We start from the raw sequence: 57,671 nt of genomic DNA, 5'->3' as shown, positions 1-57,671 counted from the left end.
CCCAGGAAACCGCTAATGCTGCACGAGAGCACCTGGGCCTCGGCAACGCCGCCACCCAAGATCAGGGCCCCGACAAGGGCCTCAATGCGGATACCCTGGACGAAAATCCACCCAGACCCGACGGAGATTAGTGCAGCATGGCCTGCGGTTATCAGAACAGTAGCGGCGCCGACCTGAATACGGTATTTGATCTTTATGTGGAGGGCAGCAAACTGGCGGCCACCGGCTACCAGACTAGCGATGGCCAGGACCTGAACCAGCGGTATGCGTCGTTGTCCTACGGCAGCGCCGCCGCGCTGCAGCTCGCCAGCGCTGCCGACCTGAACACCCTGTGGGCCGCCAGGGGCACGACCAGTTACTACACGCCCATCTGCGATGCCACCCTGTCCCGCACCAGTTCCAGCAAACACGCCACTGGCACCGGCAATACCACCCTCACCAGCGACATTTTCCCCGCCGGTGTTAGCGGCGGCGAAGCACCGTACACCTACACTTGGACACGGGTCAGCGGCACGGTATTGACGGTGGTGAACCAGGGCAGCGCAAGCACCACGTTCCAGCGAGTCGCTGCCGGTGTCTCCACGTCATCCGTATACCGGTGTGTGATTACAGACAACACCGGCAGAACCCTCACCACCGTAAAATCACCATCGCCTTTACCAACTACAGGCTGAACCCTGCGGCGATCAAAGATCACTCTAACGTCGATGTGTCGTCATCCACTGTGCACGCTTATGTGGGGGTTTACCGCAATAGTACTACGCGCGGTGGTGCCTATTTTGTGGAGCCCGCCAGCAGCACCGTGGGGGATGGTTTCGAGGTACGCTTTGATTCCGCTTCCAGTGAAATTATCCACGGCTCGGCGGACCTGGCCACGGCGTACACCATCAACGGCACGCGCACGGCCGGAGTGACCGCAAAAATGCTGTCGTATAAACTGACGATTACCAAAAAAGCGGATATCCGAGTACGTATCCGCAGAAAGAATGGCAGTTGACTGATCGACAAGGTGGTGCGAGTTACGGCCACCTGCCAGGGGGAAGACTTCTAATACTGAAACTGAGGTATTCAATGTGTAGACAACGTCGTTCCTTCTCCTTGGAATCCAAATTGGATGCTGCCCGCCTAGCCGCAGATCAAGGTTATTCATCATCTTAGGCCGCTCGTTCAATGTTGACGTCCGGCTCCATAGAGACGAATTGCCGTTTCCTGTGTAGGCCCAGCATGGGCATGAAAGAATGCGGTGAAAGTCCTTTGAAGGAGAACCTAATAGCTTTAGAAATTACTGAAACTCAACCAGTGAATCTTGGTTCAAGTCTCTAATGTTTTTAGCTCCCATCAAGGTCATTGCGACACGCATCTCGTTTTCGTATAAGTCGAGAATTTTTTCAACGCCAATTTGACCCTGTGCAGCCAATGCGTAGATATAAGAGCGCCCTAGCAGAGTACAATCCGCGCCCAGTGCAAGCATGCGAACCACGTCTAGACCGGTCCTGATTCCGGAGTCGACAAAGAGTTTAAGTTCGCCTTTAACTGTGTCAGCGATACTGGGAAACGCCTTTACTGTGGAGAGAACGCCGTCGAGCTGACGACCACCATGATTAGATACCACAATACCGTCTGCGCCAAAAGAGACCGCATCTTTGGCATCCTGCTTATCCAGAATGCCTTTAATTATCATCGGGCCATTCCAAAATTCACGAATCCACTCTAAGTCCTTCCAGGAAATTGAAGGATCGAAGTTATCTTCAATCCATCCTATGTAATCTTCTAACCTGTTAGGTTCACCACGATATGTAGAGATATTACCCAGGTCGTGTGGTTTACCAAGCAAACCCACCTCAAATGCCCAGCTAGGATGAAGCATTGCTTGGAACGCTCGACGTACAACCGCATTAGGTCCGCTCATACCCGAGTGCATGTCGCGGTAACGAGTGCCTGGTACAGGCATATCAACGGTAAATACTAAAGTGGTAACGCCGGCTTTTTTCGCACGCTCTAACACATTTTTCATGAAACCGCGATCTTTAAGAACGTACAATTGAAACCACATTGGACGTTCAAGGGCGGGGGCGACTTCTTCTATCGGGCAGACCGAAACCGTAGACATAGTAAAAGGAATGTCTTTATTCTCCGCAGCCTTTGCCGCTTGTACCTCACCTCTGCGTGCATACATGCCTGTTAAGCCAACCGGCGCAAGTGCGATTGGCATAGCGAATTTCTCACCGAAAAGCTCAGTTTCAAGGCTTAGTTCTTCCATGTTCTTTAATACGCGCTGTTTAAGCGCAAGCTCAGCAAGATCTTCCGTGTTTTTTCTTAATGTATGCTCACAGTAAGAACCGCCATCAATATAATGAAAAAGAAATGGAGGCAATTTCGCTTTGGCAGCGGCACGATAGTCGGTGGGAGCAGAGATAATCATATTTTAATCCTGAAAAATTGTAATACAACGCCTTTCTTCAGTGCCCTAGTATGGTCGATACCTTAAAGGGGGAGGCGCTGCTACTCGCGGCTCTGCTGGTATTTCCACATTCGCAGGGCTAGAGTGAGATTAAATCTCTTGTTGACCATTCACAAGCAAACACCGACCCTGGTTTGCGGCCCCTTTCTTGTCTTTTTGTAGCTCCTCCGGGCGAGGGTCGAGCGGATTTTTACTGGCCTTATGGTACCAAAGAAAAATGCGCGACAGGGGCTCTAGCTTGTAATCACTCCCGCTACCAACCTGCCCCACTGCGGCAGCCGCCCGGCTACCGCACCATGCCCCCATGGACCCGATCACCGAACTGTACCGCCTGCTCGCCAACCTGATCCGTCTCGGCACCATTGCTGCGGTGGAGTACCGGCCCTCCGTGCTGCCGGGTGCAATCCGGTGCACCGCTCACCGCGCCGCTGCGCTGGATCAGCCTTCGCGCCGGGCGTAGAGGCCCAACAACTCTTTCTTGCCTTCGATGTTCAGGCCAAGAATGGTGTAAATGGCCTTGCTGGTATAACGGCCATTTTCCTTGATTTTGTAGTGGATAGCGTCAAGCCAGACGATAGGATAAACCGCCTCCAGATCGCGCTCACGCCATGCCTGAAGTTCAGGCAGCAGCTTGTCAGTAACGGTGTTGATGGTACCGTTGGAGAGTTCCATACCGTAGATTTCGGCAATGTGTGTGCGGATGTCCTGATAGCTGTTGCCCAAGGCGAACAGGGCGATGATCTTGCGCTCCAGCTCGTCGGTAAGCTGGGTTTGATGCTTCTTGACGATCTTTGGCTCGAAGGTGCCGGCGCGGTCCCGTGGTGTCTGCAGCTCGAAGCTGCCCGTCGGGCTTTTCATGGTCTTGGATGTATGGCCATTTTTGCGGTTGGGCCTGTCCTCGCCGGCGAGGTGCTCCTCCAGCTCGGCATTCATGGCTGCTTCGGTGAGCTGTTTGATCAGAGGAGCCAGGATGCCATCTTTGTCGCTGAGGTCTTTGCCCTCACGGCACCCCGGCCCCTTTCTCCTTACCCTTGATCGTGCGTCGTTTTGTGTCGTTCGTCAGCCCCCATCAATCCCCACGCAGCCCCCGCCGAGGCGGCGCGGGGTCTGCAGCAGGCTGGGGGGCATGGTCAGTCTTGGACAAGAAGTTTTCCATCGATTCCACCATTCACACGCGCCATTTCAGGACAGTCAAAGTTACAATTTGCAGCCGTCCTGTGAATTCATGGTATTCCATACTTTTCTGCCAGCTGATCAATTTCAGCCTGGGATCTTGAGACACCGGGGCATTTGCTTCCGAACCATAGGGTCGAATCACTACCAATGCCATCGGGGTTCGTTTTCTTGACATCCCAACAGCGATCTCCCTGCCGAACAAAGCGGCTACCGGTACCAGTGGTAGTCGCATATTCGGTGTCTGCAGACTCAAATTTTCGAATTTTATTGCGCTCCAGATCCAGTCTCTTTCTTAATTTCGGATTGAAAACCGTGGATCGACTTTTGTCTCCATAGGAATCAGCGGGTATCCCCATAGGCCAAGTCTCTGTCGGCGTATAGGTTTCGAATTTTGGCGGTGGCTCGTCCTGAGACTCCGTACTGGGTTCGTAAAGAGTTGAGTGGGGAGCGGCGCCAGGTTGGCTGGATCTTTCTGTACTACGACGCTCAGCTTTGGGCTTGGGCTTACTCTGTTCCACGAGCTTCCGGGGGTTGTGCTGGGTGGGCGATAGGCCGTTATTGGCCGCCGGCCTAGTCTTTTTATGGTTTACCAGCTTAATTTGCAGGGAAAATTGTTTGCCTGCCACCATATCGCGATCCTGCGGAGCCAGTGATGCTGGAATAGCAATCAGCACAGCATGCAAGCCCAGCGCAATAGCCAGGGAAATCACTAGGCGCCTGGTATCCGACAGCTTGGTGGTAGTGGCCAAAGAAATCGTTGAGCTGAAGTTCATCGGCATCACAGACCATTTCCATAGTAGATCCGGTCGAAGTCCTATATCGAGAAGTGCTTAATGAACGCGAGGTTGGTAGATATGACCAGAAAGGGATTGAGAAGTTCTTAGTCCACCAGGAATAATCCCAGACCAAGCCATGCAAAAAGGCCGCGCGGGACGGCCAAGAGGCGAGAGCGCTTTAGGCGGGCTAAGTGTGCGGCTCGCTATCACTGTCGATCTGGTAGGGCTGGAACTGCACCACGGTTTCGCCGATCCATTCGTTGAGTTCGGCAAAGCGGACCTGCAGGGGTTTGAGTTCGTTCTCGATAAACAGCCGGGTCGCTTTCTCCACATCGCCAAAGTCGGCTTTGTTCTTGTGGATGATGTCCATCAGTTGCGGCGGCACGCGGTGTGCCGCGAGCACGGCGTCGCGGCTGGCGTCTTTGATGTGCAGAAATTCATCCTTGGCCGCGACCTCGCTGATAGGGGTTATCTGGATGCCGCCTTTTTTGCCATTGGGATTGTAGAGGAACAGGTTGCGGAAGTTGCCGGAGCCTTTGGATTGCTTCAGGGCCTCGCTCATATTGTCGATATCCTTTTTTTCTGGGCGGCGTCACTCACAGAGAGGATAAAACCGGCGTGGCTGCCGTTGAGGTAATCCTTGCGGCGAAATAGGGTGGCGGACTCATTGAGGTAGGCGGCCTGCAGGGCACTCAGGTAACTGGGAAGCCGTCGAGCGGGTCGAATGCGCCGGCCTGCGCACCGTGTACAAGGTCGGCGTGGGCAATATCAGCTATGCTGCCGGTGTTGATTCCGAGCACCGGGTCATTACACACAAGGGGGTTCATAAATCTTAATAAAGGAAGCAACAGGGTTGAATACATACAAGCCAGCGGTATCAGTAACGCCGGAGAAGGCGAGCAATTTTATGAACTGAACAGCGGCATCTATGTCGGTGATATTGCGCGTATCGCACAGGTACGCAAACCCCATTGATCTGGATCAGGATAGCAGCCCCGACCAGTTTGCTTACAAGATGATCGGTGCCTTCGTCACCATGGATAACCAAGTGCGCAACAACGTCGCAGGCACTTCTTGGCAAATACCTGGCAAGGTGGAAACACTACAGGCTGCCGCCGTGGCCGAAGGCACGGAGAACTAGCAGTCTGTTGAAATAGGCCCATGTATTTACTGGCTTTGGTACAATGCTCGGGTCGATACCCCACAATGAGATAGTGTATGCGCGGTGCAGATATTACACAGGAAGCTTTGTTCACCACGGTTCACCTGGAAGAATTTGTCCCGAAATCCCACCCGCTGAGAAAGATTCGCCAGGAATTTAATTTGGCATTGCAGCGTATCGACTGGTTGCTCGACTGCGCCTATGCACCGAACGGCAAGGAGTTCATTCCTCAGGAGCGATTACTGCGAGCCCTATTGCTACAGGTTTTATTCAGTGTGCGTAGTGAACGCCAGTTGATGGAACAGATGCGCTATAACATATTATTCCGCTGGTTCGTTGGCCTCAGCATCGATGACAAGGTGTGGAATCATTCCACTTTCAGCAAGAATCGTGACCGTCTGCTTGCCCACGACATTATTCCCACCCTGTTCGAAGAAGTGGTGCAGATAGCTAGGCAGAAGCAACTGTTGTCGGAAGAGCATTTCAGCGTTGATGGCACCTTGATTAAGGCGTGGGCCTCGCAGAAAAGTTTTCGTCGCAAGCAGGACAGCGACGACGATGAGGGCAGTGGCAGCAACAGCGAGCGGGACTTCCACAAGGAAAAGCGCAGCAATGAAACGCACGAATCGCGCACCGATCCAGAGGCTCGACTGTACAAAAAATCCAAAGGTGCTGAAGCCAAGCTGGCCTATTTGGGTCACACCACCATGGAAAACCGTAATGGCCTGATCGTACAGGCGGCGGTAACGCAAGCCAATGGCTGCGCTGAGCGGGAAGCAGCCGAGCAGATGCTGACGGAGCTGCCGGGCTCACGACGCAAAACCGTTGGCGCAGACAAAGGTTACGACACTCGGGGATTCGTAGCCGCCTGTCGTGGTGCCAATGTAACTCCGCATGTGGCCCAAAATACCAAGCGCCGCGGTGGCTCCGCCATTGACGAGCGCACCACTCGGCACAGCGGGTATCAAGCGAGCATGAAGGTACGCAAGCGAATTGAGGAGGGTTTCGGTTGGGGCAAAACCATCGGCCTGATTCGCCAAGTAAAAGTCCGCGGGTTAGCGCGGGTCAAGGAGGTATTTACCCTCACCTTTATCGGTTGGAATCTAACCCGAATAAGCAATTTACAAAGGGGATCCGCTTAATGGACGGAGAAGCAGCAAAAATAGCGTTAAGGGGGCGTGTATTCAGCCAAAAGCCGATTAAAAATCCATCAAAATAGAAAAAAGCAGCTTTTCCTCGATTTTTTTGGCATGTTAGAAACATGTTTCCAACTAATACTTCCGGATTTCAACAGCCTGTTAAGATATACTCACAACCTCCAGAAGGTAGCTGCTTGGGTCGGGACCCGTTGGAGAATCTATAAGCAAACCACTTGTCTGCCCAACAAATCGTACTGTGGTCGAAAGTAATTGTAAAACGCTACCTGTCCATGCGCATAGGTCGCCTTTACGTCTTCCTGCGCCAAATCAAGTAGCACAGCTACAAATAAAACAAGATCTATAAGTGGCACGCAAATAAGCAATGCAGCACCAGTCCGTCGCAACTTAAGTAAATAATGGGCGGTCAATCCGATCAAGAGCACAGCCCAAAAGCCTATCTCACAGATAACAAGCAAGCGCAGCAATATAGTTCGCCCTCTACTTGCATTTACTGAGATAATTACTTACAGGGATAGGAATTATAAACCACCTATTTACCCTTGATTCGAAGCATTCTACTCGAGTTTCCTGAAGTTGTTTACCCACGTCGAAATCTGATAAGAAAACCGAATATAACATAACGTAAATTTTAAAATGAATTATCTGTTCTTGTACGACAATCATTCCTACCCATAAGTTAAGTACCATCAAAGTGGCAAATCAAATAGCTGTATTCTGCGAAGGTGAACTGATTGTCTGTAACCAACACAGAAATTTTTAGTAACGTGTCCTTATTATTATTCACGGCTTGACGACGACTTTGATTCTATAGACAATAGTTTATAATCCACCGCGAAGAATCCTTACTCATTGCAGACAGATCAAAGTGGTTTAATCTAGTATTTCAAAAACTTGATAGATTCTCTGTGGCTCTATTTTCAGTGACAAATGGCATCAAACTATATTGCGGGAGTAACAAATGGCTTCAAAATTTCCACGCCTGGCTGGGCTTATCACTATCATCTTCTTTGGGGTCTGTGCTTGTACAACGCCTATATTAAAACGAAGCGAGTATGCCGCGGCACTTACAACAGAGGATGTTATTCGCTATACCACTGATGCTATCCGCCAGGAGTTAGACAGCGGGAATGTAAAAGGTGTGAGCGTAGCTTTAGTTGATAAAACTGGGATTATATGGTCGAAAAGTTTTGGCCTTGCATCAATGGAAGGTGATACAGACCTCAACTCAGATACTCCTCTGCCCATCGCTTCGGTGACCAAAGTCTTCACTTCTATAGCCATCCAACAACTTGCAGAACGAGGAAAACTCGACCTAGATGATGCCCTATCAATTTATATTCCTGAATTGGATTTTTATCATAGCTCTGGAATACAACCTACTGTCAGAGACCTCCTTTCCCATTATTCTGGTGTTCCCAGCAATCACTGGGCAGGTTATCGCTATAACATTGATGAAATCCCTACATTAGTCAATTGGTCATTAGAGCTAGAAGATTTTCCTGCCCAAATAAACCCCCTGCACCTGGTTAGCAAACCTGGCGAAGCCATGATTTACTCTAATTTAGGCTATAGCCTCTTAGGGCTTATTGTGCAGCGCACTAGTGGCATGGCTTACACCGACTATATAAAACATAATATTCTTGAAAAGGTTGGCATGAGGAACACTGCTTTTGTTTTGAACCCAAATATGGAGCGGGCATTACACGAGCAGTTTATAGTAATGGAGCGTATTGATCATCCAGTGGTCCGAGACTTACCAGCTGGCGGGTTAATGTCGAGTGTAATAGACCTAAGCAGCCTTTTAATAGCATTATTAAACCAGTCGGAAGGTACTTTGAGCGCGAAAACTTTAAGAGCAATGTATTCAGCTCAAAATGATGGCACTAATACACATGGAGATGTTCAAATGGGTTTGGGCGTTTTCCTTTCTCCACCTGGAGTACCATTAGGTAGCGCATCTTCACGATTACCTTTAAGTGTTTCTCACGGCGGAGATATGGGTCAATATCACTCTGAGATAATTCTTTTGCCTGATGAAGAGTTAGGTGTTGTAGTACTCACGGTCTCGGATAAAGGCCGTGCCTCTACCGACCGTATCGCCGATGTAGCGCTAATCTCCACATATGAGTCACGCGCAGGAGCACTACCAAAAACGAGCCAAGTGTCAACTTCGACTCCACACTTATATTCTGCTAAACCAGAAAAACTCGCAGGATATTACGCTACCGAGTTGGGCTTGATGGAGATTGAAGCAAAACAAAGAAAATTGCGTATGAAACTGGATCGTATTGGATCAATTAAGTTCGATCTCGAATCTCAAAAAGGCGGTCGAATATTTTCCTTGAGCCCTAAGTTACTGGGCTTTATACCTGTTCCAAATTTCTTCCTAAACCTTAGGGATATGACGATTGTTACTGATAATGGACAAGAATCGCCACAGATTTGGCTCGCGATCAATAACTTCCGTATCATGCGGTTAACCCAATTAGAGGTGAAACCAATACCAGATGCATGGCTCAATAGTGTTGGTGAATATAAAGTTTCGGATCCCACTGGATCAATTGCACATATTGAGTATTTTTCTATAAACCACGACCCAGATAGCGGTTTAATTATGGTAGCTATGCAAGCCCGTGGTAAAAGTAAAATTGAGTTACCGTTAAGAATTATTTCTGATGAGCTGGCTGTAATCGCTGGATACGGCCGAGATATGGGTACTCTTATTCAACGGCTTTCGAACGAAAACCTTCAATATTCCGGGCTTATTGTAACGAAAACAAACAGCTCTCCTGCCATTCTGTAGGAGCTGTAAACTCCGTGGTATGACGGTTGCGCTAGACTCTAAAAAATCAAGCTGACTTGTTATTCATGGGTCAATTCAGTATCTCATTAGCAGGCTGTTGAAATAGACCCATGTATTTGCTGGCTTTGGTACAATGCTCGGGTCGATACCCCACAATGAGATAATGAATGCGCGGTGCAGATATTACGCAGGAAGCTTTGTTCACTACTATTCACCTGGAAGAATTTTCCCCGAAATCCCACCCGCTGAGAAAGATTCGCCAGGAATTTAATTTGGCATTGCAGCGTATCGACTGGTTGCTCGACTACGCCTTCGGATCTGCCCAACTCTTTAGGACGGGAATTGACGTACTACCGGGTCATAAGGAAAGAATACCCCTCCATCAGGACGCACTGTAAATACATCCCTGTACGCTCGAAATCGGCCTCCATGCCCCATACGGTCCTGGGAGAGGGGGTATTCTTCCCTCCTATAGCAAGGCTATCGATTCAGGCTCTTAGCAAACCTGCCAGAAAGAATCTTCTGCCCTTTCTCTTAATAACTGAAGCCCAGTAACAAGCACTCAAGAATAGGCCAGTTCCCTGCCTTGCCCATCTGCTGGATACACAGCGATACAATGTAAGACCAACTGATACGTCTCTTAACTCCGTTTTCCCATACAGTTTAGTTTCACTACAACTGGAGAGCGTGAGATGAAAATTTCCGGACCCGAAATCCCCACTGTGTGCGGTCTTGTCAGCAATCCAAGTTGACTCTGCCTCAAATTTATATCTTGAAAAGCAGAGGTTGTTCCTGTGCGATTGAAAAGAATTTCTGTTCTCTTTGCCCTTATTTCAATGTCATCTGTCGCTGCTAGTGATATCGATACTACTACCCGATTTAAGCAGTTTACTCTTGCTAAAAATGGAGAGATCGTTGTGGAGACAGGAGTCAGTCTCGCCCATTCGAATTTTGAAAACCTGTACTACAGCTCCGTTTCCTATCGGACGCCCAGCATGCTGTTCAATATTCCAACTTATCTCAACCTTGAGCTAGGAGGGCTTGTCGGACAGGGCTGCGTAGAAAGCGCTTGTAGAATAGGCAGTGGAGAGTCTAAGACTAATTTTAACACACTGTTAATGGGAATCTCAGAGGAGTATCTGTTTATTGATAAGAAAAATTTCTATATAAGCTTTTCACTTGGAGCTTATCTCAAAAAACCATCGTCACGCATTGGCTCCATATTTACCTTTGGGGAGCGGCTAGCTATTGGAACAAAATTCTCCGACTTCAACCTCAAACTCTTCGCTCGACACTTCTCAAATGCATCGATTACCGAGAACAACAGTGGGCAGAACTTCCTTGGAATCTCGCTTGATGTTCCTCTATAGATCGCATTGCCTAGTAAATAAGTCTACAAATTTTATTTAGAAACAAACTATGGATAGCAAAGAATTCGGTCTCGTTGCCGCTCAACAACTATTTCAAGTCGAAGACTTACACTACGGCTTTTGGGAAATAGGAGAGCAGCCCTCCTTCCAAAACTTACAGAGAGCGCAGGAAAACCATACGGAATTTCTACTTAAGCACATCATAACTCAAGGGACTGCGGGAAAAATACTCGATATCGGTTGTGGCATAGGAAATACTACACAGAAACTTCTAAGTCAAGGGCACCGAGTTGACGGCCTGGTTCCTTCCGAATGGATGGCTCGCATCGCGAGAAAGAAGGTCTCACCATTCGCTAACCACGATAGAGGCAAAGTATTTTTTTGCCCACTGGAAGACTTGCCCGTTACTCGCCTACAAGAAAAATACACATTAGTATTTTTTAGCGAAAGCTACCAGTACGTCAACATGCAGAAAGCCTTTTCGGTGATTGACAAAATTTTGATTGACCAAGGTAAAGTGGTCATTTTTGATTTTTTTAAAAAGGACAATGCAAAGGGCAAATCCCCCTTAAAAGGAGGACACTCACTGAGGCAGTTCTACGAAATCGTCACGGATAACGGCTACATAATGACTGAAAACATTGATGTTACGAAAAACTTGAGCCCCAACCTTACCCTGGTTAACGAAATGTTGGTGCAGCGGCTTATACCCTTCTCGAACTCCCTCGACAATTTTCTTTCTCACAAGCACAAACTCACCTATAGATTAATAAAATGGCTATTGCGTAAAAAAATCGACAAAGCCAAGTTCAAATATTCGGAGCAACGCAACGCAGAGAATTTCCAAAAGTATAAGAGCTATAGGTTAATCGTATTGACCAGGAAGAAATAATTTATGAATGGTAAAGTTTGTCCATACTAGTGCATTGTTCGTGGCATTGAGTGCCCTTTTCCCGTAGCAAGGTAACATCCTTGAATCTCTCGGTTTCTCTATCATATCATGAATTCTCTGTGCGGCCTAAACGACTATACTTTTACGCTGATCCTGTCCAATCAGTAATAGCAAAAGCCTGCCGATTGGCAGTAAGATAATCTGCAATTCCACATTGCAATTGGGGCTTAGCTGTCAATACAGATGATAGAACACGAGAAAGAAATACAATCATGCACAAGACATTCAAAATCATACTCGGTGCGTCACTCCTTATTGCACTTTCACTCAATCTCTTTGCGCAAAGACCTACAACGGAGACTTATTAATAACGCAGGAGGGAAGAATCCCCCTCTCCCAGGATCGTATGAGGCATGGATGCCGATTATAAGTGTACAAGGGTGTATTCACAGCGTGCCCTGGGAGAGGGGTAGCCTTTGCTTCTGACCCGGTAGTAAGTGCGATTAAGCTGTGAGTAATAGAACAATAAAGCAAGCACCGGTTAACTTAGTTGAATTTTCAATAACTAAATGTCCTTGATGCCAATCTAATACGCGCTTGACAAGTGCTAATCCAATGCCATGGCCACTAATTTTTGTTTTATACTGATGGCCACGCACAAAAGGCTTTACTATTTTTTCTCGCAGCGAAACATCAATGCCTTTACCGTTATCATGAACATATATTTTGCAATAATTGCCTTCATTCATACATTCGATGAGTACCTGCCCACCTCCATAGGTAAGTGCATTTTGAAGAAGGTTGTTTATAATCATTTTAATGTAAAAGGCATCAGCTTGAATCTTTAATTCACGCGACCCATGCGCAAATGAGATGTTGCTTTCAAATTGATTATTCGCCTTAATGCACTGATAAATCAATGGCACTAAATCAATAGCATTACTATGTAAGGACACCATGATTTGGTCTAAGCGGGCATAAGTTAACAAGGTTTCAACCAAGGTTGTCATATCGTCAATATGATCGCTGATTTTTGCTTGATACTTTTGCCTGAGTATCGGATCATTTTCCTCGGCGAGTGTGTCAAGTCCAAAACGAATACGCGCCAGGGGCGTTCGTAAATCATGTGATACGGCACTGCTCAGTAACTTTACATCATCCACCAAACTTTCAATCCGAAGTGCCATCTGGTTAAATTCCGCCTCAATCTCTTTAAGATAAGAAAATTTTCTGGATGGAATTCGTTGCTGCAGCTCACCCTGACCAAAACGTTTTGTTGCGTACCTCAATGACAATAATTGTCGTATTAAAGGAAACGCCCAGAGGAAAAATAAAAGCAGTAGCGCAATATAAAAACCTATAGTAAAGCCATATTCTCGTGTTGATATTGCAGGTGAAAAATAGGATTTTGACACTTTTATCAATAATACTTCTTGCGATTGCCTCAGAGGAAAATACCATGTTAAATTATTTTTTGTCTCTAACAGCAAGGGCTCACCTTGCTCCATTTGAAGTGCAAGCGGGTTAGGCATAGGCAAATCGGCCTTTGTTAACAGACCTAATTCAAAGGGCAGATGTTCTGTTTCACCCTGCACCGATGGCCTTTCGCTAATGGCAGCTTGCCAATTTTCAATATATTGCGCTCGCGAAGGAAAGTTAGCCAGTGAGTTCGACCATTGATAACCTAAATCTTCTATCATTTTTGCCTTATCAACATCTCTTACCAGAGAATGATTTTGCTCATACAAATAATCAAACAGCCAACCAAGACCAGCAGTAGCTAAAAAAACAAATAACAGCAATGAGTACAATAAAGTGCGCATATACCTCCTTCACTACCAGGCATCTTTGGCAAAGAGATAACCTTTACCCCAAACCGTTACAATACGACGAGGCTCACTTGGGCAATCACCTAATTTTTTACGCAGTCGCGATACTTTAAGATCTATTGAGCGATCAAAACCATCATATTCAAATCCTCGCAGCTCACTCACCAACTCGCTCCTAGAAACGAGCTGCCCCGCTTTACTTGCCAATAACCACAACAGATTAAATTCATTGGAGGAAATTTTTAGCACTTTGTCCTGCAAGATAACTTTCATGGCTTTCTTATCAATGCAAAGTTGATTAAAGACGAGCGGGCCTTCATCATTATTTGATATTAAATAATGGTTTAACTCTTGTTGACGAGCAATATACTTGCGAATGCGCGTGAGCAAGGCGCGTGCTCGTACAGGTTTTGTCAAATAATCATCGGCGCCCATTTCAAGACCCAAAACCTCGTCTATTTCTTCATCTCGCGCAGTCACCATAATAATCGCGTTCTTAAAGTTTGGCCGCACCGCTTTACAAACATCAACGCCGTCCAAGTTAGGCAACATACCATCGAGAATAACCACATCAGGATGAAGCGCTTGTATAAGTTCGACCGCTTGCTGACCACAGCCTGTGATATCTACTTGGTATCCCTTGGCAACGAGGTAGTCCTGCATCCATTGGGCTAAGTCAACATCGTCTTCAATCAGAAGAATATGTCCTGAGCTTTGTAACGTGGCGTTAGTCACTGATGTGCTTATCTCTTTTATGATGAGTTAGTATTTTATTAACCGTTAAAACATACGCCAAGACAGTCTTGATCGGACGTTTTTCTTATATACCCATGCCATTTCCAATTCAGCAGCTACCAATCGTACCTGCTGCTTGCCATCTTTTTTCGTTAGATAGAAGGTCACATTAGTATTTGAAGCAATTTCTTTTGCATAGTGACCTTGCCTCGCTTCTGACCAGCACGCCAGGTGTGAATCTTGTTGATTAGAAAAAAGACAGTACGTCCCTTTTTTGCCTGCTGACCACTGCACATCAATATCTACATAGCACGTTTGACCATGATGAAGCGCAATACACTGCTTGGGCGAGAGTTTTAATGTTGCCGACGGCTTGGCATCATTCACAACTTGCGCAAACGAATTGGCGCTCAAAAAAAATACTACCCAAGCAATAACAAAGATTTGAAGTATTGTAAAAGGGACCAGCAATGCGATGTTTTTAATAAGAAGTTTCATGAGTTCCCCTACTAAAATACATAGCTAAAAAGTACGCCAAATTCAGTGATATATTCTTTTCTTTCTGGTGATGCAATAATTAGTTTCATAATGGGGCTATCCGTGATACTGCTTGATATATTGGTGTAGCGATAATAAGTTTCAAACAATAGATTTTCACTGATAGGGTAGCTTGCACCAATCTGCCCAACAAAATCAATGCCGGCCCCTGCCTGATAATCGGGGAAATCCAATTGACTTTGCAACTCTGTAGTAGAGTAATAATAATCCAGAATTTCTTCTGAGCGATATACGAGCCCAGCAGAAGCGTAAACTTCCCAATTTTTTATTTGCCATGCATTAGAGGCAAATAAGGACGCATATACACCATCATTATACTCATCATTAAACGAATATGGCGCAACCACAAGCTGCAATAATTGATTTTCAAACAGCCCCGTAGCCCTCAATCCCAGCATTTCTGAGCTTTTTATTTTTTCTTCTTGATGAAACCCAGGTTGTCCGTAGCCATATTTGTTACGCCCATGAGCACGTACTGATGTTAAGTCAAACTGCCACTGCTCAGTATTGTAGAAGTTGAAACCAACGTTTATACTTTGATCTAGCCTATTTGCGCCAGAAGCAGCTTCAATGAAAAAACCCCACTTTACTTGATATCGACCACTCACGAATAATGTACCACCTTTGGCTTCATCATCAGAGGGACCTACTTCGGATTTGTAACCGTAGCCTACTTTTAAGTACCCACCTTGAAAGTCATCGTTCTGACTTCCAAAATCACTGACTTCCCTAGGCGTGGTCGAGGTGTGAGTTTGATTTACATTCTGTACTTCAATCAATGGCTCTTGATTAGTATCAAGAGCATTTGCTACAGGTGAGTAACTGATTAAACTGGCGCATGAAAGTGATACAGCGCGTACCCAATGAGAGTTTGTCATCGTGTTTTCCCCTAAATCACCCTAGGTTTGCCGGAGGCAATTTGATTTGGGTCATACCGCTTGGGTAGACTCAGCTTGTTGATAATACAGGTTTTCGTATTCGGATGGGGGCATATCGCCAATCGGCCTGAGAATGCGGTGATGGTTAAACCAGTCGACCCAGGTCAGGGTGGGCCACTTGGCTCGCCAGGGCTTGATCACCACCCGATATTTGTCTCCCCACTTGGCCTCCAACTCGTCCAAGGCGTTCTCGGCAGCATTGAGCGTTGTCGCCTTGTAGACGCACTTGAGGTCGGCCATATAGACCTTCTGGTTCTTCGAGGCCACGTACTTCATCGAGTTGCGAATCTGGTGGATGACACAGTGCTGAATCTCGGTCTTGGGGTCTTGCCTTCGATGTTCAGGCCAAGAATGGTGTAAATGGCCTTGCTAGTATAACGACCATTTTCCTTGATTTTGTAGTGGATAGCGTCGAGCCAGACGATAGGATAAACCGCCTCCAGATCGCGCTCGCGCCATGCCTGAAGTTCAGGCAGCAACTTGTCTGTAATGGTGTTGATGGTTCCGTTGGCGAGTTCCATACCGTAGATTTCGGCAATGTGTGTGCGGATGCCCTGATAACTGTTGCCCAAGGCGAACCGGGCAATGATCTTGCGCTCTAACTCGCCGGTAAGCTGGGTTTGATGCTTCTTGACGATCTGTGGCTCGAAGGTGCCGGCTCGGTCCCGCGATGTCTGCAGCTCGAAGTTGTCTGTCTGGCTTTTCATGGTTTTGGATGTATGGCCATTGTTGAGGTTGGGCTTGTCCTCGCCGGCGAGGTGCTCCTCCAGCTCAGCACTCATAGCTGCTTCGGTAAGCTGTTTGATCAGGGGGGCAGGATGCCATCTTTGCCGCTGAGGTCTTTGCCCTCACGCAGCGCCTTGAAAGCAGTATCCATATCGAAAGTAGGTTTGGTCATAGGTCATCTCTTTTTTGCTAATGATAAAGAGATGACACAGAATTCTGAACGCTACCCTGCCCAGCCTGATTTATGTTCGTGCTCGCCGGTCAACACCCTGCGAACTGCGCGTTCCCATACTTCGGGGGAGTATCCGAGTTGTTTGCTCATTGGATAATTCTCTCAAGAAATTTAGGCTCCGAGAAATCCGGGGTGATTCATCCCTTACTTTTGATTGTTTTGACAGGAAAACAATAATAGATAGGTTGCTAAAAAGAAGTACCACTAATTGTCAACCTGTATCAATTTGTATCTACTTCCTGTTAATGATCATTTATCGGCATGAACACCGAAATCAACTTTGAAGATACGCCATTTTAATCAATTCTTTATATTTTAAAGGCTTACTTCTTAGGCAGCTGCAAAGGATACTGTCGCTTCTTGGAAAAATGACTTCACCAGCCTTTTATTCTCCTTTTTGACTTTCTGGGTTATCGATTTGGTCCCAGAAAAGCAAAGAATCGCCATGGACAGACCTTCACCGCGTTTAGTCCTTCAATGAGCCCTAAGGCCTTCAAGAGGATCAAGGATAAGGTCAGGCAGTGGCGTGTGATTAACTGGGTGGAGCGATCACTGACGGAGATGGCACAAGCACTGAATCCCGCAATACAGGGTTGGCTGAACTACTACGGTCACTTTGGGCGGAGGTATGGTGTTTATCGACTTCAGAAGTATCTTGATCAAACGCTGATGCGTTGGGCCAGGAAGAAGTTTAAACATCTGAAGCGAAGCTGTCTCAAGAGTTGGGTCTTTATTGGAAAGGTGCGTCAACAAATGCGTGGCTTATTTGCGCACTGGAGTATGGGAAGATTGAAAATGTGCTGAATACGAAGAGCCGTATGAATTGAGAGGTTCACGTACGGTTCTGTGAGAGGTTGAAGGGGGAGTTCCTTTGATCTACTCGACTTTTGATATCTGTGTTATCAATTTGGTTAGTTGGCCCCTGGTGTTGCATCACCTTGGGTCAGCGCCTTTTACTTACGCTTAGGTCACGTTACCGTTCTCCTGTTGCAGGGAGGGTGCTTAGAGAAAATGCATGGGCTAGAAAATGCCCGAATTTTTCTGGGCCTTTTGGGTTATTGGTTCGCAGAAACTGGCCCAATCACAGCCCAAATATCGATTAATGCCTGTGGATTCTACGCCGCCTTGACACGAAAGAAAACGAAATGCAATCCAGTAAGATTATTTTGATGCCTATATTTCTATCCGCCTGGGTTTAGAAAACTGCAATGATCTATTAAAAACGTGCAAGTTACATTGGCCCCCTTCACCGCCTGTCACGATAGCCCTCAAGGATAAAAGTCGCCCATTTTTAGAGCGGCACAAAGGTTTTGAAGCCAAACGATTTCAACTCGACGCCACAAGCCAAGCGCCCATAAGGGCCGAAGAGAGGGCCGAAGAGGCTGTTGTCCTGCCGCTGTTAGGGGAAAACTGTTTCCTGGGTGACAGGCTGCGCCGATTGATTCGAGAAAGAGAGGGTTGCGGCAAGCCGGTGGCGATAAACACCGGGCGCCAGTCTCGGTTTCACCATGACGCAGCACCGGGCGGGCTGTCGATGTCCCGGTTGCCCCCTGTCTTGCTTTTTTCGCTTCAGTAGAGGCGGCAACTATCCTGGCACAGGGGGTGCGCTAAAAATCGGTTTACAGCCGGCGGCGGAACAGGGGCAGCGGTTGGTCGACACCGGCCTGGTAGCTGTCGCTGAAGTCGTGCAGGGAGTCTCGCAGGCTGGCGAGGGGCTCTTCGCCTTCGAAAGCGTAGGCGTTAAAGCCGCAGCGCTGCAGATAGCTGAGCTGGTCGCGCATAAAGCCGCCCACGGCACGCAACTCGCCCTTGAAGCCAAAGCGCTCGCGCAATAAGCGGCCTGTGGTGAAGCCGCGGCCATCGGCGAAAGCGGGAAAATGCACCGCGATCAGCGGGCATTGGGCCGCCGCAGCGCCAATCAATTCCGCGCCTTCGTCGCTATCGAGCCATACGCCGATTTCCCCGCTGCGGCCGGCGAGCGCTTTGCGCTCGGCCTGCCATTGGCGCAGGGGCAAAATCACCTTTCCTGCACCCGGGGCCGGAATATCGGGGCTTTCCCCCGCTGTTGTTTGCACCAGCAAGCGCCACTGGTTGGGGCGGATCTCGCCGTCGATAATCAGCTCGGTGGGGTTGCCCGGCTGTGGGCCCGGTTTAGCCGGCTTTGGCATAAACGCTCTCCTTAAAGGGCTGCAGACCAATGCGTTTATAGGTATCGATAAAGGGCTCTGCGGTCCGGCGCTGTTGTACATAGAGGTCGAGGATCTTGCCGATCACCGCCGGGACTTCCGCGCGGGAGAAGCTGGGGCCCAGTACCCTGGCCAGACTGGCATCATTGGAGGCGCTGCCGCCAAGTTGGATCTGGTAGAACTCTTCCCCTTTCTTATCCACCCCGAGGATGCCGATATGCCCCACATGGTGGTGGCCACAGGCGTTCATACAGCCGGAGATATTCAGGTTCAAATCGCCCAGGTCGTAGAGGTAGTCCATGTCGTCAAAGCGGCGCTGGATCGCTTCGGCCACCGGAATGGATTTGGCATTGGCCAGGGAGCAGTAGTCGCCGCCGGGGCAGCAGATCATATCGGTGAGGGTGCCGATATTCGGGGTGGCAAAACCGGCTTTGCGCGCCTGCTGCCACAGTGCGTACAGCTTGTCCTGCTCAACATCGGCGAGCACCACGTTCTGATCGTGGGTGACGCGCGCCTCGCCAAAACTGAAATCGTCAGCGAGATCGGCAATGGCATCCAATTGGCGGTCGGTCACATCGCCGGGGGGGACGCCGGTGGGCTTGGTGGATAATTTGATGGCCCGGTAACCCGGTACCCGGTGGCAATAGGTGTTGCGCTCCAGCCAGCGTGCGAAGGCCCTGTCACCCTCTGCCTGCTGTTGCAGGGCGGCCTCGCTGGCGCTGCCGTCGAAGGTTTTGTAATTGCGGGCAGTGAAGAAGGACCTGGCCCACTGCAGTGCTTTCGGGGTCAGTTTTTCCGTGCCGTTTTTAATCTGCTGCCATTCCTCTTCCACCCGGCGGCCAAATTCCTCGGTGCCCAGGGCTTTCACCAGGATTTTGATGCGCGCCTTGTACTTGTTGTCGCGGCGGCCCAGGCGATTGTAAACACGAACAATCGCTTCCAGGTAGGAGAGCAGGTCCACTTCCGGGAGGAAGTCGCGGATGGTTTCGGCAATCACCGGCGTGCGGCCCTGACCTCCACCAACGAGTATCTGGAATCCCACCTCCCCAGCGCGCTTTTTGATCTGCACGCCGATATCGTGTACGCGGATGGCGGCGCGGTCCTGTTCAGAGCCACTCACCGCGATCTTGAATTTGCGCGGCAGGAAGGCGAATTCCGGATGGAAGCTGGACCACTGGCGGATCAATTCGCAGTAGGGGCGCGGATCGGCGATCTCGTCGGGGGCGATGCCCGCGAAGGGGTCCGAGGTGGTGTTGCGGATACAGTTGCCGCTGGTCTGTACTGCGTGCATTTCCACTTCGGCCAGTTCGGCAAGGATATCGGGCACGTCTTCCAGGTGCGGCCAGTTGAATTGCAGATTCTGGCGTGTGGTGAAGTGCGCGTAGCCTTTATCGTAGTCGCGGCTTATGCGGGCGAGACGGCGCAGCTGGGTGCTGTTGAGCAGGCCGTAGGGCACGGCGATGCGGAGCATGGGGGCCAGCCGCTGGATATAGAGGCCATTTTGCAGCCGCAGCACCAGAAATTGCTCCTCACTCAGCTCGCCGGAGAGGTAGCGTTGTGTCTGGCCGCGGAACTGGGCCACGCGGTCATTGAGTATGGCGCGGTCCCGATCATCGTATCGATACATTACAGCTTGATTCCATTGCCTTTGTGCGCTGGTGGCGGAGAAAGGGGCAGGCCCCGGACGGTCCTCCGATGGCGCATAACATACCAGCGCTCTTATACGAAAAATAACAATATTTTCCGCTATATCTGTAACCAACGGTTATAAGGTAGGAGGAGGGCCCAACAGGCCCGCCTTGCGCCACCCGCGGGGATTTGGTCTACTTGGCTGGTCGTTGCAAACGGCCCATCTGCGTTGAATAACAATAATGAGTGATCGGAGAGATTTGATGAGTGATGAAGTTGTTGCTGCCCCGGAAGATGACAACGTCGTAGACGCCCTTGCCGCTGTGGCACTGGTGGCTGTGTTCGTCGTGACCTGTATTTTCTGGGTTGCCACCCGATAGCCAGCCCCTCAGGCCCGGAGCTGAGCGGTGCCGGGCAAACCATTCTGAAGTATTGATCGGACTATAGGAATGACCTCGCATAAAGGGTTGGCGGTGGCGGGGCTCTATCCCGCGCCACTCAGCCCATATTGCTGAGAACGCCCTTCACAATCCAAGCCAGGATCAGCACAAACAGCGCTGTAAAAATGATGCCGGCTACCAGGTAGTGCATAATGCTACCACTCTGAAAGTCCCGCTCGCGGTTCTTGTTGCTTTGCACACCGATGGCGGCAGCCAGGGTGCTGAGCATTATTTGACCAAAGCCGGGTTTTTCTGTCTTCTTGTTCTTGTTTTCCTGCATAGGCTCACTCCTCCAGATTGGGGCGCATCCAGCGTTCCAGTGCCTGCTCGCTGACCCCTTTGCGTTTTGCCAGGCTTTGCAGCTGGTCCCTGCCGATTTTGCCGACATTAAAGTACTTTGCCTGCGGGTGGGCAAAATACCAGCCGCTCACCGCCGCCGCAGGCATCATGGCAAAGTGCTCGGTAAGGCTGACCCCTGCATTTTGCTCCGCCTGAAGCAATTTGAACAGGGTGGCTTTTTCCGAATGATCCGGGCAGGCCGGGTAGCCGGGGGCGGGGCGAATACCCCGATAGGCCTCCTTGATCAGCTGTACATTGCTGAGCGCCTCGTCCGGTGCGTAGCCCCAGTATTCCTTGCGCACCCGGCGGTGCAGGGTTTCGGCGAAAGACTCCGCCAAGCGGTCTGCCAGGGCCTTGACCATAATGGCATTATAATCGTCGTGTTTGGCGGCGTAGCTGTCCGCCAGCGCGTCTGCGCCAATACCGGTAGTCACCGCGAAACCACCCACATAATCCATTTGGCCGGAATCCAGTGGGGCGACAAAGTCGGCCAGGGAGCGGCACAGCCCATCGCCCCCGCGTTTTTGCACCTGTTGGCGCATATGATGCAGGCGCGCCAGCTCTTCGCTGCGGCTTTCGTCTTTGTAGACGATGATATCGTCGCCGATACTGTTGGCGGGCCAGAGCCCGAACACGGCGCGGGCGCGCAGGCGCTTGTTGTCGATCATCTCTTTCAGTAACCGCAGTGCATTTTTATAGAGGTCACTGGCGGCTTCACCAACGATTTTATCTTTCAGGATTGCCGGAAATTTGCCCGCCAGATCCCAGGAAATAAAAAAGGGCGTCCAGTCCAGGGTGTCGAGCAGTTCTTCCAGGGGGAAATCGTCAATCACCGTGAGGCCCAGTTTGTTGGGCCTGGTGGGGCGGTAGTTCTGCCAGTCAAATTCCGGTGCCGCATCGCGCGCCCCCCTATAGGTCAGGCGGGTGTCGTTGCGTTTGCGGTTGGCGGTGCGGATGCGTACTTTTTCGTATTCGGTGCGGATTTTTTCTACAAAGGGTGGGCGCAGCGTAGCGGAAATCAGGCTGCTGGCTACACCCACCGCGCGGGAGGCGTCGGCCACATAGACCACCTGGTTGCGCTTGAACTGGGGCTCAATTTTGACAGCGGTATGTGCCTTGGAGGTGGTGGCACCGCCGATCAGCAGGGGCATATCAAACCCCTGGCGCTCCATTTCGGCTGCCACGTGCACCATTTCATCCAGGGAGGGGGTGATCAGGCCGGACAGGCCAATGATGTCGCAGGCTTTTTCCCGCGCGGTCTGCAGGATGGTCTCGGCGGGCACCATTACGCCCAGATCGATCACCTCGTAATTGTTACAGGCCAGCACCACCCCCACAATATTCTTGCCGATATCGTGCACATCGCCCTTTACCGTAGCCATCAGGATACGGCCGTTGGAACGGCTGTCTTGGGTTTTTTCCGCCTCGATATACGGCTGCAGGTAGGCCACTGCCTGTTTCATCACGCGGGCGGATTTCACCACCTGGGGCAGGAACATCTTACCCTCGCCAAACAGGTCGCCGACGATATTCATACCGTCCATGAGCGGGCCTTCGATGACGTCCAATGGACGGGAGGAGTTGGCGCGGGCCTCCTCGGTATCTTCTACGATATAGTGGTTGATACCTTTTACCAGGGCATGCGACAAGCGCTCTCGCACCGGCAGCTGGCGCCAGCTCAGGTCTTCCTTGCGCGCGGTGGTGCCGCCCCCGCCCTGGTATTTGGCCGCGATATCCAGCAGGGCCTCGGTGGCGTCACTGCTGCGGTTGAGGATGACATCCTCGACCTTTTCCCGCAGTTCCTCCGGCAGTTCGTCATAGACCGCCAGCTGGCCGGCGTTGACGATACCCATATTCAGCCCGGCCTTGATGGCGTGGAACAAAAATACCGAATGGATCGCCTCGCGCACCGGGTTGTTGCCGCGAAAGGAGAAGGAGACATTGGAGACACCGCCGCTGATCTGGGCGCCGGGCAGATTTTTGCGAATCCAGCGGCAGGCCTGGATAAAGTCCACCGCGTAATTGTTGTGCTCCTCAATACCGGTGGCGACGGCAAAAATATTGGGATCGAAAATAATATCCGTGGGATCGAACCCAACGTCCTCCACGAGCACGTCGTAGCTGCGTTTACAGATTTCGATTTTGCGCTCGAAAGTATCCGCCTGGCCGTCCTCGTCAAAAGCCATCACCACCACAGCGGCACCGTAGCGCAGGCACAACTGTGCTTTCTCGATAAACTCCTCCTTGCCCTCCTTAAGGCTGATGGAGTTCACGATGGGCTTGCCCTGAATGCATTGCAGGCCCGCTTCGATCACCGCCCACTTGGAAGAGTCCACCATAAACGGCACTCTGGCGATGTCCGGCTCGGTGGCGGCGAGGTTTAGGAAGCGGCGCATGGCGGCGAGTGCATCGAGCATCGCCTCATCCATATTGAAGTCGATTACCTGAGCGCCGTCTTCCACCTGGGTGGCAGCGACCTGCAGGGCGGTATCGTAGTCCTCCTCCAGAATCAGGCGTTTGAAGCGGGCGGAACCCGTGACGTTGCAGCGCTCGCCCACATTGACGAACAGCGCGGTTTCATCGGCGATAAAAGGCTCAAGGCCGGACAGGCGCAGGGCCGGTTTGATCTGCGGCGGCTGGCGCGGGGCGATATGGGTTACTGCCTCGGCAATAGCGCGGATATGATCGGGGGTGGTACCGCAGCAGCCGCCGAGGATATTGAGAAAACCGCTGCGGGCAAATTCCGCCACAATTGCGGCAGTTTGCTCCGGGGTTTCATCGTATTCGCCAAATTCGTTGGGCAGACCCGCATTGGGGTGGGCGGAGACATAGGTGGCGCAGACGCCAGACAAGGCTTCTATATAGGGGCGCAGTTCGGTGGCGCCCAGGGCACAGTTGAGGCCCACGGAAAGTGGTTTGGCATGGGCGATGGAATAGTAAAATGCCTCGGTGGTCTGGCCGGACAGGGTGCGGCCGGAGGCATCGGTAATGGTGCCCGAGAGCATGAGCGGCAGTTCGAAACCCAGCGTCTCGAACAGCTGCTGCATGGCGAAGATGGCCGCCTTGGCATTGAGGGTATCGAAGATGGTCTCGATCAGAATCAGGTCGCTGCCGCCCTCGATCAGGGCGCGTCCGGCTTCCAGGTAATTCTCTACCAGTTCCTCGAAAGTGACATTGCGCGCGCTGGGATCATTGACATCCGGCGAGATACTGGCGGTGCGGGAAGTGGGGCCGATCACCCCGGCTACCCAGCGGGGCCGCGCCGGGGTGGAGAGGGCATCTGCGGCGCGCCGGGCGATTTCGGCGGAGGTGCGGTTCAGTTCCTCCACCAGGTGCGCCATATCGTAATCCGACTGGGATAGCCGGGTCGCGTTAAATGTATTGGTTTCAATAATGTCGGCGCCCGCCTGCAGGTATTCCCGGTGGATCTGCTCGATCAGTTCGGGGCGGGTCAGGCTCAGCAGGTCGTTGTTGCCCTTGAGGTCCCGGGGAAAGTCGGCGAAGCGCTCGCCCCGGTAGTCGGATTCCCCCAGCTTTGCCCTTTGGATCATGGTCCCCATGGCGCCATCCAGTATCAGGATACGCTCAGTCAGTGCAGTGTTCAGTTGCCCGAGGCGACGGCTGCGAAACGGCTGCAACATGTACCAGTCCTTACTCGATATCAGGGGCGGGAAAGGCGTCAATCTTAGCACAGGCAAGCCCATGGACCGGTGGTGACGTGATTGCCATCGACCGCTGCGCCACAATTATTGGCCGTTTTCTGTCGGCTACCAGCAATTTAACCCTGAGGACTTGGCACCTATAGCGATAAACCTCTAGACGTTCCATCGGCCTGATACTATTTTGCGTGCCTGGAAATCCAGACCGAGACGGGCGGGGCGGATGCCTCCGGCCGGGCATACCGAATGTCCACGCGTGCGCCACCACACCAGGCGCTTCAGACTGCAAAGCCACAAAAGGAGAGGAATAGGATGCAAACAAGTGATAAGAATCGCCGGGTGATTCTTGCCTCCCGGCCAGAGGGGCCCCCTGGCGAAGATAATTTCAGTATCGAGGAAGTTGCCGTGCCACAGCCGCAAGACGGCCAGGTGTTGTTGCGCACAGTGTATTTATCACTGGACCCCTATATGCGCGGTCGCATGAGCGATGCCGAATCCTATTCGGAGCCTGTCGCCCTCGGCGATACCATGGTGGGAGGCACCGTGAGCCGTGTTGTCGAATCCCGCCTGCCGGGCTATGCAGTTGGCGATTGGGTACTGAGCTACAGTGGCTGGCAGGACTATGGGCTTTCTGATGGCACCGGCCTCGTCAATATGGGCGTGAACCCCGATCATCCCTCCTATGCCCTGGGTGTATTGGGTATGCCGGGTATCACGGCCTATTTTGGCCTGCTGGAAATTGGCGAGCCCAGGCCGGATGAAACCCTGGTCGTGGCGGCAGCCACCGGGCCTGTGGGTTCGGTGGTCGGGCAGATCGGCAAGATCAAAGGCTGTCGTGTGGTCGGTGTTGCCGGTTCCATCGAGAAGTGCCGCTACGCGGTGGAGGAATTGGGTTTTGATGTATGCCTGGATCACCACGATGCCGACTTCACCGAACAGCTGGCCGCGGCTTGCCCCAGCGGTATCGATATCTATTTCGAAAGTGTTGGCGGCAAGGTGTTTGATGGGGTGTTGCCACTGCTGAATGACTTTGCGCGCATCCCGCTGTGTGGCCTGATCTCCCAGTACAATGCCACGGCACTGCCACCGGGGCCCGATCGGATGGGCCTGTTGATGCGCGACGTGCTGATCAAACGCCTGAAAATCCAGGGTTTTATCATCTTCGACGAGTATGCGCGCTTCGGTGCATTCAGTGAGGCTTTGGGCCAATGGGTCGGCGAGGGCAAAATCCGCTATCGCGAGGATATCGTGCGGGGCCTGGAACGGGCCCCGCAGGCGTTTATGGGCCTGTTACAGGGCGAAAATTTTGGCAAGTTGGTGGTGCGCGTAGGTGCAGACGACTGACCTATCCTGACAGTGTTTACGCCCCGGCAGGCCAATGGGCTGCCGGGGACTCAGAATAATGCGGAGAATGCGATGAAGATTCTGATGGTGCTGACCTCTCACAACAAGCTGGGCACTACCGGTAAAAAAACCGGTTTTTGGCTGGAGGAGTTTGCCGCCCCTTATTACGCCTTTAAGAGCGCCGGTGCGGAAGTGACCCTGGCCTCCCCAGAGGGGGGGCAGCCACCCCTGGACCCCAAAAGTGACGAGCCGGATTTCCAGACCGAGGCCACCCGGCGCTTCCACCGGGACCCGGCGGCGCAACAGGCGCTGGCCAATACGGTGAAACTGGCGCGTCTGCAGGCGCGGGATTTCGATGCGGTCTTCTATCCGGGCGGGCACGGCCCCCTGTGGGACCTGGCGGAAGACCAGGCGTCCATCGCCCTGATCGAGGATTTTCACGCGGCGGACAAGCCCATTGGCGCGGTGTGCCATGGGCCGGCGGTGTTCCGCCATACCCTGCGCAAAGGCGGTGCCCCGCTGGTGTCGGGCAAGAGTGTCACGGGCTTCTCGAATACTGAAGAGGCCGCAGTGGAGTTGCTGGACGTGGTGCCCTTTCTGGTGGAGGAGATGCTGCGGGACCAGGGGGGTCACTATTCCAAAGGAGAGGACTGGGCACCTTATGTGGTGGTGGATGGCAAGCTGGTGACGGGGCAAAACCCGGCATCGTCTGTGGAGGCTGCCGAGACTCTGTTGGGATTTATCCCGGTCTGAGGCCGGTGTGCGTGCTGCCCGCGCGCGCCCTCGCCAACAGACCGGTTTCACTTGCGCGCTTGGAGGCGTAAAATACCCGACATAGAAACTCGGTTATTTGAGAAGGCTTATGTCAGATTTGAATGTGACCATCACCGAATCCGCGCAGGCGTACCTGAAAGAGCTGCTGGACAAGCAGGAATGTGAGGGTATTGCCATTCGCATGTTTGTCTCCAGCCCGGGCACGCCGAATGCCGAAACCTGCATCGCCTACTGCCGCCCGGGGGAAGAGGAGGGTGACGATGTGGTCATGGAAATGAACGCTTTCAGGGCCTACTTTGAGGGGCGCAGTGTCCCCTATCTGGACGAGGCCCGAGTCGACTATTCCCCGGACAAAATGGGCGGGCAGCTTACCATTCGCGCCCCCAACTCCCGCATGCCCAAGATCACCGATGACAGCCCTATCGAGGATCGCATCAACTATGTGCTCTACAACGAGATCAATCCCGGCCTGGCGGCCCATGGGGGGCAGGTGAGTCTGGAGGAGGTTACCGAGGACATGTTTGCGGTGCTGAGGTTTGGCGGTGGTTGCCAGGGCTGTGGCATGGTGGATATGACGCTTAAGGAGGGCGTTGAAAAAACGCTAAAAGAAAAAATTCCCGAGTTGGCCGGTGTGAAAGATATTACCGATCATTCCGACAAGTCCCAGGCTTATTATTGAATAGGCAATGCAACCGGAGGGGCAGGTCCTTCCGGGTTGCCAGCTTGAACGTGCGCTACAGGACTCGCTGCTGCTGGTCACAGGCCACAGCGGGCCCGCCTCAAATTTCCTTTTCCACTGAAAAATTCCCGCCCGGCCCATGATTTTCCCTGAAGCCGGCATCGCTGTGTAAAACACGCCGCTCTCATTCGCTTCGCTAGATTTGACGTCCCTCACATCTCCACACGCCCCGATTCAATACAATGTCGCAGACTGATAGGTCCCTGCTTGCAGGCATTTCAATGCGGCCCTGACAGGGCTGATACATGGTTGATGTCCATGGTTAATGGATAGGGTCAGAGGTAGGTCACATGTTCAGAATGCTACAGGTCACACTCTTTCTGCTATTGACTGGCATCGCAACTGCGCAAAACGTCAACCGCGATGATATCCGTGGCCTGGATGAGCAAATCCAGGATGTAAAAAAAGATGTGATCGATTTGACCGCAACCCTGGCACAACTGGAAGAGAAACTGCTTTTCCCCTCAAATTCCCAGGTGGCCTTTTTTGTCTCCATTGCCGATGAGCAGCCATTTGAATTGGAATCGGTAGAGCTCAGGCTGAACGGTGAAATTGTTGCGCACCATCTATATACCTATCGCGAAATCGAATCCCTGCAAAAAGGCGGTGTACAAAAAATTTATACCGGCAATGTCCAGACGGGTGCGCACCCTTTGCAAGTACGCTTTATCGGTAAAACCCCTTCCGGAAGGGAATACCGGGCCGATGCCGCTTACCAGGTGGACAAGGCGGTTGGGCCGAAGTTTGTCGAGATCAGTATTTTGGGAACCGAGTCCGAGATTCACTTCAAGGACTGGTAATCATGCCTACATCTCTGCTTTCGGCACTGCCGGGCCCGGTCAGGGTGACGCTGCGGGTTTTAGCGGTCTCCCTGTGTACCCTGCCTGTCCTCTCCGGTTTGGCCAATGCTGAAGAGCGTGAGGCGCTGCGCGATCTGTTTTTTGGTGCGGCCATGTTCCACGCCCACCAGAAAAACTACTTTGATGCGATTGTGGCCCTGGATACCGAACTGGCCCAGTTCCATCGCCTGGATGAGCCCGAGCTGGACCCATTCAGTGCGCATCTGGGGCAGGCGGAGTTCTCCGTAGGCGACCTGGAGCTTTCCTATCGCATGCACCGGGAAGCGGGTCGGGCAATTGAAGCGGTACTGAAAGGGAATGTTTCCCGACCGGTGCGCAATGAAGCCGCCTATCGCCTGGCCAAGATCCACTATCACAAGCAGCAGCCGGTTAATGCCCTGCACGCGCTGGAAATGATTGAAGGGCGGGTGCCAGAGCGTGTACGTGCGCAAGAGCAGTTTTTGCGTGCGCGGGTGTTTATGCAGCTTGGGCGTTTCGATGAGGCGGTTGAGCTGCTTGAGGACCTGAAAGGGGAAGCGTCCCTGGCCGGGTTTGTCGAGTTCAACCTCGGTGTCGCCCAGTTAAAATCCGGTGAGGAAGTCCGCGGTGTGCTGGAACTCACTGACTTGGGCAAAAAGCACAGCAGTGAGCCCGGCGAGCAGGCACTGTATGACAAAACCAATCTGTTGCTCGGCGCGCACTTAATGGAAGCCGGCGAATTGCAGCAGGCGCGCCCGTATTTTGACCGCGTCAATCTCGAAGGCCCATTTTCCAACCGCGCCCTGCTCGGTGCCGGCTGGGTCGAGGCCCGCGCGGGTCGCTATGAGCGGGCATTGGTGCCCTGGAAAATGTTGCAGGATCGCAAGGGGACCAACGAATCCGTACAGGAAGCCATGCTCGCTGTGCCCTATGCCTACGGCAAGCTGGATGTACACAGTACTGCTGCGATTCACTATGGCCGTGCGCTGGATTCTTTCGGCAATGAAATTGATACCCTGACCGCCTCGATTAACAGTATTCGCCTGGGTAAGTTTCTGCAGGCGCTGCGCCGCAAAGAGGCTACCCAGGTGCAGAATTGGGTGGTGGCGCTGCGCAACCTGCCGGATGCACCGGAGACCCATTATCTTCTCGACCTGATGGCATCCAATGATTACCAAGCATTCCTGCGCAATTACCGCGACCTGAATGCTCTCTATGAGCGCAATAAAGCGTGGCTCAAAAGCCTCAGTGCCTTCGAGGACATTATCCGTATCCGCAGGGCTTATTATGAACCCCTGCTGCCGCAACTCGACGGGCAATTCCGCAATCTGGATGCCCGCATCAAACTGCGTATTGAGCAACGGGATACATTTGCCGGGCGCATTGAGCAGATGTTGGTCTCGCGTCGCCCGGAATATCTCGCCACTGCCGATGAGCAGGCGGTGCGCCTGACATTGATGGAATTGCACCGGCGGATTGCGCAGAGTCCGCAGGGCATTACACAGGTCACACGCAGCAGGGTGGAGCGCCTCCAGGGCATTTTGGACTTGCGCCTTTCCACGGAGTACGACCAGAGACTCACGCAAGCCTACCAACATCTGCAGGCACTCAATACAGAAATTGAAAAACTGCAGGTGGTTTACCAATCCTATGTGCGCAGCCGCCAGGCAGCCACCCACAGTTATACCGGCTACAACAAATCGATCACCCGCCTGCGTGCGCAGATACACACTATCCAGCAGCGTCTCGAAATGTTGATGGCGCGCCAGGGCAGTATGTTGGAGACCCTGGCGATTCAGGAACTGGAACGCCGTCGCACCCAGCTCGAGAGCTACCAGATCCAAGCGCGATTTGCCCTGGCCGACAGTTATGACCGCGCCAACGCATTGCAGGAGCAGCGCGAGGAGCAGCGCAAAATCGAGCAGTTCCGCGAGTCCCCGCCCGAACCCCTGCCGGACGATAATCCCCCTGAACGGGAAGCGGAAGCGCGTGAAGGAGGGGAAGCCTGATGCCCTGGGTTAAAACCAGCCCGCTGAGTACGGCTATTGCGTATCGATGCGTCCTGGCTTGCGCGATTGCCCTGTTGCTCAATGCCTGCGCGGTCACTAGTGGCAAGACTATTGGCAGCCTGCAGGATGTCGAAATCGAGATTAAAGAGGAATATATCGACGGAAGTCTTGAGAAGGCCCTGGCCAGTTACCAGCGCTACCTGCAGGAAACACCAGAGTCCAGTCTCACGCCCGAGGCGATGCGCCGAATTGCCGATCTGAAAATCCAACAGGCGCACCGCGCTGAGGATGCTGCGATTGACGGTATTGCCAGTGGTCCAGGTGTGGCAAGTACGAGCGCAGCGGTGGTTGCCATCAATGCCGCGGAAGTGTCTGCAGAAAATACCCTCGATGCACCCGCGGAAGTGGCCGCACCGGTTGCCCAGGTTGAAATTAAGGCAGTGAAACCCTCTGGCGAGACGGAGTCGGACGATGAATTTGCGGCGCGTGCCAGCGGCAGCATTGAGATTGCCTCGGAAAACGCTGCGCTACCGGTTCCTGCAGAGGATACTGACGCACTGATGTCGGCCAATGCCCGCGAAGCGATTAATCTGTATCTTGACCTACTGAAAAAATATCCCCTGTACGACCGCAATGACCAAGTGATGTACCAGCTCTCCCGAGCTTATGAGGAGGCCGGCGAGATTGAGCAGGCGGTGGATGTGTTGCGACAGTTGGTTGCCAAATATCCGGATTCCCGTCATATCGATGAATCCTGGTTCCGCCTGGGGGAATACTACTTTACCCGCAAGAAATACCTGGATGCGGAGGGAGCCTACGGTAAGGTGATCGGTATCGGGGTGATTTCCAGTTTTTATGAGCTGGCCCTATACAAGCGCGGCTGGTCCCTGTTCAAGCAGGATATGTACGAGATGGCGCTGGACGATTATATCGCCATGCTCGATTACAAAGTCTCCCAGGGGTATGACTTCGACAAGCAGACCAATGAGGTGGAGCGCAAGCACATCGAGGATACTTTCCGTGTGGTGAGCTTGAGTTTCTCCTACCTGGAAGGCCCCGATTCTATTGTCGATTATTTCTCCCGCAAGGGGGCGCGTCAGTATGAATACCTGGTTTACAGCCACCTGGGTGAGTACTACCTGGATAAGCGCCGCTATCAGGACTCGGCAAAATCCTACACTGCCTTTGTGGAGCGCAATCCGCTACACAAAGTCTCGGCGGATTTCTCCATTCGTGTGATCGAAATTTACAGCAAGGGCGGCTTTCCCAAGCTGGTGCTGGATGCCAAGAAATCCTTTGCCAACACCTATGGGCTCAAGGCTGAATACTGGGCCGTATTCGATATCAATGAGTACGGAGAGGTGGTTGAGTTTCTGCAGGCGAACCTGATCGACCTGGCCAGCCATTTTCACGCGGCCTACCAGAATAAAAAGTTCAAGGATAAAAAGGCCGAGCACTACCGTGAGGCGATTCACTGGTATCGCAGCTATCTGCAATCCTTCCGCGAAACCGAGCGCGCAGCGGAGATTAACTATCAACTCGCCGGCCTGATGCTGGAGAACCGGGATTTCCACGGCGCTGCCTTGGAGTATGAGCGCACCGCCTACGAATATCCGGCCCACAAAGATTCCAGCGGGGCGGGTTATGCGGCGGTCTACGCCTATCGAGAACACCTGGCAAATCACCTGAAAGCGGCCACTGCAGACCAGCGTGCTGTCCTGTTGCGCGAGATTATCCGCTCCTCTCTGACCTTCGCCGACACCTTCCCCGGACACGACAAAGCGCCGCAGGTGATGCTGGGTGCCGTGGAGGATTTGTATGGCCTTAAGGACTATGTCCTTGCCATCGAAAACGGTCGCTTGTTACTGGAGAAATTCCCGGCCGCGGCACGGGAGATTCGCCGCTCCAGCTGGATGCTGGTAGCCCACGCCTCGTTTGAGGTACAGGCATTTGTGGATGCCGAAGTGGCCTACGGAAAAACCCTGAATCTGACCGCCGCAGATGCCAAGGATCGCGCCGGGCTGATCGATAACCTGGCGGCATCCATTTACCAGCAGGGGGATATGGCCCGCCAGCAACAGGATCACGCCACCGCCGCCGACCATTTCCTGCGTATTCGGGCTGCCGCTCCCGGAGCCACCCTGCTGGCCACAGCGGAATACGATGCGGCCGCCTCACTGATCGTATTGCAGGAATGGACCCGGGCCGCGATGGTGCTCAACAATTTCCGCAGCAATTTCCCGCAACACGAGCTGGCGAAAGAAGTCACCAAGAAACTGGCGGTGGTTTATCAGGAGAGTGGAGAGTTGCTGCTGGCCGCAGGGGAGTTTGAGCGCATTGAGCGCGAGTCCGGGGATGAGGCAATCCGCCGCGAGGCCCTGACCCAGGCGGCGGATCTCTACAGTGCGGCACAGGACAGTCAAAAAGCCCTAACGGTGCTGCGCCGCTATGTGAACCAGTTTCCCAATCCCTTGGAACCGGCACTGGAGACGCGGCAGAGAATTGCCGATATCCATAAAGCCGATGGCAATGAAAAACTCTATATGAAGGCGTTGCGTGAGATGGTGCGTATCGAACTGCGCGGTGGCTCCCAGCGCAGCGACCGCACTCGCTATCTCGCCGGTAATGCCGCACTGCAGCTCGCCGAGCCGAGTTTCCGTGCCTTTACCCAGATAGTTCTGGTGAAACCAATCGAGCAAAACCTGAAACTGAAACGCAAGCGTATGAAAGCGGCTATCGACACTTTCACCGATCTGATTGATTATCAAATAGCCGATGTCACTGCTGCGGCTACTTACTACCTGGCGGAAATCTATTTGCATTTCAGTCAGTCACTCAAGGATTCCGAACGCCCCACCAACCTGAATGCGCTGGAAATGGAGGAGTACGAACTGGCTCTGGAAGAGCAGATTTATCCTTTCGAGGAAAAAGCAATCTCGGTGCATGAGAAAAACGTCGAGCTTCTGGGGGTGGGTATTTACAACCCCTGGATCGACAAGAGTATCGGTAAGCTGGCCGGACTGGTACCGGCCCGCTATGCAAGGGCCGAGGAAGTGGGGCAGTACCTGCAGAGCATTGTACCCCTGCCACCGGCGTCGGAGCAGGTGAATGCGGGTGAAGCGGTTTCCGGTCGGTAACCGAGCAGGCTGGCCCGGTAATCCATCAAGAAGTCGGGTTACTTATAAGGCGGGGGGGAAGAGTCCCTCTCTCCCGGGAGCGCATGAGGCATGGATGCCGATTACGAGCGTACAGGGATGTATTCACAGTGTGTCCTGGGAGAGGGGTATTCTTTTCTTTCGATCGGGTAGTAATAGCAGCAAGAGTGGAGTTGAGGGCTATGCAAATAATACTGCGACTATTTTTTCTACCGGGACTGGCACTATTTCTAACCGCTTGTGCGGGCACCCAAACCGTAACCGGTAAGATTTCCGACTATTCCACAGTGCGGATTTCCGGCAGTGTGAACCGAGATTTTGAGCGCTCGCTGGATTATTTGGCCGAAGCGGAATATGAATCCGCCATTGCGCTGTTGCAGTCGGTGGTGGCGCGGGAGCAGCGCCTTCCTGCGCCCTACATTAACCTGGGCATCGCGTATTACCGGGTTGGCAATGAGAAAGATGCGGAAGACGCTTTCCTGAGGGCCCTTGCGCTGGATGAGAAACATCCGGTGGCCACAAACGAGCTGGCGGCACTCTATCGCAGGCAGGGGCGGTTTGTCGATGCGCGACACATCTATGTCCATGCCTTGGCAGAAAACCCCGAGTACCTGCCTTTGATAAAAAATCTTGGCATATTGTGTGATCTCTATCTGCAAGATCTACAGTGCGCTTTGGCACAATTCCAGCAATATGTGCAGTTGGAGCCGCAGGATCGGGATGTATCCATCTGGCTGGCGGATCTTAAGCGAAGGGCAGGCAAGTGATGTTGAGATTTAATTGGGTTTTTCTGGTGGTTTTCTCTGTCGCTACCTCCCCTGCGGCCCTGGCACAGACTGAAGATGGATTAGCGCAAGCGTCCACCGAAAAGAAAGTGGACTCAACCATTAAAGCGTTATCGGGCATCTCCATTATTGGTAACAAGGAAGCCCCCAAGTCTCTCTATATTGTCCCCTGGAAAAGTTCCGAGGTGGGTGTCGAAAGTGATCTGGTCTCCAGTCTGATGGATGACCAGTTAAAGCCGCTCGACAAGGAAGTGTTCATGCGCGAGTTGACGTTCTACCAGCTCAGTCTGTCTGGCGACTAACGCCGTCCTTTTTCCGGTTGTGGTCGGAGTAGCAACAAATTACTGCAGTATTTATCAAGAGGGTTTGCAATGGGCTTTTTTAACAGCGTCATCGAGTTTTTCCAGACGGGCGGTACCTTTATGTACCCCATTCTCGTGGTTGCCGCCCTGGGTAGCGCCGTTGCCATTGAACGATTTATTCGCCTGCACTATGAACGCCATACCAATCGCGCCATGTGGGACAAAATGCAGCCAATTCTGGCCTCGGGGGATTTTGATCGTGCGCGCAACCTAGTCAAGCAGGATCAGTCCAGTGTGGGCAAACTGTTGTCTATGGGGCTGGCCCGCCAGGGTACGGTGCGCCGTCGCGAAGATATTGAGATCGCGATGGAAGAGAGCATGATGGAGATTACTCCGCAGTTGGAAAAGCGCACCCCTTATGTGGCGCTCTTTTCCAATATCGCCACGCTGCTGGGCTTGCTCGGGACCATTATGGGGCTGATCGAAGCCTTTACTGCAGTAGCCAATGCCAACCCGGCGGAAAAGGCCGACTTGCTCTCTGCCAGTATTTCTGTGGCAATGAACACGACTGCATTTGGCCTGATGACCGGTATTCCCCTGTTGATTGTGCATGCGCTGCTCAACTCCCTGACCGGTGAAATTATCGACAGTCTGGAGATGGTGTCTGTGAAAGCTTCCAACCTGATTGACAGCGCCACCCGGCGCCGTTTCGAAATCGATGTGTCAAAGCCGGAAAGCAAAACCGCCAAGCGCTCGCCCAATACAGCCCACGGCAAAGCGCAAAAAGTGGAAACCGCGTAATGAGAAGGCGGCGCCACGGGAGAGATAAAGAAGCTCCGGAGCTGGACATCACTGCCTTTCTGAACCTGATGGTGGTACTGGTCCCCTTCCTGCTGGTATCGGCGGTGTTCTCACGGGTGACTATCCTGGAGTTGAATATGCCCAGTGGCGCAGGCGGTGGCGCCCCGGATGATCCCACCGTGACAGTGGAGGTTGTGGTGCGCAAGGCGGCGCTGGAAATCAGCGATGGTGAAAAGGTGATCGCGCGTTTTCCCAACCTGAATGTTACGCAAGAAACGGAGTCCGCACAGGCGGAAGGGGCTGCGCCGGGCACAGCCGGGCAGGACACCGGTGTTGCAGTATTGCCGACAGCAGAAGTGTACGACCTGAAAAAACTCACCGAGTTTTTATTGCAGGTAAAAGCCAGTTACCCGGAAAAGACAGACTCCATTCTGCTGATGGAAGCGGATATTGCTTACGAACACCTTGTGGGTGTGATGGATACCGTGCGCGGTGCCGAAGTCCGGATCGAGGGCAGTGATCCCGGTGATCCCGAGGCGGTGGAGAAGGTGATGCTGTTTCCCGATATTTCCCTGGGAGATGCGCCGTGAGACATGAAAGCCGACGTATGAAGCGCATGGCGCGCAGCCATAAGCGCAAAAAAACTTCTGGCATGAACCTGACGTCATTGATGGACGTGTTCACCATCCTGGTGTTTTTTCTTTTGACCAACACATCTAGCAACGAAGCACTGGAGCCGCCCAAGGTAATTACCCTGCCGGATTCGGTAGTGGAGACCAAGCCGAGGGAAACCGTAACCCTGATGGTGACGGCCGATGAGATCCTGGTGGAATCCAACTTCGTCGCTGCCACCAGCGCGGTGCTTGAGAGCGAGGAAATCGTTATCGAGGCCATTAAGCAGGCCATGATCGTAGAGTTGGGTAAGGCGATTGGTGTTGCCCAGGCCTTTACTGAAGACGGGGGGAGTGAGGACGAAGGCGAGCAGGGGCCGGAACCACCGGAGGTGAATATTCTCGCAGACAGGGGCATCCCGTTCAGTTTGCTGAAAAAGGTGATGTCCAGCTGCACCGAAGCGGGCTACACCAAAGTTTCACTGGCGGTTATTCAAAAAGCATCTCAGGGTTAATGGAAGTTTGTGAGTAATTTTCTTCAACACCAGCGGGCGGTCACCGAGGCGCTTGAGGCGGCTTACCAACGCATGCATCTGCTTGGAAACCAGCAGCGGCAGATCGAAGAGAAGCTGGCTGAATTACAAACCCATGGCACCAAGTACCAGCTACTCGATGAAATTGCCCAGCGCCTACATCAACTCGAAGAAGTTGGCGCCGGCGATCTGTTCTGGGCCGAGGACTACCGGGCAGATGCCTCTGGACGGGTTATCGAGCGGATCAGGGAATCTACCCGGGGTTATAACGAAAGCCGGGGCCAGCTGCAAAAGCGCCGCAGGGCACTCCTGGAACAAATGGATGGCTGCAACGAAGAGATCCTGGTTCTGGATGAGCGCACCGAGGAATTGCGCCTCGCGGAAGAGGAATCCCGGTTTGAGTTGGAAATTACCCGGGAATTCAAGCCAGCAGATTTCCACCCGATGGTGCTGCCCTGGCATACCTGGGGCGAGGATGAAAGACGCTTTCGTATTTGTGTATTTGCCACCTTGTTTTTCGCAGCACTGCTGGGTTATCTGGTGCCGCTGTATACCCTGCCCGAACCGGAAACCCAGGTGGTGGAGATCCCCGAGCGTCTGGCCAAGCTGGTGATCGAGAAGAAAACCAAGCCCAAGCCAGCACCCGAACCCGAGCCGGCCAAGCCCAAGCAGGAGGAGAAAAAGCCCCGGCCCGAGCCGGAGCAGCAAGTGGCCAAGCAGGACCCGAAGCCCGCCCAGGCGGAGAAAAAGCAGGCGCGTAAAAAAGCGGAGCGCGCCGGTGTTCTCGCCTTTAAGGATAATTTGCAGGATCTTATCCAGGACGACCTGGACAATCGTCTTGGCCAGCAAACCCAGTTGAGCACCGCGGGCAAGCAGGAAAACCGCAGTCAGCGCTCGCTGATTACTGCCGCTGCAACCACCCGAAGTGGGGGTATCAGTACCGCAACATTGAGCCGCAACGTGGGTGGTACCGGATCATCCTTGGGCGGTGTGGCCTTCGCACGAGTGGAGAGTTCTATCGGTACCGAGGGGGATTTCGCTGGCGAGGACCGACCGCTCAGCGATGGTGTTGGTCCCTCCCGTACCGATGAGGAAATCCAGATTGTTTTCGACCGCTACAAGGCTGCACTGTATCGCATCTACAACCGCGAACTGCGCAACAATCCCGCCCTGCAGGGCAAGATGGTGCTGAAGATCACCATCGAACCGGACGGCTCGGTATCCCTGGCGGAAGTGGACTTCAGCGATATGGATTCGCCGGCGCTCAACGCCAAAATTGTGGCGCGGGTGAAGCGGTTTAATTTCGGCGAAAAGGCCGGTGTGCCCACCATCACCATTCTTTTTCCGATCGACTTCTTTCCCAACAATTAATGGATACGTCCTCTCCGCACAAGCGGAGAGAGATTAGGCGCGTATAGAGAAAAACTGTTTCGGGTGTGTTTTTTACGCCCGGTTTATTTCCTCCTCACGAGGTATCTTTCCTCAAAGTCAGCCTGAGAACCACTTGGCAATCCCCAAAAAAGTTTCCGCACCTGACAGGGATTTATGACCTGTTTCACGGCCAGTTTTTTTCCTGGTAATTAAGCTTGCTGGGCCGGACTGTGTCTTTCTGGTGGTGATGCTTGCAGGTTTGGTCAGGGATTTTTTGAAATAGAAAAGTGGCGGCGAATCAGTGGTGATGATGTCAGAAGTAATTGGGCGGAAATCCTGGAGTCATTTGCTTGCCGGCTTGCTGCTGAGCGCTTGGTCGGTTTTTTTTACGCCGCAGGCGCTGGCCGATCACAACTGCCCCACTTTTTCCGATAACCCGGCAAGCTTCAATATTCTGGATCACCGCAATGCAAGCAGCTGGTGTGTGCTGTGTGGCGATGGTCAGGTGACCCTTGAAATCCGCGTACCATCTATCCGCAGTGGCGGCCAGGGAATCCAGCATATTGAAAACATCGTCGTCAGCGAAAACCTGGGTACTTCGCAGCTGGAATATATTCCCGGTTCCACTTCCGTGAGTGCCGGGGTGGTGCTGGGCGAACCCACCATCAGCGACACTACCATTCGTTGGGATCGCACGGACCTGTCCGCGCTGGCCGCGCGTAACGAAAACACCACCATGACCATCACCTTCGGTGTGCGCAGCCGGGTCAACCGGGAGGAGGAGCTGGTGGTCAACAACCGCACCTTGAACGCCAGTGCATCCTTCGACTACTGCAGCTATCCCACCACCACGGATACGGACAGGTTGGAGCTGGCTATCCGCGAGCCGCTGCCGTCCATGGACAAGCGCGGGCGGAATGTGGATGCGGCCCAGAGCAACTACACCAATAACGTCTACGGCAATATCAATGATGATGTTATCTGGCGTATCCGCATCTCGAACAGTGGCCTCGCGGCTATGCAGGATGCGCGCTTCGATGATTTGATGACCAACCCGAATATGGACATCAACTATGCCTGCCCCAGTAACGCCGCCGCGCTTGAGGTTGCCAATAACAATGGCACGGATCCCGGCGGTACCGGCTGCATAGCGGCGGGCAATAACATCAATAATTTCTCACTGAACGGCAACTTTGCCAGTGGGCCCGGGCGTACCGATGTGCCGGCGGGAGGCAGTCGCGACATCTACCTGGTGGGCAAGGTGAACAGTTCCTGCAGCGACGGTACCAATCGGGTTTCGGATCTGCAGTGGGGCTGTGAAATTGATGCGGATACCGGCGTTGGCGGTATCACCTCTCCAGCCACCGGAAGTGCGCCGGGCGCCGATACGGAGACGCTGTTTGCCCGGGTGGCAACGGATCTCGCTGTTACCCAGGCGATAACCGGTACCAACCTCAATCAACCACTGGGCGCCGCCGGGTTTGTCACAATCACCCTCAACAACCGGACGCGGGGATCGGTCAGGGATATCCAGTTTGTCAGCGACCTGCCCGATGAGTATGTGGTGGACACCACCTATACCCCGCGGATCACCCGCCAGCGGCGGGGTATTGACGGCCACGGGGCCAATTACGGCACAAACTACCCGGGCATGGCGGACACACTGCAGTGGCGTGTGGGCAGTAACTGGAATCAGTGGGACCCCAACCCGCTCAACAACAATCGCCCGGAGTTCCGTCTGCTGAGCAGCAGTGTGCACCCGCGCTATGCCGATCAGCGCAATATGATGCGCTTTGGAGATGAAATCCAGATCCGTTTTCGCATCGTCACCACCGAGCCGGACTTTTACGACAAGACCGCCGACCTGGATGTCGAGGAGGAAACGGCGGCCAATGGCCTGGACCCCAACAGCAATCTGCGCCTGGCCGACAATGTGCTCAGCATCGATTACGAGGATTTTTGTCCCGGCACCAATCCGCCCACGCAGATCGAGCGCCAGCCGGTCACACCGGACCCGGAAGATCTGGATATCAGCACCGTTTACCCTCTGTATATCGTGCGCGATAGCGGCACTTCGGAACTGACCGTGGACGTCACCAACAACGGTGGCCACGACGCGGACAATTACGCGGTGTATGTCACCTTTGGCGAGGCCATGCGGGTGCTGTCCAATAACCGCGCCTGTACGGCTGTGGGAAATCCAAACCCCGGCACAGTGCCCGCACACCCGTTGTGGAACCAGCCGGATTACCTGCCCGCCTCCGCAACCGTGTATCGCTGTAGCAACCTCGGCGGTGTGATCGAACCGGGCACCACCGAGCGCATTTTATTCCAGGTGGAAAAAAATCACTCCGCCACCGATGACGATCTCACTTTTCGCGCGGATGTGGTGGGGGAGATTGCGCTGTCTGATGGCACTCCGCTGACCTTTCCCGAGCCGGCCACCCTGGCGCAGACAACCCCCAACAAACAGCTGGCCAACAACTATACCCTCGACGGTATGCGCGCGCGGGTGATGGGCTTCAATCTGCGCAAAGACCGCGCCGACGCCTGCAACGAGTTGACCGGCGAGGCCGGTTTCCCCAACAGCAGTGCCCTGATCGGCGAGGAGTGCCGCTTCGAAATCCAGGCCGGCGGCTGGTTTGGTTTTGACACGCCGGGATTTACCCTGATCGAAGTGCGCGATATCGATGTGCGCGACGACCTGCCGGACGGCCAGGGCTATATCGCCGATAGACTGCTCAACTGTGCCGACGTCACCCTGCCGCACCCGGTCTCCCAGGCCAACTGTGTGGTGATTCCCGGCAGCGATATCGTCGAGAGCGGCGGCCTGAATATCCCCCTCAGCGAAACGGACCTGCTCTGGGACATCAGTGCCAGCATCAGTGCGCGGGATCGCTGGTTTCTCTCGGACATGACCACCCGTTTGCTCAATGATCCGGTCGACAGGGAGAACACGGACCCCAACCAGCACGCCAACCCCAGCACCGACTATGGGCGGGCCCGGTTCACCGCGGTGTTCGATAGCGAAACTTTGGTGGTGGACAATTACAACACCAGCGGCATCCTGACCAATATCGACGGCGTGCCCACCACAGTGCCGGGCTTTCCGGATATCAGCGAGTGGTCGGAGTCCGTGACCGTTACCGAGCCCCGCATCGCGGTGGATAAAAAAGTCTGTAACGAAAACCTCTACGGTGTAGGGATCAGCTGCAGCAATTTTGTCGACTTCACCAACGAGGGCCACCGGGACCAGACCTATATCTTTCGCCTGACCCTGACCAATCGCGCCGCCGACAGTGGCGTCAACCGCGCACCGGCCTACGACCTGGTGGTGACCGACACCCTGGATGCCAGCGGGCAGATGTGTGTGCAGCCGCTGGATAGCGACGGCCTGGACAACGACGGCGACGGCGCTGCGGAAACTGCCCCCGGCGATGACGGCCTGGTGGGCACCGCCGCCGGCGCGAATGACTATGTCATCGCCAGCCATTGCAGCGATGGCGGCACCCCGGCCATTGTCACCTTTACCTATGAGCACTCCTCCGCCCTGGAGCGCATCAACCCCGGCGACTCGGTGACCCTCTACTACCGGGTGAAACCCCATCCTTCCGTAGCGCCACTGCAGACCTTTAACAACAGCTTCTTCGCCCGCTACGACAGCCTGCAGGGGGATTTCGGCAACCAGAGCGCGCCGCAGATCGACAGTGACGGGGATAACGATGGAGTTGGTGACGGCACCCCCGCCGCCGGGCGCGCGCGCCACTACCGGTCCGCGGATGCGAACGCGCAGATGCAGATTATCCAGGTGCAGGCGGAGCCGAAACAGGCTGTGGCATTGTCCAATGGCACTGCCAGTGGCAGCGGCAGTGGCAGCGGCAGTGGCAGCGGCAGTGATACCGCCGTGGTGGGTGAGGAAGTCCGCTACCGGCTCACCGCAAAAATACCCGCGGCCAAATTGCGCAATTTCGTTATCCGCGATGAGCTGCCGGCGGGCATGCGCTGTATCGAGGGGCAGACGGTCGATCTCGATGCGCCCCCCTATGATGCGGCGGGATTCGTACCCGGTGGCACTGTGAGCGCGACCTGTACCAATACCGGTAGCGCCGACTATGTGGCGTGGGACTTTGGCGATCAGGAAGTCACCATGGTGACTGGCAGCCTGTTTGATTTCCCGGTGGAATTTATCGCCCGCATCGACAACAGCAGCAATACCAATGACGGCGACCTGCTGCGCAACGGCGGCAGCTACACCACTGCCCAGCTGCGTTATGTGGACGAGGCGGGGTCAACCGTGGTGGTGCCTTTCGATGCCCATGAGATCAGGGTGCAGGAGCCGCAGATCCGCTTGAGCAAGGCATTTGCAGTCGCCAACAGCGATGCGGACGATATCCTGACTGTCACCGTAACAGCGGAAAATACCGGCACCGCGGCCGCCTATAACCTGCAGGTGCTGGACGATCTCACCGGCTCCAAGCTGATTTATGCGGGCAATATCGGCGGCGCCGACCCGCCCCAGAATGTGGATGTCACGACCCTCGGGGCCAATGCCCCGATTTTCAGCTGGAACCGCGGCCATGGGGATTACACCATCGCCATCGGCGAGAGCAGATCCTTTACCTTCGATGTCCGCGTTGGGCAGGGCGTAGAGCCCCACGAGATTCTGGACAACAGCCTCCAGGCCCGCTGGCAGTCCCTGCCGGGCACGGACGTGGCTTTAAACAGCACCAATCGCATAGGCCCCGACGGTGCGGCCGACGGTATGCGCATCGGTGTATTGCCCAACGCCGGCGATGCCATCAACGATTATGAAACCGCCGCCGGGGCCCAGACCCAAGTGCCGCCCCTGCAACTGGTCAAATCCGATCTCGAACCCACTGTCATTCCCACCATCGGTGCGCACAAACAGTTCCAGCTGGAAATCCGTCTGCCGGAGGGCGTCAGCCGGGACCTGGTCATTGCCGACCAGCTGGGCAGCCCGGAAGGCTATGTGCTCAGTCACAATGCCGACTACGACATCACCTACGCGTTTGTGGGTATCGAAAGCATCAATGGCAGTGCGCCCGCCGAGGCGGCATTCAACAGCTTCCCCGCAGATAACACCGCCGGCAATGCCACCTGGAACATTGGCACTGTCGATACCGCCAGTGAAAATGATACCGCTGGCAACGCACTGCAGCCGCTGATCCGCATCACCTATTTTGCCCGCGTCGACAATGACCTGGCCACCAATAACGGCGACAGGCGCCAGAACAGCGCTGCGTTGAGTTACCGCAACGGCGAGACCGGGACGGCGGAAAACCGCAACGATGACACCGCGACAGTGATTGTGGTGGAGCCGCGGCTCACGGTGAGTAAAACCGTGCGCAATGCCACCAACCCGGGCAATCTGCCGGTGGGCGGCGATGTGCTGGAATATGTGATTACCGTTACTCATGATCCCGCATCCACCGCAGCGGCATTCGATCTCAACCTGGTGGATACGCTGCCCCCAGAGCTGCGTTATGACAGCGGCTTTACCCCCACGGCAAGCATTGACGGCACCGCCGTTGCCGGCTTTGTGGCGACGCCGGCGGGGGCCCCCAGCGGGCCCCTGGTGTGGGGCCGGGGCAATGGCGACAACAGCCTGGACCTGCCCCTGGGCCAGACTTTGGTGGTCACCTATCGCACCCAGGTGGCTGGGGTATTCGGCTCCCCCATCAGCAACAGCGTACTGCTGGACTGGACCTCGCTGGACAACAGCCATATCAACGACCTGGCCTACGAGCGCGACGGCGCCGGTTGCCCCGCCATTGCCGCACCGGACGATTACTGTGTGGGCCCGGCGGAGGCCAGTATCGATACGGTGGACAACACCGGCATTGCGAAAACGGTGGTCGCGGATTCCGATACCGCTTCCCCGGTGGGCACGCTGCGGATCGGCGATACGGCCACCTATCGACTGAGCCTGGATCTGCAGGCGGGCACCACACCGGCGGTCACCATTAGCGATGCCCTGCCGGCGGGGCTGGCATTCGATGCCATTGTCAGTGTCAATGGCGATACCAGCGCCCCCTTTGATGCCAACCTGAATGGTTTTACCTATTCCGCCAGTGCGGTTCCCACCGTGGGGACTACCGGCACGGTGAGCTGGAACCTGGGAGATATCCGCAGCGATTTCGGCAATAGCAACCCTTTTGTGATCGAGTACACCGCCAAAGTGGTGGCGGGTGCGGGGATCGTCGCGCCCAGCGCGACTTTGACCAATACCGCCGTGCTGAATTACACTGGCGCTGCCGCCACTCTGCAGGACAGTGCCACCATTACTGTATTGCAGCCGCTGATCGACGGCCTGACCAAAACCGATGCCACCTGGCCCAACGCCCACCTGAATGTGGACCCGGCCAACGACCTGATGCGGTTTACCCTGCACGCCTGTAATTCCGGACTGGCGCCAGCCTACGATCTGTCTCTCAGCGACGACCTGGCCACCCAGATGGACGAAGGCGCCATCGCCAATCTGCAGGTCACTGCTGGCGGCACTGTGCTGACCCAGGGCAGCGACTATACCTATACCCCGCCGGCCAGTCGCGGCGACACTATGCGTTTCACTTTCCAGGTGCCCATCGAGCCGGGGAGCTGCCTGGATATTGATTACGAGATCGGTTTTTACACCGATATCGGCGGTGGTGAAACCTGGATAAACACCTTTGCCGTCGACGAATTCTGGTCACTGCCGGCTAATACTGGCGAGCGGTATGCACCGGTTCCCCTCGGTACGCCTTACCCCATGGGCACTGTGGCCACTACGGTTACCGCGCCGCAGAAAACCTTGCAGACTGCCGCTACCGCAGCAGTGGGGGAGGAGGTGGTGTACCGCATCCAGGTACCCGGCAGCGCCACCACCTCTGCCATCTACGATGTGGAAATTACCGATCTGCTGGACCCGGGTCTGGCACCGGTGCAGGTGCGGGAAATCAACGGCCTTGTCTATAGCGATAACAGCAGCGGCAACAGTATCGCCCTCGGCCTGGAACTGATTCCCGCCGGCACAGTGGCCATTTTCGAGCTGCGCACACGGGTCGCCAACAACGCCACCGCCCAGGCGGGTCACCGTGTCGACAATCGGACCGTTTATACCTATGCCGCCAGCAAAGGGGGGGCGCCACAGGCCGGTGGCAGCGCCACGGCGTCCACCCTCACCATTGTGGAACCGGATTTGTCCGCAACGGCAACGGTTGCCAATCGCACCAACCCCGGCAGCGACCCGGATGCCGGCGATATTTTGCGCTTTACCCTGGATATCACCACCGCCGCCGATACGCAGAATTCCGCCGCCTACGATCTGTCGATCAGCGAACAGCTGTCCCTGGGTCTGGCCTTTGTGCCGGGCAGTACCGTCTTTGCCGGCATCGCCCAGGCCGATCCCACCCTGAGCGGGGATGGCATCAGCACGGCACAGACACTGGCCTGGAACCGCGGCAACAGTGACCTGGATATCGCCGCCGGCGGCAACAGCCAGCTGGTGTTCGATGCGGTGGTGCAAGACAACGTATTGGCTTCGGCGACCCTGTCCGCCGCAAGCCGGATCGAGTGGACCAGCCTCAACGAGGACAACAGCAGTCCCCACGAGCGCAATGGCGCCGACGGTGTCGGTGGCCTGAACGACTATGTGCTGGAAAATATTGCCGCACAGCGCACCGCCGCCAATAACAGCACAATCAACAAAACCCGTATCGATGACAGTTACGGCAGCGGCGATCCACAGCTGCGCGTAGGCGACCTGGTGGAATACCAGCTGCGCCTGTCGCTGCCAGAAGGCAGCGCGCCCAGGGCGACCATTGTCGATACCCTGCCGCGGGGCATGGTGTTCGAAGGCACCCTGGCCATTAACGGCGTGACCACAGCACCCTTCGCCGCCACAGCGCCCTTTGTGCATGGCGATATCGTCGAGCCCATTCAGAGCGGTGACCCCGCCACCGGGCCCACCACCCTCCGCTGGAGCATTGCGGACCTGCGCAACCGCGGTGACAACAATGCGGCCAACGATGACTTTGTGCTGCGCTACCGTGCGCGGGTGTTGAACCGGGATGTGCACCCTTGGCCGGCCGACAATACGGCCCTGACCAATCAGGTGCAGTTTGGCTTCGAGTCCGCCACCGGCTCCGAGACCCGCAGTGACAGCGACAGTCTGGACTTGCGCCAGCCGGAACTGGTGGCGGGTATCAGTTCCAGCCCGGCGGATGGCAGTACCCTGGCCGTGGGGGATATGGTCGATTACACCATCACCCTGACCAACAACGGCTCGGCGCCGGCCTATGATCCGGTGTTCCGGGATACCATCCCCGCCGGTCTGCGCCAGAGCGGTATCAATGTGCAGTCCATTCTGGTCAATGGCGCCGCAGCGCCGATGATTGCCCCCACTTTCGACAGCGCCACCGGCGCGGCGGTATGGGATTTTTCCGCGGGCACCGGTTACGCCATTCAACCGGGCCAGGCGTTGCAGATGGTGTACCGGGTGCAGGCGGATGCCAACCTGGGCGCGGGCCTGAATTTGCAAAACGCCGCTTACGTGGAAGTCTATTACTCCCTGGACGATGACAATCTGCCCTCCTTGGGCGCCACCGCGGTTAGCGCGGATATGCGCGAGGACTATGGCCCCACCGCGCCGGTCAGTGTGCAGTTCAATACCCCCAATGCGGCGCCGCTGTCGATTGCCAACACCCAGTCCAGCGCCTCGATCGGCGAGCCGTTCAATTACCGCATCACCATCCCGGAAACCCCGCAGCCCACTGCCCTGCACGATGTCAGTGTACTGATGGACCTGGGTGCCTCTGCGGCGGCGCTGGAATTTGTCAGCGCGACAAAAGTTTCCGGTAGCAATACATTCACTCCGGAAAATAGTGGATCGGCCACGGCACTGGTGATTGCCGATACCGGCAGCGGTATCGATGTGCCGGCGGGGGAACAGGTGGCAATCGACGTGACCCTGCGCCTGCGCGACAGCAATCCGCCCAACCTGGACGGCCTCACCTTCACCAACAGCGCCAGTTACCGCTACAACTACGACAATGACAACCCGGCCGCGGGGCAGGGCACCGGTGCTGGCAATACCAGTCCGGCGATGGGAGTGGTGGAACCCACGGCGATTACCCTCACAAAAACCGGACCTGCGAGCCTACAGTCCGGCCTGCCCGGCCGCTTTACCCTGGACTTGCACAATATCGGCACAGGCCCCGCCTGGGATATGCGCGTGACCGACAGGCTGCCGGACAATACGCCCGGTGGCCTGTGCGCGACCCCACCGGATAACTTTGCCGCGCAGATTACCGATGGCGCGGGCAACGGAATTGCCACACTGACCGCGGGTACCGATTTTAACGTCGCCTTCGATCCGGCCAGTTGTACCCTCAGCTTCACCGCCATGGGTGCAGCGGCGATACTGGCGGCGGATCACCATCTGCTGTTGCGCTACGATGCCTATCTGGATGCGGATACCCGCGATGGCGATACCCTGACCAATATTGCCGGCGTGGCGCTCTGGCACAGCTGGGACAGCACCATGCCGGAAGCGCGCCAGTACATCCGCCCGGCGCCCACCGATGGCACCCCCGGTGTTCTCGACCATGAGGATCGCTTTACCGTCAGCGCCTCGGTGCCCAGGGTGACTTTCCATAAAACGGTGGAAAATATTACCCGCGCAGAAAATCCCGCCAGTCTGGCCAGCCCCGCGGAGATTTTGCGCTACACCCTTACCCTCACCAACCTCAGCGGTGTCGCGGTCAGTGGTATTGCAATCACCGATGATCTCGGTCGTCTCAACCGCCTGCCCCTGTTCCGGCCGGGTTCACTGCAGCTTGTTTCCGCGCCGGCGGGCAGTGACAGCAGCGGTACCAATGCTGCCGGCGGTACCCACGGCAGCGGCCTGCTGCAGGTGAACAGCCTGGACCTGGCGGCGGCGGGCAGCGCCGGTGATCGCCTCCAGCTGGTCTACCAGGTAACCCTGGCGGATGTGATCGACAGTGGCACCCAGGTGTTCAACCAGGCCCGGGTGCAGCTGCCCGGCCAGTTGCTGCGCGACAGTGACGATCCCAATATCAACGGCAGTGATGATCCCGACCTGGCCGGGGATGAAGACCCCACCCGGGTGGTGATCGAGTCCCGACCACTGCTGCTGGCGCAGAAAACTTCGGCGGATTTGACCGGCGACGCGGACCTGCTGATGGTGGGGGACACCCTGCGCTACACCCTCCGGGTGGAAAATACCGGCGACGAACATAGTGTCAATGCGACGCTGCGTGACCAGGTGCCGGCCAATACCACCTATGTCGCCGGCTCCACCACCCTGAATGGTGCGGCGCTCACGGACGTCAGCGGAGCCTCGCCGCTGGAAGCCGGTATGGGTATCAACACCGCCGGCGAGGCAGCCGGTTTTATCGGCGCGGTTGCCGGTGGTGCAACGGCAGTGGTGGTCACCTTTGATGTCACCATCAACGATGTCAGGGACGGCACCATTATTGCCAACCAGGGCTTTGTGAATGGCGAAGGTACGGGCAGTGGTCCCTTCACTGAAGTGCCCTCCGACGACCCCGCCACCACTGTGCCCAACGACCCCACCATCGATATTGTCGGTGATGTGCCATTGCTGGTCGCCCACAAAACCGTGGCCATCGCCGTGGACAATTTGTCTCCCGGAATCGTGGACCCCGGTGATGTACTGCGCTACACCATTGCCATTGGCAATCTGGGCGGCGTCGACGCCACCGGGGTGACGCTCACAGACCAGGTCCCGGCCAACACCACTTATATGGCCGGCAGCACCCGGCTCAACGGCATCGCCGTGGCCGATAACGGCAGCGCACCGCTGGAATCCGGCCTGCCGGTTTCCTCCGACGATCTGACACCGCCGCTGCCAGCCGCCGACAGCGGCGTGATCACCTCTGCCCGCACCGCCACAGTGACCTTCGAGGTGACGGTCAATACCGGCACCGCCACCGGTACCGTGATCAGCAATCAGGGCAGCGTCACCGCGGCGGAACTGCCCTTGACCCTCACCGATGCGGACGGCAACCCCGCCAACGGTGCCCAACCCACCCAGGTGGTGGTGGGCGATGCGCAGCTGCTGTCCATCGTCAAGGAAGTGGCGGTGGTGGGCGGTGGCGCCGCCGAGGCCGGCGCGGACCTGGAATACCGGGTGACCATCGCCAATATCGGTGCTGTGCCGGCGACCCGGGTGCACATCAGCGACGACCTGGCCACTGCCGGCGACGGCGTCCTCAGCTATATCGCAAACTCCGCCACGCTCAACGGCCGGGTTGACGGCATCAGTGTGAGTGGCACGGTGATCAGTGCGGATTACGCCACGGTTTATGGCGACCTTCCCCCGGGCCAAAGTGCCAGCCTGCGCTTTCAGGCCAGGCTCTCGGATAGCCTGGCCATCGGCTACCGGGTGCTCAACACCGCCGAGGTGCAGTGGAATAATCCCCCCTCCAGCAACCGGGCCAGTGTCGCCATCGATGTGGGCGGCACGCCGGGTATCGCCAACCTGGCCGGCTACCTGTGGCACGATGTGAACTTCAATCAGCGCGCGGATGCGCACGAGCGCCTGCTGTTGAACTGGAGCGTGGATCTCTATTTCAATGACGCCCTGCTGGAGACGGCGCAGAGCGACGATAAGGGCTATTTCCAGTTCCCGGGGCTGGTGCCCAACGGCGCCGGCGGTCCCGGCTACGAAATACGTTACAGGGCCCCGGATGCCGGGGAGAACACCGCCTCCCTAGGCAATACCAGCTCCGGCTTCAGCAATGGCCCGCAGCGTATCAGCGAAATAGTGGCAGCGTCCGGCGCCAACCCGCAAAACCTCAACCTGCCCCTTACCCCCAATGGCGTGGTGTACAACTCCGTTCTGCGCCGGCCTATCGCCGGCGCCACCCTGACCCTGCTGCGCGCCAGTTCCGGCCAGGCGCTGCCGGATCGCTGTTTCGACGACGATAAACAGCAGGGCCAGGTGACCCGTGCGGGCGGCTACTACAAGTTCGATATCAATTTCGCCGATGCCGCTTGTCCGGCCAATGCGGATTACCTGATTAAAGCGGAAGTCGCCGATGACAATTATGTGGGCGGCGAATCCCTGATTATCCCGGCACAGACCCATGGCGAGACCGCCGGCTTCGACGCGGGCGCCTGTCTCGGCAGCGGCGCCGACCGGATACCGGCCACTGTGGATCACTGCGAAGTACAGTTGTCTGCGGCCCAGCCCCCCCTGGATATCGCAGCGCGGGATGCGGCCACCGATTACTACCTGCGCCTGACCCTGGACGACGACCGGATTCCAGGGGAGAGCCAGTTGTTCAACAACCATATCCCCATGGACCCGAAGTTGGAGGGCGCACTCTCCATTACCAAAACCGCCGCGCTGCTGAACGTGACCCGCAGCCAGCTGGTGCCCTACACCATTACCTTCGGCAACACCCTGTCGATACCGCTCACCGACCTGCAGCTGGTGGATTTCTTCCCCGCCGGCTTCAAGTATGTGGCCGGCTCGGCGCGCCTGGACGGCGAGCCGGTGGAGCCGGTGATGAACGGCCTGCAGCTGATCTGGCCGGACCTGCGCGTGGAAGCGGAGCAGACCCGCGAACTGAAACTGCTGCTGGTGGTGGGCTCCGGTGTGGGGGAAGGCAAATATATCAACCGCGCGCGCCTGTTCAACCAGCTCTCCGGGCAGCTTGCCTCCGGCGAGGCCTCCGCCACGGTGCGCGTGGTGCCGGACCCCACCTTCGACTGCACCGATGTGATCGGCAAAGTGTTCGACGATAAAAACAGGAATGGTTACCAGGATGCCGGCGAGGGCGGCCTGGCCGGCGCGCGGGTGGTGAGCGCCACCGGTCTCAATGCCACCGCCGACGCCTATGGGCGTTTCCACATCACCTGTGCGGTGGTGCCGAATGCCGAGCGCGGTTCCAATTTTGTGCTCAAGCTCGACGACCGCAGCCTGCCCAGTGGCTATCGTCTCACCACGGAAAATCCACGGGTGATGCGGGCGACCCGGGGCAAGATGGTGAGGTTTAATTTCGGCGCCAGTTTGCACCGGGTGGTGCGCTTGGATATGGCCGAGGCGGTGTTCGAGCCGGAAGGCACCGGGTTGCGCCCCCAGTGGCGGTCCCGTATCGATCGGCTGCTGGAGAAACTCAACGAGGCCCCCTCGGTATTGCGCCTGTCCTACCTGGCGGAAAATGAGGCGCCGGATCTGGTGGAGGAGCGCCTTCAGGCCATCAAGGCGGAGATTGCCGATGCCTGGGCGCGCGCTCATGGGGACTATGAACTGACTATTGAAACCGAAGTGTTCTGGCGGCGCGGCGCGCCGCCCGGCAAGGGGGGATTGCAGTGATGTCCTCTGCAATGCGCGATAAAATCATGAGGTTCCGGGTAATCAGCAGCCTAAAACACTACGCCCGCACTTTTCGCTGCCGGCATCGCTGTCTCGTCAGGGCCATCGCCCTGGCCCTGGTTCTGCCCGCACAGGCCCAGGCCGCGGATGCGCAAGCGCCGGAAACCAGTTGGTGGCAGCTGTGGCAGAAAATTCCCGGCCTGGCACCGGAGGTGGAGGAGCCCCCGGCAGCATTCGAGGAAAAAGCCATCGGCAGTAACACCGAAGGGATGTTGCTGCGCGCCCCCGCGAATCAATGGCTACAGGATGCCAGCGCCTTTATCGCAGCCGAGGAACCGGTCGTGGTGGAGGATGTTATCCAGCCGCTGACATTTACCGGAGTGGACGATAGGGTCGCCGCCGGTGCGGTGGAATCACTGCGGGAAAATTTGCAGGAGTTGGGTCAACAGCCCAATTTCAAGCTGTACTTTATCGGCCACACGGATGCCGATCCCCTGGACCAGGCACTGCTAGCGGAATACGACAGTAAGGAGGCATTTACCCTGGCCCGCGCCCGCTTTGTGGCGGACTTTTTCCAGCAGGCGTTGGAACTGCCCGGGGAGATGATTGCGGTTGAGGGCCGCGGCGATGGGGAACCGGTGGCCGACAATATCACCACTGCGGGGCGGCAACTGAACCGCCGCGTGCAGGTACGGATCACCTATGACGCCCTGGACGAGGTGGCCATGGCCGAACGCGCCCGCACCCAGGCGCTGGCACTGAACCGCGTCCAGGTGTGCCGCCAGGAAACCGTGTGCAGACTCAGTTACACCGCCGGCAGCGAACAGCGCGCGCGCATGAAAAACCTGGTCACCCCCCTGCGTCCGGCGCCGGGGCAGGTGGACCTGCCCGACGGCTTTGTGCGCCGCTTGCGTGAGGTGCGCGCCAATCTGGCGGACAAGCACAATCTGGTGATGCACTTTGTCGGCCATACGGACGGGGCCCCACTGCCGGAGGGTCCTGCGCAGCGCTACCGGGACGCCGCGGCGCTGTCACTGGCGGAGGCCCGCCGGGTGGCCCTGGCGGTGCGCGATAGTTTGGGGTTGCCCGGTAGTGCCGTCACCTACAGCGGCAAGGGCGCCAGCCAGCCCATCACCGCCAACGACACCCCCAAGGGGCGCGCCCTAAACCGCCGCGTGGCAGTGGAATTCTGGTACGATGACCCCCTGGAAATGCAGACCGACGGCGTGCAGGCCTGCCCCGAGGCGGCGGCCGCGGAAACCATCACCATCGCCCACGAGTCCCCCTCGGGGCCGCTGCAGCCCATACGCTTTCACAATGGCGACGCGGAGCTTGCCGCAACCCAGTTGCAGCGGATGCGCAGCGTTATGGCCGAGGTGGCCGGCAAAGCCAATGTGCGTCTGAGCTTTATCGGCTACAGCGATAACCAGCGCATGGAGCGCCGCGAAGCCATGGTCTATGGCGATGATATCGGCCTGTCCCGCGCCCGCGCCCGCCGCGCCATGGCGCAGGTACAGGAGCAGCTCGGGCTCGACGACGCCCAGGTAGAATTCGAAGGGCGCGGTTATGTGCAGTCCGACGATGTGGTGCGCAACGGTTTTGTGCAACTGGACGATGCGCGGGTGGAAGTGCAGGTGCTCTACGATGAGCTGGCCGTGCTGGCCGACAGCGATCGCCTGCAAATCGAGCGCATCAAGCGCGAGGCCCTGGCCAACAATCCCTATGCGCTCAACCTGATGCGCATCACCGTGGATGGCAGCCCGGAATTCGATCCCTACAAAAATTCCGCCGACCTGCAGCGCTGTACCGATGTGGCCCTGGACCATGCCAATATCCAGTTCCGCTTCGACAACAAAACCATGCAGCCGCGCCTGAACGTCACCGCCTGGCCCAACAGCATCCGCTACGCGGACGACCCGGATACCGAAATGGCGGATAACCGGGTTCTTTTTCGCAGTTATACCAATTATCCGTCTTTTATTGAGCAGGCCGAGGTGCGCCTGTTCGAGGCGGACCAGTCCCCCCGCGATACCCCTATTGCCGTGGTGCCTCTGGATCACAATGGACGGGGCGCCTGGCAGGCAGAATTCAGCGCCTTTCAGGCGCCGCTGAAAAAACTGCACTATCTGCTGCGGGTATACGACCAACAGGGCCGCTACGACGAAACCGCCGAGCAGACATTGTGGCTGGTGGACAATATTGAAGCATCCAGCAAAGAAGTGAATGTTGCCCGGGAACTGCTGGTGGGCTACGGCGAAAACCGCCTGGCCCGGCGCAACATCCCCCTGGACGGCAACAGCGTGCTGGTCAACGGCGCCCAGGTGCCACCGGGACACAGCGTATGGCTGGCAGGCAACCCGGTGCCGGTCAATCAGCAGGGGCAGTTTGTCGCCGAGCAGATTTTCGCACCGGGCACCCACACAGTGGAAGTGGCGGTCCTGGATGGGGGCGGCAACGGTGAACTGTTTTTGCGCGACCTGGAATTTGCCCGCAATGACTGGTTTAGCGTGGGGATCGCCGACCTCACCATCGGCTATGACAAAACCCATGGCCCGGCGGCACTGGTGACCGGCGATGAAACCCACTACGACAATGCTGTCAGCTACGACGGGCGCCTGGCGTTTTACACCAGCGGCGGTTTCGGCCAAGGCTGGCGCCTTGCCGCCAGCGCCGACACCGAAGAAGGGCCAGTGGACGAACTGTTTTCCAACTTTATGGAAAAATCCCCCGATGCGCTGTTTCGCCGCCTGGACAGCGACCTCTACTATCCCACCTTCGGCGACGATGCCACTGTGGTGGAGGACGCGCCCACCTCCGGCAAATTTTATCTGAAGCTTTCCAATTACGATGACTACGGCCTGTGGGGCAACTTCAAGGCGACCTATGCCGATAACGAACTGGCGCAAATAGACCGCGCCCTCTATGGTGCCAACGGCCATTTTGAAAGCGATGGTGTGACCAGCTTTGGGGAAAAGCGCTTCCAGGTGGATGCCTTTGGCGCGGAGCCCGGCACCATCGCAGGTCGCGATGACTATCGCGGTACCGGCGGTTCCCTGTATTTCCTCCGCCACCAGGATATTCTAAGCGGCTCCGAGCGGCTGCGCGTCGAAGTGAGGGACAAGGATTCCGACCTGGTGCTGGGGGTGAAAAATCTCTCTCCGGTGATTGATTACGATATCGACTATATCCAGGGGCGGGTGCTGCTGAACAAGCCCCTGTCCGCCCTGGCCAACGATAACCTGCTGATTCAGAACGGCTCCTATAACGGCAACCCCCAGTATCTGGTGGCCCGTTACGAATACACCCCCGGTTTCGAGGAAATCGATACCCTGGCCTTTGGTGGCCGTGCCCACTATTGGTTGGGCGATCATGTAAGACTGGGCATCAGTGGCACCCGGCAGGACGAGGAGGGCAACGAGAGTACCCTGCAGGGCCTTGACCTCACCCTGCGCAAGAGCGCCGGCAGTTGGCTGAAAGTCGGAGTGGCGGACAGCACGGGGGGCAACCTGGACAGCACCAGTTCCCTGGACGGTGGTTTCAGCTTTGATAACGGACAGAGCTTCGATCCCGAAGCCAGGGCAGGCGCGACCAAGATGGAGGGCAGCCTGCAACTGGGCGACTTTTTCGAGACGCTGCGCGGCTCGGCCAACTTCTATCATCAGGAGCGCGAAGCCGGATTCTCCGGCCCCGGCCAGTTTGTGCGCGGCGATACACTGCAGTATGGGGCCGGCGTCAATCTGCCCCTGGGTGAGCGCTTTGATATGGGCCTCAAGGCCGACAGCAGGGAAGAGGAATTCGGGTTGCAAACCAATGCCCTGGACCTGATGCTCGGTTACCGCCTCAATGATCGCTGGCGCCTCAGCTCCGGAGTGCGCACAGACAAGCGTGAAGATTTCTCCACAGTGGTTCCCGCCACCCAGACCCAGGGGGAACGCACCGATATGGCGGTGGAGGCGCGTTACGATTCCGGAGAAGACTGGAGCGCTTTCGGCTTTGTGCAAAACACCCTGGAAGTGACCGGCAGTCGCGAAGACAACAACCGTGTCGGCGTCGGCGGCGCCTACCGGGTTAGTGAACGCCTGGCCCTGGATAGTGAAATTTCCGGCGGCGATACCGGCATGGCAGCGCGCCTGGGGTCCGATTTTCTGGTCAGCGACAGGACCAGTCTCTACCTGAATTACACCCTGGATAACGAGCGCAGCGATACCGGGGTGCGGGCGCGCAAGGGCAATATGAGCACCGGCCTCCGCAGCCGCTACTCCGACAGCCTCAGTATTTACGGCGAGGAGCGCTACAGCCACGGCGATGTATCCACCGGCCTGACCCACGCCCTGGGGGTGGACCTGGCCCCCAGCGACCTCTGGACCTACGGCACCACCCTGGAGGTGGGCACCCTCGAAGATCCCCGTACCGGCGCCAAGACCGAGCGCAATGCACTGGGTTTCAATATGGGCTACAGCCTGGAGGCGATCCGCCTCGCCGCCGCAGTCGAGTACCGCACCGATGCCATGGAAACCGCACTGGATGAAACCACCGTGACGGAATCCGAGCGGGACACCTGGTTACTGAAAAATACCCTCAGCTATCAGCTCAACCCCGACTGGCGCTTGGTGGGTAAACTCAATTACGCCGACAGCCGCAGTTCCCAGGGGGAATTCTACGATGGCAAATTTACCGAAGCCGTAATGGGCTACGCCTATCGCCCGGTGCATCACGACCGCCTCAACACCCTGCTGAAATACACCTATTTCTATAATGTGCCGACCCGGGACCAGGTCACGGTGCAGAACACCTCCGCGGAGTTCATCCAGAAAAGCCATATCTTCTCCGCGGATGCCAGCTACGACCTCACCCGCCGCTGGACCCTGGGGGCCAAGTACGCCTACCGTCTCGGCCAGCTCAGTCTCGACAGACAGGACCCGGAGTTTTTCGACAGCCGCGCCAGTCTCTATGTGCTGCGCGCCGACTGGCACTTCGTGAACCGCTGGGATCTACTGATCGAGGGGCGCCTGCTGGACCTGCCCGATGCCCAGGACAGCCGAAGCGGTGCCCTTGTCTGTTTGTACCGGCACCTGGGGGAGCAATTGAAACTGGGGGTTGGCTACAACTTCACCGACTTCTCCGATGACCTCACCCAGCTGGATTACGATAGCCAGGGGGTGTTTGTGAATATGATCGGGAAGTGGTGATGGTGGTGTCTTACAGCTGCGACCGGCAAGAAACAGTTGAAAGCAAAGGTTATAACCATCACCTTCAATATCAGTCTGGAACTTTCTGAGCTTGATAAAGATAGTAAGGAAGTTGGATACCGTTTTCTTTTTCGCAGATTCTTACGATTCATGCAAGCTTGTTAGTAATAAAATGATGAATGTCTTTATCCGCCAATCCTTTTCCAAAGGGACTGAATTTAATCAAATTGTGGGTTATGAAATACAAGCGAAAATGAATCGACTCAGTACTCGCCTGAGAAAGATGCGAGAATGTAGAATACTAAACGAGCAATTTATGAGGCAGTGGGTTTACTTGTTCGTTGCACAATAAACTTGCAGTTTTAATTTGAAGGTGGAGTGTATAGGCTTCGAGCAGTTTAGAGAATTAAGACCTAACAGGCTGTTGAAATTCGGGAGTATTATTTGGATACATTTGCTAGCAAGCTCAAAAACTCGAGAAAAAGTTGCTTTTTTCTATTTTGATGGGTTTTTAATCCACTATTTGACTGAATAGACGCCCCCTTAACGCTATTTTTACTGCTTCTCCGACCATTAAGCGGATCCCCCTTGTAAATTGCTTATTCGGGTTAGATTCCAGCCGATAAAGGTGAGGGTAAATATCTCCCTGACCCGCGCTAACCCGCGGACTTTTACCTGGCGAATCAGGCCAACGGTTTTGCCCCAACCGAAACCCTCCTCAATTCGCTTGCGTACCTTCATGCTCGCTTGATACCCGCTGTGCCGAGTGGTGCGCTCGTCAATGGCGGAGCCACCGCGGCGCT

General features: G+C 55.5%; 36 protein-coding genes and 3 pseudogenes (1 of these 39 running past the window's edge). 24 read left to right on the top strand and 15 right to left on the bottom strand.

The window, feature by feature from the left end:
* The 3 genes in view from Q1A48_RS11790 to Q1A48_RS11780 are tightly spaced (at most 35 nt apart) and all read left to right on the top strand, a layout consistent with a single transcriptional unit that may run on beyond the window.
* Positions 1-131, top strand: partial view of a hypothetical protein gene (locus Q1A48_RS11790; protein WP_299944967.1) — the 3' end only. 502 nt of this gene lie to the left of the window's left edge; 131 of the gene's 633 nt are visible here — the last part of the coding sequence; its start codon lies off the left edge, out of view; the stop codon is at positions 129-131.
* 6 nt (positions 132-137) lie between these two features.
* Positions 138-674, top strand: coding sequence for a hypothetical protein (locus Q1A48_RS11785; RefSeq protein WP_299944964.1), 537 nt, complete (start codon positions 138-140; stop codon positions 672-674).
* Between the two features lie 35 nt (positions 675-709).
* A complete protein-coding gene (locus Q1A48_RS11780) occupies positions 710-997 on the top strand; it encodes a hypothetical protein (protein WP_299944961.1) in 288 nt (95 codons plus the stop codon).
* A 285-nt stretch (positions 998-1,282) separates the two neighbouring features.
* Here Q1A48_RS11780 and lldD read toward each other — a convergent pair whose 3' ends face one another.
* The 5 genes and pseudogenes from lldD to Q1A48_RS11755 form a co-directional block, all read right to left on the bottom strand.
* Positions 1,283-2,422 (bottom strand): FMN-dependent L-lactate dehydrogenase LldD, encoded by a 1,140-nt coding sequence (lldD, locus tag Q1A48_RS11775; protein ID WP_299944958.1) that lies wholly within the window; start codon positions 2,420-2,422, stop codon positions 1,283-1,285.
* Between the two features lie 325 nt (positions 2,423-2,747).
* Positions 2,748-2,882, bottom strand: coding sequence for a hypothetical protein (locus Q1A48_RS11770; RefSeq protein WP_299944955.1), 135 nt, complete (start codon positions 2,880-2,882; stop codon positions 2,748-2,750).
* A 35-nt stretch (positions 2,883-2,917) separates the two neighbouring features.
* Positions 2,918-3,466: pseudogene (locus Q1A48_RS11765) on the bottom strand (transposase); the annotation flags it as partial.
* Between the two features lie 218 nt (positions 3,467-3,684).
* On the bottom strand, positions 3,685-4,419 hold the full coding sequence (locus tag Q1A48_RS11760) for a hypothetical protein (protein WP_299944954.1): 735 nt from the start codon (positions 4,417-4,419) through the stop codon (positions 3,685-3,687).
* Positions 4,420-4,600: 181 nt separating this feature from the next.
* Positions 4,601-4,975: a hypothetical protein gene (locus Q1A48_RS11755; RefSeq protein WP_299944952.1), complete on the bottom strand. Its 375-nt coding sequence runs from the start codon at positions 4,973-4,975 to the stop codon at positions 4,601-4,603.
* 366 nt (positions 4,976-5,341) lie between these two features.
* Between Q1A48_RS11755 and Q1A48_RS11750 the strand changes: the two genes are divergently transcribed.
* The 6 genes and pseudogenes from Q1A48_RS11750 (at position 5,342) to Q1A48_RS11725 (ending at position 11,800) form a co-directional block, all read left to right on the top strand.
* The gene (locus Q1A48_RS11750) at positions 5,342-5,554 is read left to right on the top strand and encodes a hypothetical protein (protein WP_299944950.1); all 213 of its coding nucleotides are present in this window, start codon (positions 5,342-5,344) and stop codon (positions 5,552-5,554) included.
* A 77-nt stretch (positions 5,555-5,631) separates the two neighbouring features.
* On the top strand, positions 5,632-6,717 hold the full coding sequence (locus Q1A48_RS11745) for an IS5 family transposase (protein WP_299944947.1): 1,086 nt from the start codon (positions 5,632-5,634) through the stop codon (positions 6,715-6,717).
* A 976-nt stretch (positions 6,718-7,693) separates the two neighbouring features.
* Positions 7,694-9,538, top strand: coding sequence for a serine hydrolase domain-containing protein (locus Q1A48_RS11740; protein ID WP_299944944.1), 1,845 nt, complete (start codon positions 7,694-7,696; stop codon positions 9,536-9,538).
* Between the two features lie 167 nt (positions 9,539-9,705).
* Positions 9,706-9,828 (top strand): annotated as a pseudogene (locus tag Q1A48_RS11735) (IS5/IS1182 family transposase); the annotation flags it as partial.
* Positions 9,829-10,332: 504 nt separating this feature from the next.
* A complete protein-coding gene (locus tag Q1A48_RS11730) occupies positions 10,333-10,908 on the top strand; it encodes an acyloxyacyl hydrolase (protein ID WP_299944943.1) in 576 nt (191 codons plus the stop codon).
* A gap of 49 nt (positions 10,909-10,957) precedes the next feature.
* Positions 10,958-11,800 carry a class I SAM-dependent methyltransferase gene (locus tag Q1A48_RS11725; protein WP_299944941.1) on the top strand — a complete coding sequence of 281 codons (843 nt, stop codon included), beginning with the start codon at positions 10,958-10,960 and terminating at the stop codon, positions 11,798-11,800.
* A gap of 503 nt (positions 11,801-12,303) precedes the next feature.
* Here Q1A48_RS11725 and Q1A48_RS11720 read toward each other — a convergent pair.
* The 5 genes and pseudogenes from Q1A48_RS11720 to Q1A48_RS11700 all read right to left on the bottom strand — a co-directional run bounded on the left by Q1A48_RS11720 (position 12,304) and on the right by Q1A48_RS11700 (position 16,758).
* Positions 12,304-13,623: an ATP-binding protein gene (locus Q1A48_RS11720; RefSeq protein WP_299944938.1), complete on the bottom strand. Its 1,320-nt coding sequence runs from the start codon at positions 13,621-13,623 to the stop codon at positions 12,304-12,306.
* Between the two features lie 12 nt (positions 13,624-13,635).
* Positions 13,636-14,364 carry a response regulator transcription factor gene (locus Q1A48_RS11715; protein ID WP_299944936.1) on the bottom strand — a complete coding sequence of 243 codons (729 nt, stop codon included), beginning with the start codon at positions 14,362-14,364 and terminating at the stop codon, positions 13,636-13,638.
* A 45-nt stretch (positions 14,365-14,409) separates the two neighbouring features.
* Positions 14,410-14,862 (bottom strand): DUF3019 domain-containing protein, encoded by a 453-nt coding sequence (locus tag Q1A48_RS11710; RefSeq protein ID WP_299944935.1) that lies wholly within the window; start codon positions 14,860-14,862, stop codon positions 14,410-14,412.
* Between the two features lie 11 nt (positions 14,863-14,873).
* Positions 14,874-15,800: a MipA/OmpV family protein gene (locus tag Q1A48_RS11705; RefSeq protein ID WP_299944933.1), complete on the bottom strand. Its 927-nt coding sequence runs from the start codon at positions 15,798-15,800 to the stop codon at positions 14,874-14,876.
* Positions 15,801-15,851: 51 nt separating this feature from the next.
* Positions 15,852-16,758, bottom strand: a pseudogene (locus Q1A48_RS11700) (transposase).
* 537 nt (positions 16,759-17,295) lie between these two features.
* Here Q1A48_RS11700 and Q1A48_RS21830 point away from each other — a divergent pair.
* Positions 17,296-17,622 (top strand): group II intron maturase-specific domain-containing protein, encoded by a 327-nt coding sequence (locus Q1A48_RS21830; RefSeq protein WP_366523406.1) that lies wholly within the window; start codon positions 17,296-17,298, stop codon positions 17,620-17,622.
* Between the two features lie 815 nt (positions 17,623-18,437).
* On the opposite strand, the gene Q1A48_RS11695 is transcribed toward Q1A48_RS21830, so the two are convergent.
* The 4 genes from Q1A48_RS11695 to metH all read right to left on the bottom strand — a co-directional run bounded on the left by Q1A48_RS11695 (position 18,438) and on the right by metH (position 25,053).
* The gene (locus Q1A48_RS11695) at positions 18,438-18,986 is read right to left on the bottom strand and encodes a DUF934 domain-containing protein (RefSeq protein WP_299944931.1); all 549 of its coding nucleotides are present in this window, start codon (positions 18,984-18,986) and stop codon (positions 18,438-18,440) included.
* The gene (locus tag Q1A48_RS11690; protein WP_299944930.1) at positions 18,970-20,631 is read right to left on the bottom strand and encodes a nitrite/sulfite reductase; all 1,662 of its coding nucleotides are present in this window, start codon (positions 20,629-20,631) and stop codon (positions 18,970-18,972) included. The genes Q1A48_RS11695 and Q1A48_RS11690 overlap by 17 nt, the downstream gene beginning before the upstream one ends.
* A 500-nt stretch (positions 20,632-21,131) precedes the next feature.
* A complete protein-coding gene (locus tag Q1A48_RS11685) occupies positions 21,132-21,353 on the bottom strand; it encodes a DUF2970 domain-containing protein (protein WP_299944928.1) in 222 nt (73 codons plus the stop codon).
* 4 nt (positions 21,354-21,357) lie between these two features.
* A complete protein-coding gene (gene metH / locus Q1A48_RS11680) occupies positions 21,358-25,053 on the bottom strand; it encodes a methionine synthase (protein WP_299944926.1) in 3,696 nt (1,231 codons plus the stop codon).
* Between the two features lie 330 nt (positions 25,054-25,383).
* On the opposite strand from metH, the gene Q1A48_RS11675 reads away from it, so the two are divergent.
* The 14 genes from Q1A48_RS11675 to Q1A48_RS11610 all read left to right on the top strand — a co-directional run bounded on the left by Q1A48_RS11675 (position 25,384) and on the right by Q1A48_RS11610 (position 56,868).
* The gene (locus Q1A48_RS11675) at positions 25,384-26,415 is read left to right on the top strand and encodes an NADP-dependent oxidoreductase (protein WP_299944924.1); all 1,032 of its coding nucleotides are present in this window, start codon (positions 25,384-25,386) and stop codon (positions 26,413-26,415) included.
* A 72-nt stretch (positions 26,416-26,487) separates the two neighbouring features.
* Complete coding sequence (locus Q1A48_RS11670) at positions 26,488-27,168, top strand: type 1 glutamine amidotransferase domain-containing protein (RefSeq protein WP_299944922.1); 681 nt, start codon at positions 26,488-26,490, stop codon at positions 27,166-27,168.
* A 109-nt stretch (positions 27,169-27,277) separates the two neighbouring features.
* Positions 27,278-27,868, top strand: coding sequence for a Fe-S biogenesis protein NfuA (gene nfuA / locus Q1A48_RS11665; protein WP_299944920.1), 591 nt, complete (start codon positions 27,278-27,280; stop codon positions 27,866-27,868).
* Between the two features lie 350 nt (positions 27,869-28,218).
* On the top strand, positions 28,219-28,728 hold the full coding sequence (locus Q1A48_RS11660) for a hypothetical protein (RefSeq protein WP_299944918.1): 510 nt from the start codon (positions 28,219-28,221) through the stop codon (positions 28,726-28,728).
* A gap of 2 nt (positions 28,729-28,730) precedes the next feature.
* Entirely contained in the window at positions 28,731-30,755 is a 2,025-nt protein-coding gene (locus tag Q1A48_RS11655; protein WP_299944916.1) for a tetratricopeptide repeat protein, read from the top strand.
* Complete coding sequence (locus Q1A48_RS11650) at positions 30,755-33,892, top strand: tetratricopeptide repeat protein (RefSeq protein WP_299944914.1); 3,138 nt, start codon at positions 30,755-30,757, stop codon at positions 33,890-33,892. Before Q1A48_RS11655 ends, Q1A48_RS11650 begins: the two co-directional genes overlap by 1 nt.
* Positions 33,893-34,092: 200 nt before the next feature.
* Entirely contained in the window at positions 34,093-34,677 is a 585-nt protein-coding gene (locus Q1A48_RS11645; protein ID WP_299944913.1) for a tetratricopeptide repeat protein, read from the top strand.
* Positions 34,677-34,997, top strand: coding sequence for a hypothetical protein (locus Q1A48_RS11640; RefSeq protein ID WP_299944911.1), 321 nt, complete (start codon positions 34,677-34,679; stop codon positions 34,995-34,997). The genes Q1A48_RS11645 and Q1A48_RS11640 overlap by 1 nt, the downstream gene beginning before the upstream one ends.
* A 69-nt stretch (positions 34,998-35,066) precedes the next feature.
* The gene (locus Q1A48_RS11635; RefSeq protein ID WP_299944909.1) at positions 35,067-35,798 is read left to right on the top strand and encodes a MotA/TolQ/ExbB proton channel family protein; all 732 of its coding nucleotides are present in this window, start codon (positions 35,067-35,069) and stop codon (positions 35,796-35,798) included.
* The gene (locus tag Q1A48_RS11630) at positions 35,798-36,388 is read left to right on the top strand and encodes a biopolymer transporter ExbD (RefSeq protein ID WP_299944908.1); all 591 of its coding nucleotides are present in this window, start codon (positions 35,798-35,800) and stop codon (positions 36,386-36,388) included. The genes Q1A48_RS11635 and Q1A48_RS11630 overlap by 1 nt, the downstream gene beginning before the upstream one ends.
* Entirely contained in the window at positions 36,385-36,924 is a 540-nt protein-coding gene (locus tag Q1A48_RS11625) for a biopolymer transporter ExbD (RefSeq protein ID WP_299944906.1), read from the top strand. Before Q1A48_RS11630 ends, Q1A48_RS11625 begins: the two co-directional genes overlap by 4 nt.
* 9 nt (positions 36,925-36,933) lie before the next feature.
* On the top strand, positions 36,934-38,313 hold the full coding sequence (locus tag Q1A48_RS11620) for an AgmX/PglI C-terminal domain-containing protein (protein WP_299944904.1): 1,380 nt from the start codon (positions 36,934-36,936) through the stop codon (positions 38,311-38,313).
* Positions 38,314-38,623: 310 nt separating this feature from the next.
* On the top strand, positions 38,624-51,679 hold the full coding sequence (locus Q1A48_RS11615; protein WP_299944902.1) for an isopeptide-forming domain-containing fimbrial protein: 13,056 nt from the start codon (positions 38,624-38,626) through the stop codon (positions 51,677-51,679).
* Complete coding sequence (locus Q1A48_RS11610) at positions 51,679-56,868, top strand: flagellar motor protein MotB (RefSeq protein WP_299944900.1); 5,190 nt, start codon at positions 51,679-51,681, stop codon at positions 56,866-56,868. The genes Q1A48_RS11615 and Q1A48_RS11610 overlap by 1 nt, the downstream gene beginning before the upstream one ends.
* Before the next feature lie 573 nt (positions 56,869-57,441).
* On the opposite strand, the gene Q1A48_RS11605 is transcribed toward Q1A48_RS11610, so the two are convergent.
* Positions 57,442-57,671, bottom strand: a 230-nt coding sequence (locus Q1A48_RS11605; RefSeq protein WP_299944898.1) for a transposase, incomplete at its 5' end; no start/stop codon positions are given.

The sequence above is a fragment of the uncultured Microbulbifer sp. genome, assembly GCF_947489355.1.
GTDB lineage: Bacteria > Pseudomonadota > Gammaproteobacteria > Pseudomonadales > Cellvibrionaceae > Microbulbifer.
Note: the sequence above shows the minus strand (reverse complement) of the source record. Positions and strands in the feature narration are given on the sequence as shown.

Excerpts from the sequence above, each read along its gene's own strand:
- Q1A48_RS11785 (WP_299944964.1), top strand. The coding sequence starts at position 138 with ATGGCCTGCGGTTATCAGAACAGTAGCGGCGCCGACCTGAATACGGTA.
- lldD (WP_299944958.1), bottom strand. The coding sequence starts at position 2,422 with ATGATTATCTCTGCTCCCACCGACTATCGTGCCGCTGCCAAAGCGAAA.
- Q1A48_RS11755 (WP_299944952.1), bottom strand. The coding sequence starts at position 4,975 with ATGAGCGAGGCCCTGAAGCAATCCAAAGGCTCCGGCAACTTCCGCAAC.
- Q1A48_RS11750 (WP_299944950.1), top strand. The coding sequence starts at position 5,342 with ATGTCGGTGATATTGCGCGTATCGCACAGGTACGCAAACCCCATTGAT.
- Q1A48_RS11745 (WP_299944947.1), top strand. The coding sequence starts at position 5,632 with ATGCGCGGTGCAGATATTACACAGGAAGCTTTGTTCACCACGGTTCAC.
- Q1A48_RS11740 (WP_299944944.1), top strand. The coding sequence starts at position 7,694 with ATGGCTTCAAAATTTCCACGCCTGGCTGGGCTTATCACTATCATCTTC.
- Q1A48_RS11725 (WP_299944941.1), top strand. The coding sequence starts at position 10,958 with ATGGATAGCAAAGAATTCGGTCTCGTTGCCGCTCAACAACTATTTCAA.
- Q1A48_RS11720 (WP_299944938.1), bottom strand. The coding sequence starts at position 13,623 with ATGCGCACTTTATTGTACTCATTGCTGTTATTTGTTTTTTTAGCTACT.
- Q1A48_RS11710 (WP_299944935.1), bottom strand. The coding sequence starts at position 14,862 with ATGAAACTTCTTATTAAAAACATCGCATTGCTGGTCCCTTTTACAATA.
- Q1A48_RS11705 (WP_299944933.1), bottom strand. The coding sequence starts at position 15,800 with ATGACAAACTCTCATTGGGTACGCGCTGTATCACTTTCATGCGCCAGT.
- Q1A48_RS21830 (WP_366523406.1), top strand. The coding sequence starts at position 17,296 with ATGAGCCCTAAGGCCTTCAAGAGGATCAAGGATAAGGTCAGGCAGTGG.
- Q1A48_RS11695 (WP_299944931.1), bottom strand. The coding sequence starts at position 18,986 with ATGCCAAAGCCGGCTAAACCGGGCCCACAGCCGGGCAACCCCACCGAG.
- Q1A48_RS11690 (WP_299944930.1), bottom strand. The coding sequence starts at position 20,631 with ATGTATCGATACGATGATCGGGACCGCGCCATACTCAATGACCGCGTG.
- Q1A48_RS11685 (WP_299944928.1), bottom strand. The coding sequence starts at position 21,353 with ATGCAGGAAAACAAGAACAAGAAGACAGAAAAACCCGGCTTTGGTCAA.
- metH (WP_299944926.1), bottom strand. The coding sequence starts at position 25,053 with ATGTTGCAGCCGTTTCGCAGCCGTCGCCTCGGGCAACTGAACACTGCA.
- Q1A48_RS11675 (WP_299944924.1), top strand. The coding sequence starts at position 25,384 with ATGCAAACAAGTGATAAGAATCGCCGGGTGATTCTTGCCTCCCGGCCA.
- Q1A48_RS11670 (WP_299944922.1), top strand. The coding sequence starts at position 26,488 with ATGAAGATTCTGATGGTGCTGACCTCTCACAACAAGCTGGGCACTACC.
- nfuA (WP_299944920.1), top strand. The coding sequence starts at position 27,278 with ATGTCAGATTTGAATGTGACCATCACCGAATCCGCGCAGGCGTACCTG.
- Q1A48_RS11660 (WP_299944918.1), top strand. The coding sequence starts at position 28,219 with ATGTTCAGAATGCTACAGGTCACACTCTTTCTGCTATTGACTGGCATC.
- Q1A48_RS11655 (WP_299944916.1), top strand. The coding sequence starts at position 28,731 with ATGCCTACATCTCTGCTTTCGGCACTGCCGGGCCCGGTCAGGGTGACG.
- Q1A48_RS11650 (WP_299944914.1), top strand. The coding sequence starts at position 30,755 with ATGCCCTGGGTTAAAACCAGCCCGCTGAGTACGGCTATTGCGTATCGA.
- Q1A48_RS11645 (WP_299944913.1), top strand. The coding sequence starts at position 34,093 with ATGCAAATAATACTGCGACTATTTTTTCTACCGGGACTGGCACTATTT.
- Q1A48_RS11640 (WP_299944911.1), top strand. The coding sequence starts at position 34,677 with ATGTTGAGATTTAATTGGGTTTTTCTGGTGGTTTTCTCTGTCGCTACC.
- Q1A48_RS11635 (WP_299944909.1), top strand. The coding sequence starts at position 35,067 with ATGGGCTTTTTTAACAGCGTCATCGAGTTTTTCCAGACGGGCGGTACC.
- Q1A48_RS11630 (WP_299944908.1), top strand. The coding sequence starts at position 35,798 with ATGAGAAGGCGGCGCCACGGGAGAGATAAAGAAGCTCCGGAGCTGGAC.
- Q1A48_RS11615 (WP_299944902.1), top strand. The coding sequence starts at position 38,624 with ATGTCAGAAGTAATTGGGCGGAAATCCTGGAGTCATTTGCTTGCCGGC.
- Q1A48_RS11610 (WP_299944900.1), top strand. The coding sequence starts at position 51,679 with ATGTCCTCTGCAATGCGCGATAAAATCATGAGGTTCCGGGTAATCAGC.